General features: G+C 64.6%; 50 protein-coding genes (2 of these 50 cut by a window edge). 22 read left to right on the top strand and 28 right to left on the bottom strand.

What is annotated here, in order from left to right; genetic code table 11:
• The 4 genes from ACLI1C_RS12605 to ACLI1C_RS12590 all read right to left on the bottom strand — a co-directional run.
• A protein-coding gene (locus ACLI1C_RS12605) for a YcjF family protein (RefSeq protein ID WP_411397289.1) crosses the window boundary here: on the bottom strand, positions 1 to 847 show its 5' portion. Its footprint begins 164 nt before the window's first position; 847 of the gene's 1,011 nt are visible here — the first part of the coding sequence; it begins with the start codon at positions 845 to 847; its stop codon lies beyond the left edge, outside the window.
• A complete protein-coding gene (locus ACLI1C_RS12600; RefSeq protein ID WP_411397287.1) occupies positions 844 to 2,295 on the bottom strand; it encodes a YcjX family protein in 1,452 nt (483 codons plus the stop codon). Before ACLI1C_RS12600 ends, ACLI1C_RS12605 begins: the two co-directional genes overlap by 4 nt.
• An 89-nt stretch (positions 2,296 to 2,384) precedes the next feature.
• On the bottom strand, positions 2,385 to 3,305 hold the full coding sequence (locus ACLI1C_RS12595; RefSeq protein ID WP_411397285.1) for a homoserine O-succinyltransferase: 921 nt from the start codon (positions 3,303 to 3,305) through the stop codon (positions 2,385 to 2,387).
• 67 nt (positions 3,306 to 3,372) lie between these two features.
• Positions 3,373 to 4,239, bottom strand: coding sequence for an ATPase (locus ACLI1C_RS12590; protein WP_411397283.1), 867 nt, complete (start codon positions 4,237 to 4,239; stop codon positions 3,373 to 3,375).
• A gap of 227 nt (positions 4,240 to 4,466) precedes the next feature.
• Between ACLI1C_RS12590 and ACLI1C_RS12585 the strand changes: the two genes are divergently transcribed.
• The 3 genes from ACLI1C_RS12585 (at position 4,467) to ACLI1C_RS12575 (ending at position 10,561) form a co-directional block, all read left to right on the top strand.
• The gene (locus tag ACLI1C_RS12585) at positions 4,467 to 6,611 is read left to right on the top strand and encodes a flagellar hook-basal body complex protein (protein WP_411397282.1); all 2,145 of its coding nucleotides are present in this window, start codon (positions 4,467 to 4,469) and stop codon (positions 6,609 to 6,611) included.
• A gap of 69 nt (positions 6,612 to 6,680) precedes the next feature.
• On the top strand, positions 6,681 to 8,519 hold the full coding sequence (gene flgK, locus ACLI1C_RS12580) for a flagellar hook-associated protein FlgK (RefSeq protein WP_411397280.1): 1,839 nt from the start codon (positions 6,681 to 6,683) through the stop codon (positions 8,517 to 8,519).
• A 14-nt stretch (positions 8,520 to 8,533) separates the two neighbouring features.
• Entirely contained in the window at positions 8,534 to 10,561 is a 2,028-nt protein-coding gene (locus ACLI1C_RS12575) for a hypothetical protein (RefSeq protein ID WP_411397278.1), read from the top strand.
• A gap of 104 nt (positions 10,562 to 10,665) precedes the next feature.
• Here the strand turns inward: ACLI1C_RS12575 and flaF are convergent, their stop codons facing one another.
• The 8 genes from flaF to ACLI1C_RS12535 form a co-directional block, all read right to left on the bottom strand.
• Entirely contained in the window at positions 10,666 to 11,040 is a 375-nt protein-coding gene (gene flaF / locus ACLI1C_RS12570) for a flagellar biosynthesis regulator FlaF (RefSeq protein WP_411397276.1), read from the bottom strand.
• Entirely contained in the window at positions 10,991 to 11,419 is a 429-nt protein-coding gene (flbT, locus tag ACLI1C_RS12565) for a flagellar biosynthesis repressor FlbT (protein ID WP_411397275.1), read from the bottom strand. Before flbT ends, flaF begins: the two co-directional genes overlap by 50 nt.
• 121 nt (positions 11,420 to 11,540) lie before the next feature.
• A complete protein-coding gene (locus ACLI1C_RS12560; protein WP_411397274.1) occupies positions 11,541 to 13,418 on the bottom strand; it encodes a flagellin in 1,878 nt (625 codons plus the stop codon).
• A 187-nt stretch (positions 13,419 to 13,605) separates the two neighbouring features.
• Complete coding sequence (locus ACLI1C_RS12555) at positions 13,606 to 15,483, bottom strand: flagellin (protein ID WP_411397273.1); 1,878 nt, start codon at positions 15,481 to 15,483, stop codon at positions 13,606 to 13,608.
• 202 nt (positions 15,484 to 15,685) lie between these two features.
• The gene (locus tag ACLI1C_RS12550; RefSeq protein ID WP_411397271.1) at positions 15,686 to 16,030 is read right to left on the bottom strand and encodes a hypothetical protein; all 345 of its coding nucleotides are present in this window, start codon (positions 16,028 to 16,030) and stop codon (positions 15,686 to 15,688) included.
• A 102-nt stretch (positions 16,031 to 16,132) separates the two neighbouring features.
• The gene (locus ACLI1C_RS12545) at positions 16,133 to 16,600 is read right to left on the bottom strand and encodes a flagellar protein FlgN (RefSeq protein ID WP_411397270.1); all 468 of its coding nucleotides are present in this window, start codon (positions 16,598 to 16,600) and stop codon (positions 16,133 to 16,135) included.
• Positions 16,597 to 16,914, bottom strand: a complete 318-nt coding sequence (locus ACLI1C_RS12540) for a rod-binding protein (protein WP_411397269.1) — start codon at positions 16,912 to 16,914, stop codon at positions 16,597 to 16,599. Before ACLI1C_RS12540 ends, ACLI1C_RS12545 begins: the two co-directional genes overlap by 4 nt.
• Positions 16,914 to 17,987 carry a flagellar basal body P-ring protein FlgI gene (locus ACLI1C_RS12535; protein WP_411398323.1) on the bottom strand — a complete coding sequence of 358 codons (1,074 nt, stop codon included), beginning with the start codon at positions 17,985 to 17,987 and terminating at the stop codon, positions 16,914 to 16,916. The genes ACLI1C_RS12540 and ACLI1C_RS12535 overlap by 1 nt, the downstream gene beginning before the upstream one ends.
• Before the next feature lie 299 nt (positions 17,988 to 18,286).
• On the opposite strand from ACLI1C_RS12535, the gene ACLI1C_RS12530 reads away from it, so the two are divergent.
• From ACLI1C_RS12530 to pbpC, 4 genes are all read left to right on the top strand, one after another.
• A complete protein-coding gene (locus ACLI1C_RS12530) occupies positions 18,287 to 18,706 on the top strand; it encodes a flagellar assembly protein FliX (protein ID WP_411397268.1) in 420 nt (139 codons plus the stop codon).
• A gap of 152 nt (positions 18,707 to 18,858) precedes the next feature.
• Positions 18,859 to 19,278 carry an RNA polymerase-binding protein DksA gene (gene dksA / locus ACLI1C_RS12525; RefSeq protein WP_411397266.1) on the top strand — a complete coding sequence of 140 codons (420 nt, stop codon included), beginning with the start codon at positions 18,859 to 18,861 and terminating at the stop codon, positions 19,276 to 19,278.
• 165 nt (positions 19,279 to 19,443) lie between these two features.
• A complete protein-coding gene (locus ACLI1C_RS12520; RefSeq protein WP_411397264.1) occupies positions 19,444 to 24,933 on the top strand; it encodes an alpha-2-macroglobulin family protein in 5,490 nt (1,829 codons plus the stop codon).
• 233 nt (positions 24,934 to 25,166) lie between these two features.
• Positions 25,167 to 27,212 (top strand): penicillin-binding protein 1C, encoded by a 2,046-nt coding sequence (pbpC, locus tag ACLI1C_RS12515; protein WP_411397262.1) that lies wholly within the window; start codon positions 25,167 to 25,169, stop codon positions 27,210 to 27,212.
• A gap of 59 nt (positions 27,213 to 27,271) precedes the next feature.
• On the opposite strand, the gene ACLI1C_RS12510 is transcribed toward pbpC, so the two are convergent.
• The 10 genes from ACLI1C_RS12510 to flgF form a co-directional block, all read right to left on the bottom strand.
• Positions 27,272 to 27,691, bottom strand: a complete 420-nt coding sequence (locus ACLI1C_RS12510; RefSeq protein WP_411397260.1) for a curlin — start codon at positions 27,689 to 27,691, stop codon at positions 27,272 to 27,274.
• A gap of 322 nt (positions 27,692 to 28,013) precedes the next feature.
• Positions 28,014 to 28,400: a curli-like amyloid fiber formation chaperone CsgH gene (gene csgH, locus ACLI1C_RS12505; protein WP_411397259.1), complete on the bottom strand. Its 387-nt coding sequence runs from the start codon at positions 28,398 to 28,400 to the stop codon at positions 28,014 to 28,016.
• Positions 28,401 to 28,477: 77 nt separating this feature from the next.
• Positions 28,478 to 28,912 carry a curlin gene (locus ACLI1C_RS12500; protein ID WP_411397257.1) on the bottom strand — a complete coding sequence of 145 codons (435 nt, stop codon included), beginning with the start codon at positions 28,910 to 28,912 and terminating at the stop codon, positions 28,478 to 28,480.
• A 98-nt stretch (positions 28,913 to 29,010) separates the two neighbouring features.
• Entirely contained in the window at positions 29,011 to 30,624 is a 1,614-nt protein-coding gene (locus tag ACLI1C_RS12495) for an ABC-F family ATP-binding cassette domain-containing protein (protein WP_411397255.1), read from the bottom strand.
• A 266-nt stretch (positions 30,625 to 30,890) separates the two neighbouring features.
• Complete coding sequence (locus tag ACLI1C_RS12490) at positions 30,891 to 32,381, bottom strand: carboxypeptidase M32 (protein WP_411397253.1); 1,491 nt, start codon at positions 32,379 to 32,381, stop codon at positions 30,891 to 30,893.
• Positions 32,382 to 32,487: 106 nt separating this feature from the next.
• The gene (locus ACLI1C_RS12485; protein ID WP_411397251.1) at positions 32,488 to 32,637 is read right to left on the bottom strand and encodes a hypothetical protein; all 150 of its coding nucleotides are present in this window, start codon (positions 32,635 to 32,637) and stop codon (positions 32,488 to 32,490) included.
• Between the two features lie 199 nt (positions 32,638 to 32,836).
• The gene (gene flgH / locus ACLI1C_RS12480) at positions 32,837 to 33,574 is read right to left on the bottom strand and encodes a flagellar basal body L-ring protein FlgH (protein WP_411397249.1); all 738 of its coding nucleotides are present in this window, start codon (positions 33,572 to 33,574) and stop codon (positions 32,837 to 32,839) included.
• Between the two features lie 19 nt (positions 33,575 to 33,593).
• Positions 33,594 to 34,538, bottom strand: a complete 945-nt coding sequence (flgA, locus tag ACLI1C_RS12475) for a flagellar basal body P-ring formation chaperone FlgA (protein ID WP_411397248.1) — start codon at positions 34,536 to 34,538, stop codon at positions 33,594 to 33,596.
• Between the two features lie 14 nt (positions 34,539 to 34,552).
• The gene (flgG, locus tag ACLI1C_RS12470; protein ID WP_411397246.1) at positions 34,553 to 35,338 is read right to left on the bottom strand and encodes a flagellar basal-body rod protein FlgG; all 786 of its coding nucleotides are present in this window, start codon (positions 35,336 to 35,338) and stop codon (positions 34,553 to 34,555) included.
• A gap of 15 nt (positions 35,339 to 35,353) precedes the next feature.
• Positions 35,354 to 36,094, bottom strand: a complete 741-nt coding sequence (gene flgF / locus ACLI1C_RS12465) for a flagellar basal-body rod protein FlgF (RefSeq protein WP_411397245.1) — start codon at positions 36,092 to 36,094, stop codon at positions 35,354 to 35,356.
• 286 nt (positions 36,095 to 36,380) lie between these two features.
• Between flgF and ACLI1C_RS12460 the strand changes: the two genes are divergently transcribed.
• The 5 genes from ACLI1C_RS12460 to ACLI1C_RS12440 all read left to right on the top strand — a co-directional run bounded on the left by ACLI1C_RS12460 (position 36,381) and on the right by ACLI1C_RS12440 (position 43,047).
• Complete coding sequence (locus tag ACLI1C_RS12460) at positions 36,381 to 36,884, top strand: flagellar basal body-associated FliL family protein (RefSeq protein WP_411397244.1); 504 nt, start codon at positions 36,381 to 36,383, stop codon at positions 36,882 to 36,884.
• Positions 36,884 to 38,050 carry a flagellar motor switch protein FliM gene (gene fliM / locus ACLI1C_RS12455; RefSeq protein WP_411397243.1) on the top strand — a complete coding sequence of 389 codons (1,167 nt, stop codon included), beginning with the start codon at positions 36,884 to 36,886 and terminating at the stop codon, positions 38,048 to 38,050. Before ACLI1C_RS12460 ends, fliM begins: the two co-directional genes overlap by 1 nt.
• A complete protein-coding gene (locus tag ACLI1C_RS12450) occupies positions 38,047 to 38,478 on the top strand; it encodes a DUF6468 domain-containing protein (protein ID WP_411397242.1) in 432 nt (143 codons plus the stop codon). Before fliM ends, ACLI1C_RS12450 begins: the two co-directional genes overlap by 4 nt.
• Positions 38,475 to 39,560 carry a MotE family protein gene (locus tag ACLI1C_RS12445; RefSeq protein ID WP_411397241.1) on the top strand — a complete coding sequence of 362 codons (1,086 nt, stop codon included), beginning with the start codon at positions 38,475 to 38,477 and terminating at the stop codon, positions 39,558 to 39,560. Before ACLI1C_RS12450 ends, ACLI1C_RS12445 begins: the two co-directional genes overlap by 4 nt.
• A gap of 145 nt (positions 39,561 to 39,705) precedes the next feature.
• Complete coding sequence (locus tag ACLI1C_RS12440) at positions 39,706 to 43,047, top strand: tetratricopeptide repeat protein (RefSeq protein ID WP_411397240.1); 3,342 nt, start codon at positions 39,706 to 39,708, stop codon at positions 43,045 to 43,047.
• 2 nt (positions 43,048 to 43,049) lie between these two features.
• Here the strand turns inward: ACLI1C_RS12440 and fliP are convergent, their stop codons facing one another.
• A complete protein-coding gene (gene fliP, locus ACLI1C_RS12435) occupies positions 43,050 to 43,790 on the bottom strand; it encodes a flagellar type III secretion system pore protein FliP (protein WP_411398321.1) in 741 nt (246 codons plus the stop codon).
• A 16-nt stretch (positions 43,791 to 43,806) separates the two neighbouring features.
• Positions 43,807 to 44,472, bottom strand: coding sequence for a flagellar biosynthetic protein FliO (locus ACLI1C_RS12430; RefSeq protein WP_411397239.1), 666 nt, complete (start codon positions 44,470 to 44,472; stop codon positions 43,807 to 43,809).
• 180 nt (positions 44,473 to 44,652) lie between these two features.
• On the opposite strand from ACLI1C_RS12430, the gene flgB reads away from it, so the two are divergent.
• The 8 genes from flgB to ACLI1C_RS12390 all read left to right on the top strand — a co-directional run bounded on the left by flgB (position 44,653) and on the right by ACLI1C_RS12390 (position 51,177).
• Complete coding sequence (flgB, locus tag ACLI1C_RS12425) at positions 44,653 to 45,060, top strand: flagellar basal body rod protein FlgB (RefSeq protein ID WP_411397237.1); 408 nt, start codon at positions 44,653 to 44,655, stop codon at positions 45,058 to 45,060.
• 17 nt (positions 45,061 to 45,077) lie between these two features.
• Positions 45,078 to 45,488, top strand: coding sequence for a flagellar basal body rod protein FlgC (gene flgC / locus ACLI1C_RS12420; protein ID WP_411397236.1), 411 nt, complete (start codon positions 45,078 to 45,080; stop codon positions 45,486 to 45,488).
• Between the two features lie 41 nt (positions 45,489 to 45,529).
• Positions 45,530 to 45,865, top strand: a complete 336-nt coding sequence (gene fliE, locus ACLI1C_RS12415) for a flagellar hook-basal body complex protein FliE (RefSeq protein WP_411397235.1) — start codon at positions 45,530 to 45,532, stop codon at positions 45,863 to 45,865.
• Positions 45,866 to 45,974: 109 nt separating this feature from the next.
• Positions 45,975 to 46,241, top strand: a complete 267-nt coding sequence (gene fliQ, locus ACLI1C_RS12410) for a flagellar biosynthesis protein FliQ (RefSeq protein ID WP_411397233.1) — start codon at positions 45,975 to 45,977, stop codon at positions 46,239 to 46,241.
• A 2-nt stretch (positions 46,242 to 46,243) separates the two neighbouring features.
• Positions 46,244 to 47,011, top strand: a complete 768-nt coding sequence (fliR, locus tag ACLI1C_RS12405) for a flagellar biosynthetic protein FliR (protein ID WP_411397231.1) — start codon at positions 46,244 to 46,246, stop codon at positions 47,009 to 47,011.
• 3 nt (positions 47,012 to 47,014) lie between these two features.
• Positions 47,015 to 48,097 (top strand): flagellar biosynthesis protein FlhB, encoded by a 1,083-nt coding sequence (gene flhB / locus ACLI1C_RS12400; protein ID WP_411397229.1) that lies wholly within the window; start codon positions 47,015 to 47,017, stop codon positions 48,095 to 48,097.
• A gap of 114 nt (positions 48,098 to 48,211) precedes the next feature.
• Positions 48,212 to 50,785 carry a cell cycle histidine kinase CckA gene (gene cckA / locus ACLI1C_RS12395; protein WP_411397227.1) on the top strand — a complete coding sequence of 858 codons (2,574 nt, stop codon included), beginning with the start codon at positions 48,212 to 48,214 and terminating at the stop codon, positions 50,783 to 50,785.
• Positions 50,782 to 51,177: a DUF2237 family protein gene (locus tag ACLI1C_RS12390; protein WP_411397226.1), complete on the top strand. Its 396-nt coding sequence runs from the start codon at positions 50,782 to 50,784 to the stop codon at positions 51,175 to 51,177. The genes cckA and ACLI1C_RS12390 overlap by 4 nt, the downstream gene beginning before the upstream one ends.
• A gap of 125 nt (positions 51,178 to 51,302) precedes the next feature.
• Here the strand turns inward: ACLI1C_RS12390 and ACLI1C_RS12385 are convergent, their stop codons facing one another.
• Genes ACLI1C_RS12385 through araD1 form a run of 4 tightly spaced genes read right to left on the bottom strand, consistent with a single transcriptional unit; the run spans position 51,303 to position 54,280 of the window.
• The gene (locus ACLI1C_RS12385; RefSeq protein ID WP_411397225.1) at positions 51,303 to 51,788 is read right to left on the bottom strand and encodes an SRPBCC domain-containing protein; all 486 of its coding nucleotides are present in this window, start codon (positions 51,786 to 51,788) and stop codon (positions 51,303 to 51,305) included.
• Positions 51,789 to 51,798: 10 nt separating this feature from the next.
• Positions 51,799 to 52,149 (bottom strand): ArsR/SmtB family transcription factor, encoded by a 351-nt coding sequence (locus ACLI1C_RS12380; RefSeq protein ID WP_411397224.1) that lies wholly within the window; start codon positions 52,147 to 52,149, stop codon positions 51,799 to 51,801.
• Positions 52,150 to 52,208: 59 nt separating this feature from the next.
• Entirely contained in the window at positions 52,209 to 53,228 is a 1,020-nt protein-coding gene (locus ACLI1C_RS12375) for an aldo/keto reductase (protein WP_411397222.1), read from the bottom strand.
• A 56-nt stretch (positions 53,229 to 53,284) separates the two neighbouring features.
• Positions 53,285 to 54,280 carry an AraD1 family protein gene (araD1, locus tag ACLI1C_RS12370; protein WP_411397220.1) on the bottom strand — a complete coding sequence of 332 codons (996 nt, stop codon included), beginning with the start codon at positions 54,278 to 54,280 and terminating at the stop codon, positions 53,285 to 53,287.
• 277 nt (positions 54,281 to 54,557) lie between these two features.
• Between araD1 and recA the strand changes: the two genes are divergently transcribed.
• Both recA and alaS read left to right on the top strand, forming a co-directional pair.
• On the top strand, positions 54,558 to 55,634 hold the full coding sequence (gene recA / locus ACLI1C_RS12365; RefSeq protein ID WP_411397219.1) for a recombinase RecA: 1,077 nt from the start codon (positions 54,558 to 54,560) through the stop codon (positions 55,632 to 55,634).
• A 177-nt stretch (positions 55,635 to 55,811) separates the two neighbouring features.
• On the top strand, positions 55,812 to 57,455 hold the 5' portion of the coding sequence (gene alaS / locus ACLI1C_RS12360; protein WP_411398319.1) for an alanine--tRNA ligase. Its footprint extends 1,005 nt past the window's final position; 1,644 of the gene's 2,649 nt are visible here — the first part of the coding sequence; it begins with the start codon at positions 55,812 to 55,814; the stop codon falls past the right edge of the window.

The raw sequence follows: 57,455 nt of genomic DNA, 5'->3' as shown, positions 1-57,455 counted from the left end.
AAAGCTTGGCGGCGATGCCCTGACCCACCAGCTGCTCGACAATGCCATCGGTGAGCACCAGCCCGCCGGTGACGGCCAGGTGCGCCAATACGGCACCGGTGAGCCTCCAGAAGCCGAAGAAGCCTGGGCGAGCCCCGTAGAGGGCCGCAATCGCGCCGGCAAGGCGAATGCTCTCATAGATGACGAAGGCGATATCGACGAGCGCGCGGGGCGAGACCGCGGTGACCAGTGCCACGCGACGGGCGGACGCTGCTGTCAGCACTTTGGCCCGCGCGTCGAGCGGGCTCATCAGGCTGCGCTCTGCCAGGGCGATCATCTCGTGGCCGTCGAACAGATGCGGCAGGTGGTCGGTGACCGATTGGCGTGCTCGGGCCAGGTCGGGGCGATCGGCATAGATGGTCGCCAGGCTGTCGACGACATGCCTGGCGGCGTGGGAATCGTTTTCGGCGGTTGCAGCGGCGGCGTCGCGGCGCAGTGCATCGAGCACGCGCAGTCGGCGCAAGGCGAAGATTTCGCGTGCCGCCAGGGCCACGACCGCGACGAGGAAGGCGCCCAGCGCGCCAAGACCGACCCAGCCCAGCCATTCATTGGCGGCGAAGAGATCGCGGATCAGCCGGTCGGCCGCCAGCCCCAGGCCTGCCGAAACCAGGATGCCGCCGGTGGTCCAGGCGAGGCGACCCAGCCAGCCCATGCGACGCGGCGGCGGCGCCACCAGCGTCTCATCGATGTCCGGATCGAAGGCGGGTTCGACGACGTCCACCTTGGCGGGCGCAAAGGCGCGCGGGGTCCGGGCGGGTTCGGCGAGTTCGGTCGGCGATGCGGTCGGGCGGGCGATCGGGCGTTTCATGCGAGCCAGTCTCCCACCAGATAGTCGAGTGCCCGGTCGAAGCGGATATGGGGCAGCACCACCTCGCCATTGGCATTGCGCTCCAGCTTCCGTGGCGGGGTGAAGCGCAGGAAGTTGAGCGACACGGGCGTGCCGTTTTCGAATAGTGAATCCGGACGTTCCGGCAAGTCACCGGGAAACAAGGCGATTTCGGTCTTGCCGTCATAGGTCGCGCCGTCGAGCGTCTCGCCCTGCATTGGCGTGCCGATGATGGTGGGGAGCGTCTCTCCGCCCTCGTTGATCGTGCCCTCGCGGGTGGCGCGAATGCCAGCCAGGGCGATGGACTTGGTCTCCGCACCAGCGAAGCGGGCGCGCTTGCTCGCATTGGCCACCAGCCGGTTGAGAATGGCCTCGAGCCGGTCATGGCTGGTGTGGTGCACGTGATCGGCCTTTGTCGCGGCAAAGAGGATGCGGTCGATCTTGCGCACGAAGGGGCGGAGCAGGGGATTGGTCTCGCCCTGACGGAAACAACTCATGACGGCGGTCAGCGCCGTTTCAAGATCGGCCACCGCCGTCGGCCCGGCGTTGAGGGCCCGCAGGGTATCGACCAGCACGATCTGGCGATCGAGCCGGGCGAAGTGGTCGCGGAAGAAGGGGCGTATGACCCGGTCCTTGTAGGCCTCGTAGCGATGCTCCAGCATGGCGTAGAGGCTGGTGCCGCGCATGGTCTGCGCGGGACGCGGCAGCGGCGCGAAGGTCAGCGCCGGAGAGCCCTCGAGATCGCCCGGCAGCAGGAAGCGCCCGGGCGGAAGGGTCGACAGCGCGCCATGTTCGCGGCTGCGGCGCAGATAGCCGGTAAACGTTGCCGCCAGCTTTTCCGCGTCGGGGTCGTTGGCATCCTTGTGCGGATCAATATTGGCCAGCAGGTCGAGGAAGGGCTTGGCCTCCTTGCCGGAATCGGGACGGCGTGCCCGTCCCAGGGCCTCCTCGCTCCATTCGGCAAAGCTCAGGCCAAGTAAGGGCAGGTCGAGCAGCCATTCGCCGGGATAGTCGACGATATCGAGATTGAGCGTCGACGGGCCGGTCATGCCGGAATACCAGTTCTTGGACTGGAACTTCAGCACCACGCGCAGCTGGGAAATGCGCCGCGTGCTCTCGGGCCAGACGGCCGTCTTGGCGGTCAGTGCCTCAAGATGCTGCTCATAGGCAAAGCGCGGAATGGTGGCGTCGGGATATTCGGCGAGCCTGGCGCCGATAAAGCGCCCCTCGGCAAGCGGGGTGAAACCGGGCATGCGGCCGCCGGTCAGCAGGTTATGCACCAGCGCGGTGATGAAAATGGTCTTGCCGGCCCGGCTGAGGCCGGTGACGCCCAGCCGCAGGGTCGGGGTGAAGGCCCCCGTCGCGGCATCGGTGAGATTGGAGAGGGCGATGCCCAGTTCATCGACGATGGTGGTGGGGGGCTGGGGCACGCGCTGGTCTCTCGGTCAGTCCGCAAGATAGGGATTTGTCCGGCGCGTTCAAGCGGCGAAGAGGCCGGCCCAGGCGGGCCGGCCCCCGATCAGCGGTCGGCGATACCGATCTGGGTCATGTCGTAGGGCGTGGTCTGGTAGATTTCGTTGATCCAGTTCTGGAACAGCAGATGTGCATGGCTGCGCCAGCGGTTCTCCGGCGTCGCGCTGGTATCCCCGTTGGGGAACAGGTTTGCCGGCAGCGGCGTATCGAGACCGGCCTTGATGTCCCGCTCATATTCGTCGGCCAGCGAGCGATTGTCATATTCCAGGTGATTGAGGAAATGCACCGCGCGGTGCTTCTTGTCGCCCAGCATGCAGACGCCGATCTCGGCATTGTCGATCAGTACTTCGAGGTCAGGCCCCAGCGTCGTCCGGTCAATATCGTTGTAGCGCGACACGGGGATCATCGGGCTGTCCGAGAAGCCGCGCAGAAAGGGCGAGCGCGGGCTGGTCACCTGATGGCGGAAGACACCGAAGGCCTTGCTGGCCATGCGGTAGCGCCGCGCAGCATGGAAATGATGCAGAGCCGCCTGGGCACCCCAGCAGATGAACATGGTGTGGTGCACATTGGTCTGCGTCCAGTCCATGATCTCGACCATTTCGGGCCAGTAGCGCACCTCCTCGAAGGGAATGTTGGCGATCGGCGCCCCGGTGACGATAAAGCCGTCGAACCTGGCGCTGCGGACCTCTTCCCAGGTCTTGTAGAAGGTCTTGAGATAATCCTCGGACGTGTTCTTGGACTGGTGGTCGGTGACCCGCACCAGCGTCAGTTCCACCTGCAGCGGCGTCGAGCCGATGAGGCGGGTGAACTGCGTCTCGGTGCGCTCCTTGTTGGGCATCAGGTTGAGCAGGCCGATGGAGAGGGGGCGGATATCCTGGCGCGCGGCGCGCGTGGAATCCATCACATAGACACCCTCGTCCTCTAGGGTCTTGCGGGCGGGCAGGTTGTCAGGAATTCGAATAGGCATATCAGCCTCTTAAGCGAGAATGATCGGAAAGCGATTCAGGCGTCGCGCGTCTCCCTCTGGGAACGCGCTAACGCATTCGCTTTTCGATCGCGGCGGCCATGAGATCGATGAACTCGTCGCCGTCGCGCACCGTGGCGAGGTCGGAAGCCTCCACCACATAGCCAAAGTTGTCCGCGAGCTGCTGGTAGCGGGGCAGCCGGTCATGCAGCAGGGCTTCAAAGCCCCATGCACCAAAGCCAAGCGGGTCGACGTCGCAATCCTCGACGATGCCGTGGATCAGCTTGTACTCGGCCCATTTCTCCAGCAGGAATTCGGGCCGGTAATACATCGGCTTGGGGCTCTGCTTGAAGCGGCGCACCAGTTCGGCGGCATCCTTGCCGGTGCCGCGGATGTAGAGCAGGGCCGTCGACGCCGCCAGCGTCTTGACCACCGGATCCTCAGGATCGGCAGGGTCGACAACCTCGATCAGCGAACCGCCGGTATCGGCGATGAAATCGTCGTAGCCATAGAGCGCCTTGGCGCGCTCGATGAAGTGGGGCACGTCCTTGAGCGCGGCGATTTCGGCAATGCGATGCTGCTCCTGCCGGCGCTGGTATTCGGCCAGCGGCAGGCCACCCTTGTCGGGGTTGCCGGGCGTGCCGAGATAGCTCGAGAGCGGGTCGAGATTGTCGAAGGTCAGGTTGGACGAGATGTAGATGGAGTCCGAGCGCAGCAGCCCGGCCAGGAAGGGAACCTTCATGGCCTCGCGCTTGAAATTGTCGACGATGAACTCGCCCATATAGCGCGTGCCGATGCGGTAGTCGGCCGAGTAGTGAAACCAGTTGCTGGCGCGCAGCATGGCCGAGAGGCGCGTCTTGCCGACGCCGGCCATGCCGAACACGGTCACGGCGCGGCGAGGCGCTTTGACGAACTCATCGGCATTGGAAAACAGCATGGCACGCCCCGGAACTATGGTTCCTGCATTACTGCAACCGCCCCGTGTTCACAAGCGGGCGGCAATTTCTGCCGGTGGCTCGGACTCAATTGCCGAGATGCCGCCACATTTCGCGCCTCCCCACCGAAAAACCTGAGCAAAATCAATGCGAAGGGGAGTTGGCACCATGCTTGCATTGATACTTGCGAACGCGTCCCACGACGCAAACCGGTTTTACGGAGTATCACATGGGCATTTATGGCGCTCTTTCCAGTGCGGTGACCGGCCTGCGGGCCCAGGCGCACGCGCTGGAAAACATTTCGGGTAATATCGCGAACTCCCAGACCACGGGCTACAAGCGCATCGAGACCGATTTTCTCGACCTGATCCCCGATGCTCCGATTTCGCGTCAGGTGCCCGGCGCCGTGCTGGCACAGTCGCGCGGCACCAATGACGTGCAGGGCGATATCAAGACGGTCTCGAACGAGACCTTCATCGCGCTCAACTCCAACGGCTTCTTCGTGGTCGAGCCCAAGATCGGCCAGTCGGACGGCAATGCGGTGTTCGCCGGCACCAATTTCTTCACCCGCCGCGGCGATTTCGAGATAGACAAGGATGGTATGCTGGTCAACGGCGCTGGCTACTATCTCAAGGGCCTGCCCATCGATACGCGCACCGGCAATATCTCCGGCTCGGTGCCGGAAGTCATCAAGCTGTCCAACAGCTTCCTGCCGGCCCAGCAGACCAATCGCATCAACTACCAGGCCAACTTGCCGCAGCTTCCCAAGAACAGCGCCTACAATTCGGCGGTGTTCAATAGCGAACTGATGCAGGCCAAGAACTATGTGGCCGCGCCGGCGTGGGCGTCTGCTTCGGTTACGGGCACGACCGCGATCCAGGCGATCCCGGTCACAGCAACGGCAAACGGCACCGCGGCGCTGGATGGCACCGATCTGGCCAACACGGCCTTCGCCGATGGCGGCAGCCTGACGCTGACTGTGGCCGGCGTGCCGACGGTCTTCAATTTCTACGACAGCACGGTGCCCACCGCCCCTGCTGGTGGCCCCAATGACATCGACATCGGCACGATGGATATTGATACCGTCCTGGCGACCATCCAGACACAGGTTCGTGCGAGCGATCCTGCTGCGGCAAATGCCAATGTCGGGCTGGTCGCGGGTCAGGTGCGGATTAACCTTGGCACCAACACCACTGCCTCGTTCAACGTCGCTGGCGACGCAGGTACACTGACGGGCCTGGGCCTGGCTGCGGGCAATTCCGGGCCGACTTCGGACGCCTCTGCCGCAAATCATCTAGTGCCCGGCCAGACGCTGCGCCTGAACATCAACGGTACGGCCGTGACGTTCGAGTTCTACGATACGGCGACCTATACCGGCTCCAATCAGGGTGTTGACGTCTCGGGCGACATCACCACCGCACTGGCCAACCTGCAGGCTTCCATACGCGCCAATGGCGGGCCTTCCGCCTCCGGTGCGACGGTGGCGCTGAATGGCACCAACAACGTGCAGATCACCCTGGGCGACAACCACTATGCGAGCTTCTCCGTGGTCGAGGGTGATGCGGGTCTCGGTCTGGCGAACCTCACCAACTCGACCGCTCCGGTCCGCCCCAACATCGACAGCATTGCCGCCAACCAGAACGCCCTGTTCGTTTCCAACTCGATCTCTGGCGGCGCTGCCACGGTCTATGCCGAAAACGGCGCTCCGGCCAACGTGCAGCTTCGCTGGGCCAAGGTCGAGAGCGAGCAGGCCGGTGGCGACGACACCTGGCACCTCTTCTACATGTCCGACAGCTTCGCGACCGGTGCGGCCGAGATGTGGAAGCGGGTTGATGCAGACTTCGTCTTTGCCGATGACGGCTCGCTGGAATTGCCCACCGAAGCTGCGGTGATCCTGGAAGACCTGCAGGTCAATGGCGTTCTGGTCGGCGATATCGAGCTGCGCTACGACACCAATGGTCTCAGCCAGTTTGCCGACGTCAACGGCACGGCCAACGTCTCGACCCTCAACCAGAACGGCTATGGCGCCGGCGAATTCGTTTCGGTGGCCATCAATGACAATGGCCGGGTGACGGCGACCTACTCCAATGGCGAACGCATCGACATGGCGCAGGTGGTGACGGCGGAATTCAACGCCATCAACAAGCTCAAGCGTCTGGATGGCGGCGTGTTCTCGACCACTTCCGAGTCGGGCGAAGCAATCCTCGATCTTTCCGGTTCGGGCGTGATCGGCGGTGCGCTCGAGGCATCCAACACGGACATCTCCGACGAGTTCACCAAGCTGATCGTGACGCAGCAGGCCTATGCGGCCGGTACGCGCATCGTCAGCACGGCCGACGAAATGCTCCAGGAAGCGCTCAACATGATCCGCTGAGGCGGGTCGAGCCACTAACGGTCCGGGGCAGAAGCTCCGGGCCGGGTTCCCAGTGAGGAGTCCCATCGCATGGGTCTGACGACGTCAATCACCAATGCTGTGTCCGGTCTGCGGGTCAATCAGGATTCGATCGACGTCCTGAGCCGCAACATCGCCAATTCCGGCACGCCGGGATACCACCGGCAGTCGCTCAACGTCGTCGACTACAACTCCCAGTCGAGCACCTACGCGCGCACGATCGGCGTCAACCGCGCCTTCAATACCAGCCTCCAGACCTATTATACCCGCCAGGTGTCGGACACGGCCAATTCTGGCATTCAGGCAAGCTATCTTGATCGTCTGCAGGGTTTCCTCGGCAAACCTGGTGCGGATGGCTCGCTCGATACAGTCTTCGCCAATCTGCAGAATGCTCTCGAAGGCATCGCGACCAGTCCCGAGGACTACACATCCCGTTCGCAGGCCGTCACCGCGGCGCAGAGCATGGTTGAAACGCTCAACCGGCTGTCCTCCACCATCCAGGGCATGCGCCAGGAGACCGAGGGCCAGATTGCCTCGAACGTTCACAACCTGAACGGCATGCTGAATTCGCTGTCCGAAGTGAACAGCCGCATGCTCGATCTGGGCATGACGGACGGCGCCCGGGCGGCGCTGCTCGACCAGCGCGACCGCCTGGTGTCGTCGGTCGCCGAAATGATCGACGTGCGCGCTGACTATCGTGCCGACGGCACGGTCGCGCTGATGACGCGATCGGGTGTCGGCCTGCTCGATAACGGTGTCTCGACCTTCTCATTCGAGAGCGCGGGCAATCTGTCGCCCGATTCGCTGTTCAATGCCGACCAGGACAAGACCATGGTCGGCAAAGTGTCGCTGACCACGCCGTCGGGTCTCACCGTGGACCTGGTGACCCAGGGCGTGCTGCAGGGCGGCGAGCTGGGTGGCCTGATCACGCTGCGCGACAAGACCCTTGTCGAGGCCCAGGCCCAGCTCGACGAGATCGCCGCTGGCCTGGCGCAGGCCTTCTCGACGGTCAAGACCGAGGGCAGTGCCGTCGAAGTCGGCGATGCCAAGGGCTTCGATATCGATCTGGCCAATATGCGGCCGGGCAATGATATCCTCTTCACCTATTCCGAAGGTGGTCTCGACAAGCGGGTACGCCTGGTCAACAGCGTCACGCCCACCGACTATGTCGATGCAACCGGCCAGCGGGTGATCGGGCTGGACCTTTCGGCTGGCGCCGGGGCTGCAGCCGCCACGCTCAGCACCATGTTCCCGACCCTGGCGATCAGCAGCACCGGCCCGAATAACCTGCGCATTCTGGACGATGGGCTGACCGGCAAGACCGATCTCAAGTCGGCGGTTTCGCGGTCCACCTCCACCGGCCTGCAGGGCGCCGGCCTTGCCCTCAACCTCTTCGTTGACCAGGGCAACTCGGCCTTTACCAACGACCTCGATACCAATCCGCCGCAGAAGCAGGGCTTTGCCGCCCGCATCTCGATCAATACTGCCATTATCTCCGACAACCGGCTGCTGGTGCAGCACGAGGTTGGCGGAACGCTGGGCGATGCCGCGCGGGCGGACTACGTCATCGAGCAGCTCGAGCAGATGAAGTTCGTGTCGGGAGGCAACCCCGCCAACAATGCGGGGCGCTTCCAGCTGGCCGGCAATCTCAGCGAAGTCATCTCGCAGATTGTCGGTTTCCAGGGCTCATCCATCAATGCCGCCATCACCAAGCGCGACGACCGCCAGCTGACGCTCGATACCATCGTCGACCAGATGCAGACCGAATATGGCGTCAATATCGACGAGGAAATGGGGCGGTTGATGGAACTGCAGAATGCCTATGCAGCCAATGCTCGCGTGGTTTCGGTGGTCAAGGAACTGCTCGATGCCCTGTTCGCGTCAACGTAACGGAGTAGCGCAACATGATCGTCAATAAGTCCATGTTCCCGCTGCAGACCGGGTTTGGTGTCATCTCCCAGATGCAGGGGCGGTTTGCGGACCTGCAGACCCAGCTCGGCACCGGCATGAAGGCCTCGACGCTCGCCGATATGGGGCGCGACCTGCCCATGTCGCTGTCCGTGCGGACGCGCCTCGCCAAGATCGAAGGCTATTCGGCCAATATCGACACGGTCAGCCTCCGCCTGAGCTTTCTCGACAAGACGATGTCGCGCCTTGACCAGATGGAGGGTGAGGCCCGCAATGCGGCGGTGCAGGGCCAGTATGGCAGCAACAACATCAACATGGCCACCATTCCGGGCCTCTCCAAGGGCCGGCTCGACGAACTGGTGACCCTGCTCAACTCCGATGTTGCCGGCCGCTACCTGTTCGGTGGCTCCAACACCGATACCGCTCCCCTGCCGACGACCGATGTGTTGCTCAATGGCCAGGCCGGCAAGGCAGGCTTCCAGGCCGTGGTTTCCGAGCGCAAGACGGCCGACGCAGGTACCGATGGCCGCGGGCGGCTGACGTCCACTCATACCGCTGCCACAACGACCGTCACCCTGTCGGAAGATGGCGTGCACCCCTTCGGCATGAAGGTCTCGACGATCTCGAGCACCAGCGGCGACGTCACCGTGACCCAGCCTACCGCCGGCACCCTGCCGCTCGGGGATGAGGTCAGCGTCACCTTTGCACCGGCGCCTGCCGACCAGATCCAGTCCGGGCAGACCATTTCGATGGGCTTCACCCTGCCGGACGGCACCGAGACGCAGATCACGCTGCGCGCCGTGACGGCCGCCGAGGCCAATGGGTCGAACAATGAGTTCGTGATCGGCCTCGATGCGGAAGAGACCGCGGCCAATTTCAAGACCGCGCTGGATGCAAGGCTGGTCGAAGTCGGCAAGTCGGAACTGTCGGCCGCCTCGACCTATGCCGCCTCGGAGAACTTCTTCAACGGCCCGGGCGAGCCGGTGCTGCGCGTGTCGGGGAGCCCCGCCACCGCCACCTCGCTGCGCGTCGCCGATGCCAGCGATACAGTCATGTGGTATGGCGGCCAGACGCCGGCCGTATCCGTGCAGGGACTGGGCCGGCTGGAGATCAGCAGCTCCGCCGCCAATTCGGTTACCTTGGGTGAGAAGGCGCCGGTTTCGGCCAAGCACGGCTTCCAGATCACCGGCATATCGCCCGATACCGCCAGCATCGACACCAGCTATGCCGCAGGCGACCCCAGCAGTGCCAGCGTTGCATTCACCGCTGTGCCGGCGGCCGGCGAGACGGTCGAGGTGACCCTGACCGAGCCCAATGGCAATACCCGCACCCTGCAGCTGACGGCCGTTGTCGGCAAGGCTGGCTCGGGCCAGTTCAGCATCGGCGCCGATGCCGATGCCACGGCCGACAATTTCTCGACCGCCCTCAATGTGGTGGTGACCGAGGCGGCGATGGCTGCCGAGGGCAATCCGCGCCAGAGCGTCACGGCCAAGGTCGATGACGCCACCCGCGTGAATTACGGCATGGAAGCCAACGAGTCCGGCCTGCTGCGCCTGATGCGCACCCAGGCCGCGATGACGGTGGAAACCTATCCCACCGAGGCCGATATCCGCGCCTCCCGCGAGCCGATGCGGCTGGCGGCCATGGCCCAGCCCGATGGCCCGCTTCGCATCGCTGCCCTCAGCGACTACGAAAAGGCCGTCACTGCCGATATCCGCTCCGCCAATGGCCGCTTCGATGCCATGGCCAACCGGCAGCAGGAAGCGCTTTCTGAATCGCATAATGCCGAAAAGGGCTCGATCGAGATCCTGACCATGGAGCTGGCGGTGGCCAGCATCACGCTCAAGAGCTCGACGTCGCGTCACACCGCCTACAAGGCCCAGCTCGACAACCTGCTGAGCGACATCGAGACGGTCAGCAAGGAAGATGTCGCCATGGAGATCCTGGCCCTGCAGACCCGCCTGCAGGCGAGCTACCAGGCCACGGCCATGGTCAGCCAGCTCAGCATCGTGAACTTCCTTTAGCAACGCCGGCCCGCCGCCTTCGCGCGCGCCTGTCGTTCACAGAGTTGCCAAAAACAAAGCCCCGCATCGCTGCGGGGCTAATTGCATTGTCGGTAATTGGGGGGTCAGTTGCCGCGCAGGCCTGCAGCGATCTGGCGATTGAGCCGGACCAGCACGTCGAGCTGCTGTGGCTGCGGATTGGCCTCAAGCAGGATTTCGCGGGTCTGGTTCATGATGAACATGCCCAGATTGGCGATGTTCTGGCGGATTTCCTGGGGCAGGGGGCTGTCTTCCTTGGTCACCGCGGCCATGAAGATGATCCACAGCTTGCGATTGAAGGTCAGCGCGGCCTTCAGTTCCTGCTGGGTACCGGTCGCCCACTCGTCCTTGACCTTCTGCAGGCCCGCGGCTGCCTTCATCAGGAGGGCAGATTCGCGTTCACGGGGGGATTCAACGACTTTGGTCGTCTGCTGGTAGGCCAGAGCGCCTTGCTGATGCATGGTCTAGGAGGTCCTGTTCGTACTCAATAAGCCTTTGGGCTGCCTTCAGACCTTTGTAGAGAGACCCGGTTAATATCTCGTTGTTTATTTGCTCCAAAATCTCCAGGGAAGAGGGAACGGCCTCCAGGAAATCCCGGCTCATATCGAAGTAGGCGCGCTTGGCAGTCTCGCCTTCGTCGTCGTCGATATACATCAGCTGCACGGCCAGGTAGATGCGTTTGGCGGGCGTGTTGGCCGTCTCGGAGGTCAGGATATCCTTCTCGCGCAGGATCGGCGCCCGCCCCTCGATGAAGAGGCGCGTCCTCTGGTCCGAATTGGTGATGATGCAGTTGCCGACCAGCAGCTTTTCGCCGGGCTTCAGTTCGACCTTGAGCGCCATTTAGCCTGCCTCCACGACTCGAAATTCGTCCTGACTGGTCTAGCTCGCCCATTCGGCGAAAACAATGAAGGCGGGCCTTTGGCCCGCCTTGTGGATCGTATCGTGATGAACGAATGAGCGTCTAGCGCAGCAGCTGCAGGATCGACTGGTCGGCCTGGCTGGCCAGCGACAGCGAGTTCTGCGACAGCTGCTGGCGGGTCTGCAGGGCCAGCAGGTTGGCAGCTTCCGTGTTCATGTCGGCCAGCGTCAGGTTGCCGGCGCCGGTTTCGAGCGTATCGATCATGGCGGTGGTAAACGACTTGCGGTTCTGCACGATGGAGAGGTTCGAGCCGAAGGTGGAAGCCTGCGAGCGAACTTCGTCGAGCGCCTTCTTCATGTCGGACAGCAGACCGTCGATGGTCGTGTCGCTGTCGAGCTGCTCTTCCTCGAGTTGGGTCGGGACGCCCAGGTTCAGCGCGTTGACGGTTTCACCGCCGTCGGTCTGGATGTCGATGGCCGAGGTGCCGGTTTCGTTGAATGTGATGGTCAGCTTGTCGCCGCGTAGCAAGTTGATGCCGTTGAACGAGGCGTCGTCGGCGAGCTTGTCGAGCTGGTCACGCAGTTCGTTGAACTGGTCGGCCAGACCGGCGCGAACCGAGTTACCGGTGATCTTGCTCTCGGCTAGCGCGGCGCCGGTCAGGTTGCCACCGGAGGCCCCGGTGATGTTCAGCTCTTGGGTCGACTGATTCTCGATACGGAGCTTGCCGTTGTCGTTGGAGGCGCGGATGAAGCCCTGAAGATTGGTGTCGGCATTGATTGCGCGCACCAGTTCGTCGGCATTGTAGGCAGTGCCGGTTACGGTGGCAGCGGTCAGGTCGACAGTCGAGGCGGTGCCAAAGGTGTCGGAGACAATGTTGATGCTATTGCCCGAAGCCGTCACGCTGGCGCCTTCGATCTTGGCATTGAGAATGGCTGCGAACTCTTCCGCATCGTCAATGGTGCCATCCATATTGCCGGCGGCAATGACGTCCTTGTATGAGACCTCGATCTGCTGGTCTTCGCCATCGATGGTAGCGGCGAAGCTGATCTTGGCATCCTGATTGAAGGCGAGGGCAGTGCCGCCCCAGGTGAAGGAACCTATGCCAGCAGTGCCCTGATCCAGACCTAGCGCGCCGTTGACTGCTGCGCCCAGGCCAAGATTACCAAGGGTCGCGTCAGCGGTGGTGTCGGCACCGGTGTTCTGCGTCGCGATCATAATGTTGACGTCGGAGGTCGAGCCGGTGGTTTCCGACGTGATCGTCAGCACATTGCCGGCGAACGACACGGTGGCGCCGGTCAACTGGTTGTTGATCACAGTGGCTAGGTCTTCGGCGGTGGTAATCGACGTGCCGGTGAGGCCGGCAGCTGCAATTTCGGCAGCGTTGATGTCGATACTCTGGGCAGCGTTGCCATCCACCACGACGTCGAAGGAGAGCGTATCGTCATCGAGGTTGAGCGGGCCGGCCATGGTGAAGGATGCAGAGCTGGCGGTCGCTGCGGCGGCGCCGGTGCCGTCGGTGCCGGCTACGGGAGCATTCATGCCGAGCGCCGTGGCGGTCAAATCTTCATTGGCGAGCTTGACTGCGCGCGGCACGGTGCCGACTGCGCCCCCATCGAAGCTGATTTCACCGGCGGTGAGATTCTTGTTGAGGCCGTATGATGCGGTCTGGAAGGACTTGTCCTGGCGCGCCTGGCGCAGGGTCGACTGCATCGATTCGAGGGTCTTGGTCATGGCCGACAGGCCATTGTCCGCGGCTTCCAGCGTCTGGATGCCGTTCGCCATGGAATCGATCAGCGCGCCCAGGTCGCTGGCGCGATTGGTAAGGCCCTTGGCCGTGAACCAGCTGGAAGGATTGTCCAGAGCCGAGTTCACCTTATTGCCGGTAGCGAGACGATTTTGCGTCGTCTCCATCATGTCGGCAGTGCTCTTGAGCGAGAGTAGGTTCGACCGTACGGCCTTTGAGAGGGAGATATCCGCCATCTATGCAATCCTTGCCATGGGCCCGTCTCGGCCCCTTGCACAAGTGTTAACAGCGGTTTCTTAAAGGGGCGTTAACCATGCGAATTGACGCGCGGTAAACCATGATTAACGGGTTTCGAGGGCGCAAAAGAGAAGGGGCGGGTCTTGCGACCCGCCCCAACTAACTGAACGATATAGCTTTTTCCGATTAACGGATGAGCTGCAGGATCGACTGGTCGGCCTGGCTCGCCAGCGACAGCGAGTTCTGCGACAGGGACTGACGGGTCTGCAGAGCCAGCAGGTTTGCAGCTTCCGTGTTCATGTCGGCCAGCGTCAGGTTGCCGGCGCCATCTTCCAGCGTGTTAATCATGGCGTTGGTGAAGTCCTGACGGTTCTCGACGATCGAGAGATTCGAACCGAAGCTGGAAGCCTGCGAACGGACTTCGTTCAGTGCAGACTTCAGCTTAGCCAGTTCAGCGTCGATATTGGTGTCGCTGTCGAGGTCCTTGGCTTCCAGAGTGGTCGCCACGCCCAGGTTTGACGAGTTGATCGTTTCATTGTTCTCGGTCTGGATATCGATCGAGGACGTACCGGTTTCGTTGAAGGTGATCGACAGCTTGTCGCCACGCAGCAGATTGATACCGTTGAACGAAGCGTCGTCGGCAATCTTGTCAAGCTGGTCGCGCAGTTCGTTGAACTGGTCGGCCAGGCCTGCACGCACGGAGTTGCCAGCGATATCGCTTTCGGCGATAGCAGCGCCGGTCAGTTTGCCGGCGGAAGCGCCGGTGACTTCGAGAGCCTGGGTCGACTGGTTCTCGATGCGCAGCTTGCCGTTGTCGTTGGACGCACGGATCATGCCGGTCAGGTTTTCATCGGAGTTGATGGTCTGAACCAGCTCGTCAGCGGTGTAGGCAATGCCTTCGACCGTTGCCAGAGTCAGGTCGACGCCCGAGTCGGTACCGAAGGTATCGGACACGAGGTTGATGTTGTTACCCGAAGCTGAAACAGTCACACCTTCCAGCTTCGAGCCGAGGATAGCAGCGAATTCTGCGGCGCTATCAATGGTCGAGTCGTTGTTGCCGGCCTTCATCACGTCGTCCTGCGTGATTTCGATTTCCTGCTCTTCACCGTCGATGGTGGCAGTGAAGGAAATCTTGGCATCCTGGTTCACCGAGATGGCTTCGTTCGGCCAGGTAAGGCTGGCGAAGCCGGCAGTGCCGAGGTCGTCACCGGCGGTGCCGTTGACGGCGGCGGTGAGACCAAGGTTGGCCAGGGTGGCGTCGGCAGTGGTGTTGGCGCCGTCGGCCTGGGTTGCAATGGCGATGTCGACGTCGGACGTCGAACCGGTGCTTTCCGAGGTGACGGTCAGTGCGTTGCCGGCAAACGAAACGGTTGCGCCGGTCAGCTGGTTGTTGATCACGGTTGCCAGATCTTCGGCCGTGGTGATCGACGTGCCGGTGAGGCCGGCAGCGGTGATTTCAGCGGCGTTCAGGTCGATGGTCTGGGCAGCGCCACCGTCAACGGTCACGTCGAACGAGATGGTATCGTCGACGAGGTGGAGCGGGCCGGCCATGGTGAAGGCTGCAGTGCCCGAAGAAGCAGCAGCTTCGCCGGTACCGTCGGTGCCGGTCACGGCTGCGTTCATGCCGAGGGCAGCGGCGGTCAGGTCTTCATTGGCGAGCTTGACCGAACGGGCCACATTGCCAACCGAACCCTTCGAGAAGGAGAGTTCGCCGGTGGTGAGGCTGTCGTTCACGGAGAAGGAAGCGGTCTGGAAGGACTTGTCCTGGCGAGCCTGGCGCAGGGTCGACTGCATCGATTCAAGCGTCTTGGTCATGGACGAAAGGCCATTGTCCGCAGCTTCGAGCGTCTTGACGCCGTTCGCCATGGAGTCGAGCAGGGAGCCCAGGTCGCTGGCACGGTTGGTGAGGCCCTTGGCAGTGAACCAGCTGGAAGGATTGTCCAGGGCCGAGTTCACCTTGTTGCCGGTGGACAGACGGTTCTGGGTGGTTGCCATCATGTCCGCGGTGCCCTTCAGCGAGAGCAGGTTGGAACGGACGGCTTTCGAGAGCGAGATATCAGCCATTTAGGGTAGTGTCCTTTTCTAGGATTACGCAAGCTACAGCGCCTCTTCCTGAGGCAGGGCGATCCTTGAACGTCAGGCTCTAAAGAACTGTTAAATGGATGCCGAACATTTAGGCAAATTTGGCCGCCAGAGTATCTGCGCAAGAAAAAAGCCCCGGAGACCGGGGCTTTGGGGATCGTTTCAGGCATTCACCTGGCGTGAACTATGCCAGCAGGTCCTTGAGACGGGCCTGGGATTCCTCGGGGATGGTGCTGGAGCCAATGCGGCGGATCAGCTCTTCCATGGTCTGGGGCGTGGGCGGCAGCGCGCCGGCGATCACCGCAGCGGCAAACATCGAGGATGAATCGCGGCGCGGCGCTTCCGGCTGGGCCGGCTTCCCCTGATCGTCGGGCGTGAATTCCCTGTTGTTCCTTGCGGCAGCGTCTTCCCGGGCGGCGGGTGTGCTGTCAGGCAGTATGGCCCGTTCGCCCTTGAGGGGGCGATGACGGTAATCGGCCATGTTGGCGCCGCTGGCGATAGGCTGGTCGGCTGTAATGGCAGAAATCATGACGCTGTCCCTGCATCTGAAATTCCAGCCCGTACGGTTAGCCCATCCCTGTTGTCCGGCCGTTACCTAAATCCGTCCCAATCGATTCAAATTGTTCCTGGGTCACAGGGCCCGGTTGATGGCGATGCCGCGCGCCGAGCTGCCGGGATCCACCGTAATGGTGCCGGCACGGCCATAGGTCTTGGCCTGGTTCTGCTGTCCCACGACCTTGGCGACGTCGGTGAGAATGTCTTCGGTGACCATACGGGCCGTTGCCAGCACGCGCAGGTTCTCGGCCATCTGCGTGGCCAGGCGCTCGTGGCCGAGGCGCAGGCGTTCGATGGCATCGGGTGCCTGCTGCTTGAGGCGCGCGCTTTGGCGCTGCACGGAACGGGCAAAGCCGACATAGTCCTGTGCCAGCCGGGTCTTCTCCGGGGTCAGCGTACCCGCCTGGCGCATATGGCCGGCGCGCAACAGCGTGGTTTCCTCGTTCATCACATTCACCAGCGATGCAAGCGCCAGCTCGGCCATGTTGCAGAGCTCTTCGGCCGGCAGGCTATCGAGGGCGGCGAGGCGTGCGGCTGCGGTCATTTGCGGGCTCCCGGCAGTGTGTTCAGATTGTTGTTGGCTTCCTGCAAGGCGAGCAGGTCGGGCAGAAGTTGTTCGGCGATGCCGAGTCCCCCATTCTGGGCCATGGTCGCGGCCAGCTGTTCGGACTGCATGGAGCGCCAGGTTTCTTCCCCGAAGCCGCCGCCCATGACGCTTTCGTCGGTCTTGAGGCTGGAGAAGAGTTCCTTGGTGAGGGTGTTGAGGAACACGCCTTCGAATTCTTCCGCCTGCTGGCGTACGCGGGCGATCTGGCCGGGGGTGAGGCTGGAGCCGGGCTGCTTGATGGTATCGATCATCACAGCACCTCGATCTCGGCCTGCAGGGCGCCCGTGGCCTTGATGGCCTGGAGGATGGCAATCAGGTCGCGCGGGGAAATGCCAAGTGCATTGAGGCCGTCGACCAGTTCCTGCAGCGTCACCGACTCGTTGACTACGGCCAGGGCGGTCTCCGACAGGTTGGCATTGAGCGTCGTATTGGGCTCCACCGCCGTGACGCCCTGGCTCAGCGGGTTGGGCTGCACCACTGTGGGGTCCTCGGCAATGGTCACGGTCAGGTTCGACTGCGCCACGGCCACGCTCGACACCCGGACGTCCTTGCCCATGACGATGATGCCGGAATTCTCGTCGATGACGATCTTGGCCGTCTGGTCGGTCTGGACGATCAGCTGTTCGATGTCGGTCAGCAGGTCGACGATATTGCCGTTGAAGCCGCGGGGCAGGGTGACCCGTACCGTGGCCGGATCCTCGGGGGTCGCTGTGGGGGCGCCGATGAAGTCATTGACCGCCAGCGCGATGCGGCGAGCCGTGGTAAGGTCCGGGTTACGCAAGGCCAGCCGGAGGGAGGTCTGCGAGCCGAGATGGAAATCGATCTCGCGTTCGACCAGGGCACCGGAGGAGATGCGGCCGGTGGTAGGGACACCCGAGATGATGGTCGCTGCATCGCCCTCGGCCTTGAAGCCATTGATGGAGACCGGGCCCTGCGCAATGGCATAGACCTCGCCATCGGCGCCGACCAGCGGCGTCACCAGCAGGGTGCCGCCCTGGAGGCTGTCGCTGTCGCCCAGCGCGGCCACGGACACGTCCATGCGCGAGCCCTGGGTGGCAAAGGGGGGCAGGTTGGCCGTTACCATGACCGCCGCGACATTGGCAGTGCGGACATTCTCGCCGGCGGTATTGACGCCGAGCCGTTCCAGCATGGATTGCAGCGACTGCTTGGTGAAGGGGGAGTTGTTGAGGCTGTCGCCCGTGCCATTGAGGCCAACCACGAGGCCATAGCCGACCAGCTGGTTCTCGCGCACGCCTTCGAAGTCGACAATGTCCTTGATGCGCGCCGCCGCGGCACTGGCCTCGAGGGTCGGCAGCAGCACCATGGTTATGGTGAGCGCTCCGGCGAGCAGCTTGCGCAGCAGTGATCTGGTCATCAGGCATCCCCGTCGTCTGGCCGAGCCTTCCCCATGGCGCAGCATTCGCAGACGGCATTGCGAAAACCGTGCCAGTTCTGGCGGCCGGCGGCAGAGGCCCGGATAGCAAGGGGTTTCGGGCTATAGGAGGCGCCGCATCTGGGAACGGAGTGGGCTGCTGAGCAATTCTTGCCGGGCTTGTTAAGGCCTTGTTAACGGCTGGCGGCAGATTTTGCCGGTGAAGGCCGCGAACCGATTTGAGTCCCAGCTTGCGCATCGACACCACCAACCGAACCTCTGGCGTAGGCCGCGGCAATGCCGCGGGCCGCTCCGGCTCGGGCGTGGACTTCGTCCCGGCCGGGGGCGGGGCGCCGGCACGTGTCGCCGGTACAACGCCGATGCAGGCCATGGCGGGGATCGATTCCATCCTGGCTCTGCAATCGGTCGAGGGGCCGCTCACCGCCCGGAAGAAGGCGGTTCGCCGCGGTGCCTCGCTGCTTGATCTGCTGGATGAGATCAAGACCGACCTGCTGATCGGCAGGGTCAGCGCCGACAGCCTTGATGGCATGGTGGCCATGCTTTCGGAGATGCGCGAGCGCTCGCTGCCGGGCCTCGACAGCCTGCTCGACGACATCGAATTGCGGGTCCGCGTCGAGCTCGCCAAGTTCGGGCGCTTTCCTCCGGCCTGACCGCTGGTCATCAAAATGTTGTCAGTTTCAGGCTATGCGCCTGACGCGCTGGAGGTTTTCCCGGTTAAGCAGCATTGCGCTGAACGCTTGCCGAGGGTTGCCTAGGCGCATATATAGGCCGCCTTAGGGGTGCATTGGAGTTGAGTCTGCTGATGTCTTCGGTTGCAGAAGTGATTGAATACCGGCCCAGTGACGACGAGCCGTTCATGAATCCGCGCCAGCGGGAGTATTTCAGGGCCAAGCTCAACGCGTGGAAGGACGACATCCTCCGCGAGAGCCGTGGGACCCTCGACAACCTCCAGGAAGAGAGCCAGAACCATCCTGACATGGCCGACCGCGCCAGTTCGGAAAGTGACCGCTCCCTCGAATTGCGCACGCGGGACCGGCAGCGCAAGCTGATTGCCAAGATCGATGCGGCGCTCAAGCGCCTCGATGATGGCACCTACGGCTATTGCGAGGAAACTGGCGATCCGATCGGCATTGCCCGGCTTGATGCCCGCCCCATCGCCACGCTCAGCCTGGAAGCCCAGGAAATGCATGAGCGCCGCGAAAAGGTCTACCGGGACGAGTAACCGTCCAGCAGTTTGCAGACAGGCCCGCAGCTATGCGGGCCTTTTTCTTGGGCGGCCGGGGATCTGTCGTCCAAAAGACAGTTCTACTGAAATTCGATAGTTTTCCTGCCTTGCTTCAACCTTATCTTCGCGGCCATATGAGGCCGTTGAACTTGGGAGGGCAACATGCAGTTCGTCTCGAAAGCGGCCTGGCTTGGTCTGGCAATCGTTCTGGCGCTGAGTTCTCCCGGGGCGGCTGCCGATCAGAAGATCACGCTGCTGGAAAACACCGATCTGCCCGGCTTCGACTACGCCATTGTCCGCGATACTGACCTCGACGCCTGCAGCGCCGCCTGCGCCGAAGACAATATCTGCCGCGCCTTCACCTTCAATTCCCAATCCAGGTGGTGCTTCCTCAAGGGCACGGTCGGCGAAGAGGCGCAGTTCGACGGCGCCACATCCGGCCGCGTCAGCCGGGCGCCATCTCCTGCGGTCACCGAGGCCGTCCGCCAGGCCGAGCTGCCCTTTCCGGCGCAGAACATCATCGATGCGGCCCGCCGTTTCGCCGATGAACTGCCCCAGACCGATGCGCCACCACCCAAGGTCACCTATGCCGGCCTCGTCGCTTCGGGCGACGAAGCCATGGAGGAGGGCAATCTGGCCGGCGCCATGGTGGCCTACCGCCAGGCGCTGGCCATCAATGCCAATGACCGCGCGGTCTGGCAGGCGCTGGCCCAGGCCGCGCTGGCGCGGGCCGAAATGGTTGCCGGGCAGTCCGAGGGCGACGACAGCCGCGAGCTTGCGGTCACCGCCACGTCGGCGGCCATGAATGCCTTCCTGCGGTCCACCGAGACGCAGGAGCGAGCCGATGCGCTGGCGGCCCTCGCCAATGGCATGGAATACCGCGAGATGTGGCGCGAGGTCATCGCCACCTACCGGCTGAGCCTGAGCCTCATGCCAAACGAAGCCGTCGCGGCCCATCTCGACGAGGTCGTGGCGCAGAACGGCTTCCGCGTGGTCAATCACGTGGTCGATGCCGAAGCCGCCTCTCCGCGCGTCTGCGCGGTATTTTCCGCGCCGCTGCCGAGCGGGTCGACCGATCTTTCCGCCTATGTCGTCATTGCCGACACGCCGCAGGCCTCCGTCGAAACCGAGCAGGACCAGATCTGCGTCGAGGGCCTGCTGCATGGTGGGCGCTATGACATCCGCCTGCGCGCCGGGCTGCCTTCGGCGGATGGCGAAACCTTGCTGAGCGATGTCACGCTCGATGTCTATGTGCCAGACCGCTCGCCCTTTATCGGCTTTGCCAACAATGCCTATGTCATGCCTGCCGGTCTCGGCGGCGGCCTGCCGATCACCTCGGTCAATGCCGATATTGCCGAGGTCATGATCTACCGGATCGGTGATCGCTCTGTGGCCACCGCCGTGCGCGATGGCATTTTCCAGGGCAATCTCAGCGAATATGGCGCCGAGGACATTGCTAATCGCGTCGGCGAGCAGGTGTGGACCGGCGAGGTTGACCTGGCGCGGGGCGAACCCAATGCGCTGACCACCACGGCCATTCCGGTGGCCGACACGCTCGGCGACATGCCGGCCGGAGCCTATGTGATCACCGCCAAGATCAAGGACGAGTATTCCGAATACTGGTCCGAGATGGCCACGCAGTGGTTCATCGTCACCGATCTCGGCCTCACCACGATTGCCGGCGATGACGGGGTGCATGCCTTCGTGCGTGGCCTGACCGATGCGCAGCCCATTGCCAATGCCACGGTGCGGCTGGTTGCGGTCAATAATGAAGTCCTCGGTGAGACCACCAGTGATCCCGAAGGCCGCGCGGTGTTTGCACCGGGCCTGGCGCGCGGCGAGGGGGGCAGGGCGCCGCAGCTGCTCGTCGCCGAGACGGAGGATGGCGACTATGCCTTCCTCGACCTCTCCCGCCCTGCCTTCGATCTGACCGATCGCGGCGTCGAGGGCCGCCCCTCGCCGGGTCCGCTCGACGTCTTCGCCACCACAGAGCGTGGCGTCTACCGACCAGGCGAGACGGTCTATCTGACGGCCCTGCTGCGCGATGACCGCGCCATGGCCGTCACCGGCCTGCCGCTGACGCTGGAAGTCGAGCGCCCCGATGGCGTCGTCGCCACGCGCGAAGTGCTCAATGATGCGGGCGCTGGCGGCTATTTCGCCGCTCTGCCCATGGTGGCCGAGGCCATGCGCGGTTCGTGGACTGCCCGGCTCTATGCCGACCCCAAGGCGGAGGCCCTGTCGAGCACCAGTTTCCTGGTCGAGGATTTCGAGCCCGAACGCCTGGCCTTCGAGATCAGCGCGCCCGAAACGCCGCTGGAAACCGGTGTCGTCACCGAGATCGACGTCGCCGCCAAGTATCTCTATGGCGCCACTGCGCCCGGCCTCGCCATCGAGGCCGATGCCATAATCCGCCCGGTGACCACTCTGGCCGATTTCCCCGGCTATACTTTCGGCCGGCTCGACGACACCATCGAGACCAGCCGCGAGCCGCTGGGCGTGGTCGGTACGACGGACGAATCCGGCGATGCCGTGGCCGAGGTGACCTTGCCTGAACCGCAGGTCACGACACGCCCGCTCGAGGCCCAGCTCCTGCTGCGCCTCGTCGACACCAATGGCCGCACCATTGAGCGCAGCCTCAGCCGGCCCGTGCTGGCCGGTGGCGATCGCATTGGCATCAAGCCGGCCTTCAGCGATGCGACCGGTCTCGAAGAGGGCAGCGAAGCGCGCTTTGATATCATAGCCGTGTCGCCCGAGGGCGAAGCCGTGGCCAAGACTGGCCTCGACTGGTCCATCTCGCGCGTCGAGACCAATTACCAGTGGTATCGCAACGGCAGTGCCTGGCAGTGGGAAGCCATTACCACCACGCGTGAAATCGCCACCGGAACTGTCGACACGCCCGATGGCGGACCGGCCAGCATCGGCGCCAATGTCGATTGGGGCCTCTACCGCGTCGAGGTCGAAAGCCCCGGCCCGGACGCCACTTCGTCCAGCTACGAATTCTATGCCGGCTACTATTATGCCGATGCCGGCAGCGACACGCCGGACACGCTGCAGGTTGCGCTCGACAAGCCGGCCTACCGAGTCGGCGAGACGGCCAATCTCAAGCTCGATCCGCAGTTTTCCGGCACCGCGCTGGTGATGGTGGTCGACAACCGCGTCATCGCCATGCAGGCGGTCGAGGTGCCCGAAGGCGGCACCACCGTGCCGCTTGAGGTCACCGACGCCTGGGGTCCTGGCGCCTATGTCACTGCCATCCTCTATCGTCCGGCTGACGCCAGCGAGAAGCGCATGCCATCGCGGGCGCTGGGACTGGCCTTCGCCGATGTTGAACCGGGCGATCGCAAGCTCGCTGTGACCCTCGATACGCCAGCAGAAACGCTGCCGCGGCAGAGCTTCACCACGACCGTGGAACTGGGCAACCTGGCCGCCGGCCAGACCGCCTATGTCGCGGTCGCGGCGGTGGATCTCGGCATTCTCAATCTCACCAACTTCAAGGTGCCGGATCCGGACGGATGGTATTTCGGCCAGCGCCAGCTCGGCATGGATATTCGCGACCTCTATGGCTCGCTGATCGATCCGACCCAGGGCCTGGCTGGAGCCATGCGCTCGGGCGGCGACGGTGGCTCGTCGCGTACCGGCACGCCGCCGGCCACCTCGGTGCTGGTCGCGCTGCATTCCGGGATCGTGGAAGTCGATGCCGATGGCACGGCCACGATCACCTTCGACATGCCGGACTTCTCCGGCACGGTGCGGGTCATGGCAATGGCCTGGACCGACACGGCCGTGGGCCATGCCTCGGCCGATGTCATCGTCCGCGATCCGGTGGTCGTTACGCTCAGCCCGCCGCGCTTCTTGCGCGTTGGCGACGAATCGCGCCTCCTGGTCGAGATCAACAATATCGGGGGCGCTGCCGGCACCTATGGCGTCGCGCTGTCGACGGGCGACGGCATCGCCACGCAGGGCGAGTCCACCGATATCGAGCTTGCTGAAGGCGAGCGGACATCGCTCGACCTGTCGCTCAATGGCATGCAGATCGGCGACTGGCCGGTGGTGCTGACCATCACGGCGCCTGATGGCTCCACCCAGACCAAGGAACTGCTGCTCGGTGTCCGGCCGATCAGCGCGCCGGTCACCACCAGCCGCCTGCTGCCCATTGCGGCAGGGGAGAGCGTCACCATTGGCGAGGATTTCTTCGACAGCTACATGGCCGATACCGGAGCACTGACCCTGGCCATCGGTCCCATTGCCCGTCTCGACGTGCCGGGCCTGCTGCTGTCGCTCGATCGCTACCCTTATGGCTGTGCCGAACAGATCTCCAGCCGGGCCCTGCCACTGCTCTATCTCAACGACGTCGCCAAGCTGATCGGCCTCACCGAAGACGAGGAACTCAACGACACGGTAAGCGACGCCATTGCGAACCTGCTGTCCAAGCAGACCTCCGGCGGTGGCTTTGGCCTCTGGGGGCCGTTCGACGGCGGGGATCTGTGGCTCGACGGCTTTGTCACCGACTTCCTGCTGCGCGCCAAGGCAGCGGGCTATGCGGTGCCCGAGCAGGCCATGACCATGGCGCTCGACAACCTCTCCAACCAGTTGTCCTACGCCTCGGATTTCGACAATGGCGGGGAAGACATCGCCTATGCCCTCTATGACCTGGCCCGGGCCGGGCGTGCCGCCATGGGCGATCTGCGCTACTATCACGAGGCGCGCCTTGATGCCTTCGGTTCGCCGCTGGCCCAGGCGCAGCTCGGCGCAGCCCTGTCTCTCTATGGCGATCCGACCCGCGCCAATTCCGCCTTTGCGGCGGCCGTTGCGGGCCTGTCCGAGCCTGACAATGCCAGGCGCTACCGTGCCGATTATGGCACCCGCCTGCGCGACATGGCCGGTGTGCTGGCCCTGGCCGCCGAGTTCAAGCCGGCCAGCGTGGACCTCTCCGCCCTGGCTACCCAGCTGGCCAAGCTGCGCGACCGCAAGGACTATACCTCGACGCAGGAAGACAGCTGGACCCTGCTTGCGGCTGCGGCACTGGGCGAGGCCAGCACCGATGGCTCGATCACGCTCGATGGCGAGGCCCTGACGGGCCAGGCCTATCGACGCTTCGAACAGGCCGGCTTTGCGCCGGTTGAGATCGCCAATACCGGCGATGTCGCTACCGAGGCCAAGGTCACCGTCACCGGCTATCCCGCCGAGGCACCGGAAGCGTCGAGCAACGGCTTCACGCTGAGCCGCGACTACTACCTGCCCGATGGCACGCCCATCGATCCTCAGGCTGATCCGCTCGGGCAGAACGAGCGGCTCGTCGTGGTGCTGACCGTGTGGCCGCAGCAGCTCGGATCGGGGCAATATATGGTGGCCGATCCGCTGCCGGCGGGCTTCGAGATCGAAAATCCGGACCTGTCGGCCGGAGGCGGGGTCTCGGACTTCAGCTGGCTCAGCCTGGATACCGCCACCCATGTGGAGTCGCGGACCGACCAGTATGTTGCCGCGTTCCGCTACTTCTCGGAAACCGGCAGCTTCACCACCGCCTATCTGGTGCGGGCGGTATCTCCCGGCAGCTTCGTGCTGCCCGGCGCCACGGTGGAGGACATGTATCGCCCCGAGTTCCGGGCGAATATGGGCGCGGGCGCCATCGAGGTTACCCCGGCCGGGCCATGAGTATGGTGCGGACCCATCGGATCTTGCGCCGGGCCACCTCTCCCTTTGGGGGAGAGGTCGGCGGCGAAGCCGACGGGTGAGGGGGCCTTTCTGTGCGAACGGATTTAAGCAAAGGCCCCCTCACCCGACCGAAGACGGTCGACCTCTCCCCCAAAGGGAGAGGTGAAGAAAGCCTGGTCAGTTCCCCCAAACCCTGGCTCCGGCGCCTGACGCTGGCTGGTCTTGCGCTGTTCGTGCTGGCCACGGCCGGCGCGATCCAGCTCAATTCGACGCTGGTCGGCATCGCCGCCACGCTGCCGCCAACGCCGGACGTCAGGACGCTCCCAGTTTCGGTCGCGGTTACCGACCGCGACGGCCTGCTGCTGCGTCCGTTCACGACTGACGATGGCCGCTGGCGCCTACCGGTCGATCGGGCGGGTGTAGATCCGCGCTTCATTGAAATGCTCATCGCCTACGAAGACCGCAATTTCACCCGGCATGACGGCATTGCCTGGTCGTCCATGCTGCGGGCGGCGGGCCAGTTCGTTGGCGCCGGAGGGCGGGTGGTGTCCGGCGGCTCGACGCTGACCATGCAGGTGGCGCGGCTGATCGAGGGACAGCCGACGCGCAACGTCTGGGGCAAGCTGCGCCAGATGGTGCATGCCGCAAGGCTGGAGCGCGATCTGGGCAAGGACGAGATCATCGATCTCTACCTCACGCTGGCGCCCTATGGCGGCAATATCGAGGGCGTCCGCGCGGCTAGTCTCGCCTATTTCGGCAAGGAGCCGGCACGGCTCACCACGGCCGAGGCCGCCCTGCTGGTGGCGCTGCCGCAATCGCCCGAGGCGCGCCGCCCGGACCGCGATCCGCTCGCCGCCCAGCGCAGTCGCGACATGGTGCTGGATCGCCTCGTGGCCATGGGTGCCTTGCCCGCGGAAGAGGCCATTGCCGCCAAGCGCGAGCCGGTGCCGATGGCGCGCCGCGACTTCCCCATGCTCGCCGCCCATGTGGCCGAGCAGGCGGTCAAGGCACAGCCGGACGCAAGGACGGTGGCCCTGACCATCGACAAGCGGCTGCAGGATGCGCTCGAGCGGCTGGCGGCGGGGCGGGCGCGTATCCTCGATCCGAAAGTGTCGGTGGCCATAGTGGCGGCCGATATCGACAGCGGCGAAATCCTCGCCTCGATTGGTTCGGCCGGGCTGTTCGCCACCCAGAGCGCCGGCTTTGTCGACATGACCACGGCGGTGCGCTCTCCTGGCTCGACGCTCAAGCCGCTGATCTATGGCCTTGCCTTCGAGCTGGGGCTGGCTCATCCCGAAAGCCTGATCGAGGACCGCCCGACGGCCTTCGGGGCTTACGTGCCGGTCAATTTCGACGGCTTCAACCGGGGCACCGTGACCATCCACGATGCGCTGACCGAGTCGCTCAACATCCCCGCCGTGGTCGTGCTCGATGCGGTCGGGCCGGCACGACTGGTGTCCCGGCTGCGGCGCGCCCATGCCGATCCGCGCCTGCCGGTCGATACGGCGCCGAGTCTAGCGGTCGGTCTGGGTGGTGTCGGCATCACGCTGCGCGATCTCGTTTCGGTCTATGCCGCGATCGGCAATGGCGGGGTGCCGGTCAGCCTGCATGACGGCATCAAACTGCAAGAAAACCGCCAGCATGCTGCACGCGTGCTGGACCCCGTTGCTGCCTGGTATGTCGCCGATATCCTGGCCGATGTGCCGCCGCCGCTGAATGGTTCGCCCGGCCGGATCGCCTACAAGACCGGCACTTCTTATGGCTATCGCGATGGCTGGGCCATCGGGTTCGATGGCAAGACGGTCATCGGCGTCTGGGTCGGGCGGCCCGATGGCGCGCCTGTTCCGGGCCTTTCGGGCATTGTCGGCGCCGCGCCGATCCTGTTCGAGGCCTTCGATCGGCTCGGCAATCGCAAGGCGCCGCTGCCGCGGGCGCCGGCCGGGGCGATCCTGGCCTCCAATACCGAGCTGCCCAGCCCGTTGCGCCGCTTCCGCCATCCCGACGAGGACATGGTGGCGCGCGATGCGGCGCCGGAAATCGCCTTTCCCGGCGATGGCGTGGACGTCGATCTGGGGCTGGCCTCGGGGGATTTCTCGCCGCTCATGGTCAAGGTGCGCAATGGCGTGCCGCCCTTCACCTATTTCGCCAACGGCGCCCCCTTCGGCCGTCCCGACTTCGCCCGGCAAAACCTCTGGGAACCCGACGGGCCGGGCTATGTGACGCTTTCGGTGGTGGATGCGGCGGGGCGGGGCGACAGCGTTACGGTGTTCCTAAACTAGTGCCCGCAAAGCATACGGGCCCCGCAGGGCCCGTGGATAACTTGTGTTGACGGGTAGGCTCAGAAGCCGAAGACGGTGGTGAGGCTGGACTGGCCATCGCCGTTCTGCACGCATTGGCCATTGGTATTCTCGCCGAACTGGAACAGGCCGCAATTGTTGTTGTTGCCGTTCTGCTCGATGGTGCCTTCGTGGCCATTGCCTTCCTGCACGATCAGGCCGTGATTGCCCGAGCCGTTCTGGTTGAATCCGGCAGCGTTGAAATTGCCGTTCTGGCTGGCATTGGCGCCGCTCGAGGACAGGCCTTTCATCAGCGAGAAGATCTGCAGGCCGGTGCCCAGGGCCTGCTGCTGGTCCGGGTCGGTGGGGGTGTAGCTGATCGAAACCTGGCCGGCGGCCATGGCGGGGGCGGCGAGGCTGGCAACGCCGATGACGGCGGCTGCAAGGGCGGCGATGAAGGTCTTGGTGAACTTGGTGGTCATGGCGTCTCTTCCTGGATTGGCGATTGCTGGGTGTTCCAGCCGATGACCTGAGATTATGCGTGCCCGACTGAACCGATCCGGAGCGGCATATTCAGAATGCGTTCAGTTGCAGGAGCCCTTGAGGCATCAGTCGTGCACCACCTCTCCCTTCGGGGGAGAGGTCGACGCGAAGCGGCGGGTGAGGGGGCCTTTACCGGGTGCAGTGCTCGTGGGTAGGCCCCCTCACCCGGCCTGCGGCCGACCTCTCCCCCAGAGGGAGAGGTAAGAAAGCAACAGGGCTCCGGTTGCCCGGAGCCCTGTGGGGCTGAGATCGGAGATGGGTTCAACGCAGGCTCGCCAGGTCCTGGTCGCAATCGAGGGTCTTGCCGTCGGCGGTGACGTCGAAGACGACATCGTAGCTCGCGCCGGCATTGATCAGCACCTTGCCAAGCGGAGTGGCCTCGTTGGCATTGGCGGTGAAGTAGCCGCCCTGGCTGATATTGGACGAGCCGCCATTGCCTGAGCTGCGGATGGCGAAGCGATATTCGCCGCTGAGGGGCGTGGGGCTGAGCACGGTGCCTTCAAGCGCCAGCATGCCGCGTTCGGCGCTGGCGGCGATGCCGCACTGGACGGCGCTGGCACCGGAATTGGCCATGCCGCCCGTGGCGGCTGCGGCGACCAGCGCCAGGCCGAGAAGAATGGCGCTGCTGCGCCGGGTGGGAATGATCATCTGTTCCTCCTGAGGTTGATAGGACGAGCCGGAAGGGGTGGCCCTTCCGGCCATCTGCAATTCACGTCAGGGCCGGATCAGGGGCAGGCCTGGACGAAGGCGGTGACATTGCCGGCGCCGGCCTGGGTCACGTTGGCATTGCAGCCATTGCCGACCTGGACGCCGGCGGCGACATTGCCATTGCCGTCCTGGGTCAGGATGGCGTTGTGGTTGTCGCCGAACTGGCCGACGCCGGCAGCGTTGTTCCAGCCGTTCTGCCAGGTATCGGCATAGTTGTTGTCGCCTTCCTGGCCGATGGCGCCGACATTGTTGCCGCCATTCTGGTGGCCGACGGCGGTGTTCCAGTTGCCGTTCTGGTGCACGCCCAGCTTGTTGTTCCAGCCGAGCTGGCTGCCGCCGGCGCCGTTGCCGAAGCCGAACTGGTTGACGAAGACGTCGTTGGACATGGCGGGGGCGGCCGAAGCAGCGATGGCGACGGCGGCGACTGCAGTGATGATGAGCTTGCGGATCATTTGGGTCTCTCCTGTCTTGGCAACGCTCCCTCCGAGCGCTTCTTGCCGATGTCACGAGAGTTAGCGGAGTGATTTGGAACGGCTGCTGAAGCGCGAATTCAGACTTCGTTCATCGCGTCGCCTGTCTCCGCCGGGCCCAGCACCACCCGGCGCAGGATGCCGATGGCATCGAGGAAGGCGCTGTCGTGGCTCACCACCAGGAGGGCCCCGTCATAGCCCCGCAGCCCGGCCTCGACCTGCTCGATGGCATGGATATCGAGGTGGTTGGTGGGCTCGTCGAGGATCAGCAGCTGCGGCGGATGATTGCCGCCGATGGTGCAGGCGAGGCCGGCGCGGAGCATTTCCCCGCCACTCAGCGTGCCGGCCTGCTGCAGCGCGGCATCGGCGCGGAACATGAAGCGGGCCAGTGCCGACCGGCAGGTATTTTCGTCGGCATCGGCATTGAGGGCGCGGAAATTGTCGCGGATGCTCAGCGCCGGATCGAGCAGGCTTACTGTCTGGTCCAGCATGGCATGTGGCACGAGGATGCGGGCGCTGCCACTGTCCGGGGGCAGGGCGCCGGTGAGCAGGCGGAGCAGGGTGGTCTTGCCTGCGCCATTGGGGCCGGTGATGGCCACCCGTTCCGGACCGGTCAGCAGCAATGAGAAATCGCGGATGACAGGGACATCAGCAGGGCCGCCGGTGAGCCCATCGGCCTGTAGCACGGCGCGGCCGGCGGGAAGGCCGGTGGACGTCAGCGTGACGGACAGGGGCGTCAGCACTTCGAGCCTGGCGCGCGCCTGGTTCGCGGCTTCGGCGGCGTCGCTGCGCAGGCGGTTGGCAAGGCGGCTATTGCCGCCGCTGGTGTTTTCCGAATTCTCTTTCATGCCGCCCAGCATGATTTTGGGAATGTCGCCCTTGGCCGCCTTGCGCTTGCCGGCGCCGTCCTTGCGGGCCTTTCTTTCGGCGACCGCCTGGAGCTTGCGGTCGAGCTCGGCGACCTTGCGTTCGGCGTGGCCGAGATCGTGTTCGGCGGCGGCCAGCTCCTGCGCCTTGCGCTCGGCATAGTGGTCCCAATTGCCGCCATAGCTGCGGGCGCCCAGCGTGGTCAGCTCGACAATGGCGTCCATCTCGCGCAGCAGGCTGCGATCGTGGCTCACCACGATGGCGGCGCCACGCCAGCGCTGCAGCAGATCGACCACGGCGCGACGGCCGTCGGCGTCGAGATTGTTGGTGGGTTCGTCGAGCAGGATGATGTCCGGCTCGGCCAGGATCAGCCGGGCAAGCGCGAGGCGGGTGCGCTGCCCGCCACTCAGCGTCGATAGCGGCCGGTCCGGCGCAAGGGCGGGCAAGCCGACATCGGCGAGGGCCGTGTCGATGCGGCCGGGCAGGGTCCAGTCGGCGTCGCCGGCATCGGCGGCACTGCCGAGGCCCTGTTCGAGCCGGTCGAGCAAAACCAGGGCCGGGGCGACTCCCAGATGGTCGGCGACGGTATCGTCATGACCCACTTGTACTGACTGCTCGAGCATGCCGATCGACCCCTGGATCGCAACCGATCCGGCAGATGGGCGGATAAGTCCGGCGATGATGCGGAGTAGGGTGGATTTGCCCGTGCCGTTGCGCCCGATCAGGCCCGTCCGGTGCTGGCCGAAGGAGAGATCGAGGGCGGTGAAGAGCGGCTGGTTATCGGGCGTGGACCAGCTGAGCTGGTGCAGGGCAACGGAGGCAGGCATGGGCGGATTCCAGGTGAGCGATGCGGGCAAGGCAGTCGTTCAGCGTGGAATCCATGGGTACCGTCCGGTCAGAGCTGCGGGTGTGGGGAAGATAGGGAAGGGGCGGGAGTTGTCAAGTTTGGCCAGCCTTGCCTCTCCCTTTGGGGGAGAGGTCGGCGGCGCAGCCGACGGGTGAGGGGGCCTTCCGCTCACACCGAATTCGGGAAGTCCCCTCACCCGACCCAAGTGGGGTCGACCTCTCCCCCAAAGGGAGAGGTGAAGACAGATTACGCCAGGTACCGCTTCTTGAGATGCGCCTTGAAGAAGTCGGCGTTGAGGGGTTCGCCGGTGGCGCGGGTGATCAGGTCGGGGGTCGACCAGCGCGAGGCCTGGCTCCAGATATTGTCGCTGCGCCACTGGTTGACGCCGGTGAAATCGCCCTTGCGAATGTCGTCGCGGAGCTGCGGCTGGGCTTTTTCGAGCGCGGCCCATTGCTGGGCGGCGATCATGGCGCCGAGCGTGTAGCTGGGGAAATAGCCGAAGGCTCCGGCGGGCCAGTGGACGTCCTGCATCGGGCCGTCCTTGGGGTCGTTGATGGTCGAGATGCCGAGATATTCGGTCATCCGGGCATCCCAGGCTTCCGGGATCTGGCTGGCTTCGAGCTTGCCGTTGACCAGGTCCTGCTCCAGTTCGTAGCGCAGGATGACGTGGAGGGGGTAGGTGACCTCGTCGGCATCGACGCGGATATAGCCGCGCTCGACGAAGTTCACCTCATTGAGGATATCGGCAATGTCCCAGCCGGGAATGGCCTCTTCGCCCAGATATTGATGCACCTGTGGCAGCATGAATTCCCAGAATTCCGGGCTTCTCGCGAGCTGCATCTCGACGAACAGGCTCTGGCTTTCATGGATGCCCATGCCGCGCGCCTTGCCCAGCGGCCAGTGCGACCATTCCTTGGGCAGGCCCTGCTCGTAGAGGGCGTGGCCGGTCTCGTGCAGCACGCCCATGAGCGAGGACAGGAACTCGTCGGTGCGATAGCGCGTGGTCATGCGCACATCGGTCGGCACGCCGCCGCAGAAGGGGTGGTGCGAGACGGCCAGCGAACCGTGGGTGAAGTCGAAGCCGACGGCGCGCATGGCTGCGAGGCCGAGTTCGCGCTGCTTGTCGATGGGGTAGGGGCCGTTGAGAGTCTTGCGGGGGCGCCTGGCCAGGCGTGCCTCCTGCGCGTCGAGGGCCTGGGGCACGAAGCCCTTAAGGAAGCTCTTGAGGTCAGCAAAGACCAGATCGAGATCGGCCGTGCGATTGCCTGGATCATACTGGTCCATCAGCGCGTCATAAGGGGCGAGCTTGAGCGCGTCGGCGCGCAACTGGGATTCCTCGCGGACCAGGGCCACGACGCCTTCCAGCGCCGGCAGGAAACTGTCCCAGTCGCCCTTGGCGCGCAGGTCGCGCCAGAGCTGTTCGGAGCGCATGGTGGCCGCGGTGCGGCGCTCGACGAATTCGGTCGGCAGGCAGGTGGCGTTGATATACTGGCGCTTGAACTCGGCCAGAGCGAGCCGCTGGTCTTTGCTTTCGGGCCGCGCCGCCTCGATCCAGTCGCCGATTTCGGGCGCCGTGGCCTGGGCATGGTACATGCCGGCGAGATTGGACATGGCTTCGGCGCGCTTCTCGCCGCCGCCGACCGCCATATGGGTGGCCTCGTCGGCGCCCAGGATGGAGAGGGCATGCTCCAGCGCTTCGAGCTTGCGGCCGAGATCATCGAGTTTCTGGAAGGACAATTGCAGACTCCGAAAGGTGGTCAGCGAGGTGTTCCACAGCCGGGCGCATCGGGCAAGCGTGCGGAAGCGCCGTCACTGTTCGCCTGCAACGCGCGATGGCCCACACTCAGTCCTTCGGCTTGGTGGCTTGCCAGGCGCCGCCCAGGGCGAGGCCAATCGCAATGCCGATACCGATGCCCATGGTCAGACTATCGATGGCGGTGCCGATCACTGCGCCTATCGCGGCGCCGACAGCAATGCCCAGGCTTACTGACATGGCAACCCTCCCTTGCCTTTGGCAAACCGACGGGCCGGCGATGGGTTCCATGAATGGGGAAGAGGCGCAGCCGGGGTGACTGCGCCTCCGGGAAGGCCGGGATCTGTTCTGGAAGCCGACCGGGCAGGCCTTCTGGTTCTGCCGGGGAGCCCCGGCGCGCCATTGGGGGAATGCGCGCCAGGGAATGGGGAGGTTCTTGCTAGAAGGGCAGGATCGCGTCCATGGCCTGCTGGCCGTAGCGGGGCTGCTGCACATCGGTGATCTGGCCGCGCCCGCCGTAGGAGATGCGCGCTTCGGCGATCTTGGACGACTGGATCGTGTTGTTGGCCTGGATATCGGACGGACGGACGATGCCGGCGATGATCATGTCGCGGACCTCGAAATTGACCCGTACTTCCTGGCGACCCTCGATCACCAGGTTGCCATTGGGCAGGACCTGCATGACCACGGCGGCGACCGAGGTCTCGAGGCTTTCCGAGCGATTGACCGAGCCATTGCCGCGATTGGTCATGCCCGAGTCGAACTCGATGGCGGCCGAGGGGTCGATGGAGCCGTCGCTGATATTGTCCAGGGCGACGCCGAAGATGCCGCCCATGCCGGCGGTGTTGGTGGAGTTGCGGCCCGACTGGGTGGTGTTGGCGATCTGGGCGCTGTCGTCGATGGTCACCATGACCGTGAGGATGTCGCCGATGCGGTGGGCGCGCTCGTCCTTGAAGAAGCCGCGGGCCGAGGTGCGATAGAGCGAATTGGGCTGGTAGGTATCGGCAATGGCCTCGGGCATAGGCATGCGGACCGGCTGGTAGCCGGCCGTGGTGGTCGGGTCGGCAATGGCGGTCAGCGGTGGGGCGGAGCCGACGCTGGCGAGGCGATCCATGGTGCTGCAGCCGGCAAGGGTTGCGGTCAGCGTCAGGAGGGTGGCGAGTTTGAAGAAGTGCATTGGTCTGATCTCCTGAAGCCTAGAGGCCGGCGAGGGCGAGCGGGTCGGTACCCACTTCGACTGCGCCGGGGGCAATTGCGGTGGCGCTGATGACGCGCTTGGACATGAGGTTGAGCACCTGCAGCGGGGCGCCGATGGTGGCGCCCGTCACGGCCTGGCCCTTGACCGTCAGGGTCATCGGGCCCTTGCGGAAATAGATGGTCACGGTGTCGTTCTTGGAAATGAGCTGGGGCACGGCCACGTCGGCGGGCTTGAGCATCATGCCCTCGCGGCTCTGGCGCAGCAGGGACTTGCCGACGACGTCGTCGAGCTGGGGAAAGCCGGTGCTTTCGACAAAGCGGAGCGGCACGGGGCGCATCTCGATATTGTCGGCTGAGAGCAGCGTGCCGGCCGGCAGGTTGGCGGTGATATGGGGCACGTCGACCATGAGCTCGATGGTCCCCGATACGTCGAGCGGCTGCTCGACGCCGGCAATGGTGAAGCGGGCGGTGAAGGCGCCGCTGCCGGGCAGGTAGCGCAGGCTGACGACGCTGGCCGGCTCGGCCACGGCCTCGGCATGGATGGCGGGCACGGGCGTATTGAACAGCGTATTAAGGCTCATGCCGGAGCCGAGGATGCCGCGCTGGGTCAGGTCGGCTGCGATCAGCGTACTGAGCAGGGTCTCATCGACAATGGCGGCGGCGCGGGTGACGCGGATGCCGCTGAGGCCTCCGGCCTCGAAATCGACAATGCCGAGGCGGCCGAGGGCGGTGGTGATGTCATCGAGGCCCACCACGCCGCTGGTGCCGGGCAGGGGGGCGCGGAACAGGGCCTGTTCGGCTTCGGCGCCGGCATCCTCGAACATGTCGCCGACGGTGACGAGTGCGGCGTTGACGACGATTTCCGAGCGCAGCACGGGCGCGGCCCAGGCGGCATTGGCGAGGAGGATGGTGGTCAGGGTGGCGAAGGCGGAACGCAGGATCATCAAGGTCGCTCCTATCAGCGCAACTGGCTGGTGGCCTGCATCATCTCGTCCGCGCCGGAGATGACGCGAGCGTTCATCTCGTAGGCGCGCTGGGCGGCGATGAGGTCGGCGATTTCGGTGACGGAATTGACGTTGGCCATTTCGAGATAGCCCTGCATCAGGTTGCCCACGCCATCGGCATTGGGCACGCCGACCTGGGCCGGACCGCTGGCGGCGGTTTCGATGAACAGGTTGTCGCCCAGCGATTCCAGGCCCGACTTGTTGACGAAGCGGGCGAGCTGCAGCTGGCCGAGCTGGGTCGGGACCGCCTCGTTGTCGAGGAAGGCGCTGACCATGCCGTCGGGCGAGATGGCGATCGAGGTGGCCAGGCCCGGGATATTGATGCCGGGATCGATGGGGTAGCCGGTCGAGGTCACGATCTCGCCCTCGGCGGAGCGCTCGAGCGAGCCGTCGCGGGTATAGGCGGTGCGCCCGTCGGGCAGCTGCACCATGAAGAAGCCTTCGCCGCGGACGGCGACGTCGAGTTCACGGTCGGTCATGTTGACGCCGCCCTGGCTCATCACGCGCGGGGTGGAAACGGTGCGCACGCCCGAGCCGATCTCGAGGCCGGCCGGCACCATGGTGCCCTGGTCGGAGGTCTGCGCGCCGGCGCGGGTGATCTGCTGGTAGAGCAGGTCCTCGAACTCGGCGCGCTGGCGCTTGTAGCCCGTGGTCCGCATGTTGGCGATGTTGTTGGAGATGACTTCGACATTGCGTTCCTGGGCGCTCATGCCGGTCGATGCGATGTAAAGAGCTTTCATGGCAGGTCCTCAGGGTTACGCGTTGCTGTCGCCGAGGCGCTGGATGGCGGTACGGCGCAGTTCGTCCTGCTTGCTGGCCAGCGAGGCCGCCGATTCATAGGCGCGGGTCACGCGGATCATTTCGGCCATTTCGCTGACGCCGGAGACGTTGGACTTTTCAATGAAGCCCTGCATGGCGCGGGTATTGGTGGCGGCGACCGGCGTGCCGCCGGAGAACAGGTTGCTGCCCTCGCGCAGCAGTTCCTGCGCATTGGCGAATTCGACGAGGCGCAGGCGGCCCTTGGGACCCGCGCTGGAGCTGATGGCGCCGTCGGTGGCGATCAGGATGCCGGTTTCGTCGGGGCCGAACTGTATGGGGCCGGCCTCGCCGAGGACCGGATTGCCGCTGGCGTCGACCAGGGTGCCGTTGGCGCTGAGCTGGAAGGTGCCGGCGCGGGTCCAGCGGTCACCGGCCGGGGTCTGCACGGCGAAGAAGCCATCGCCGTTGAGGCCGACATCGAGCTCGCTGCCGGTCTGCACCATGCCGCCGCCGGACAGGTCGTGAATGGTGGCCCAGTCCTGCACGTAGGAGAGGGGTTGGTCGAGGCTGGGGAATACCTGGTCGCGGGCGACCGGCATGACATATTCCTCGAACAGGATCTGCTCGCCCTTGAAGCCGGTGGTGTTGATGTTGGCCATGTTGTTGGCCACGACATCCATCTGCCGCTGCAGCGCGATCTGCCGGCTGAGGCTGATCAGTTGCGCATTCTCGATCATTGGCTGATCCCCGGAAAGTTAACGTCCCCGAGACCACCTGCTTCCCCAAGTCTGCGGTCTCGCCATTAACACTGCAGAAACCATGCCAAGGCCGAAACTTTAATAAAATCATATAGATAAGATGATCGCTTGGTTAGCCGTGGCGGGGCGAACTTTCCTGGCGCGGCAAAAGCTGCCCGGCAATTTTTGCCGCTTTGGCCCTGTTTGTAACCAATCGTTAACCATCGGCCGCTTAGCTGGGCAGGAGCCGGAATCGTCCGGAAAGTCCCGCATATGGCAGGTTGGCATGGCCGCTGAAGCAGAAGTCGACGATGCCGCCCCGGCCAAGAAGGGGATACCCAAGCTCTTCATCATCATTGGTGCGGCCGCTCTCGTGGTTGTGCTGGCTGGTGCGGGGCTCTTTGTCTTCCTGTCGTCGTCATCGGCGCCCACGGAAGAGGGTGCTGCCGAGCATGGCGGCGATGCCGCGGCTGCCGCAGCCGGGCACACGTTCATCTTCAACCTGCCGCCGATGATCGTGAACCTCAACAATGAGGAGCAGGCCGGCGCTTTCATGAAGCTCACGGTGGCTCTCGAGGTCGCCAATGAGGAAATGATGGTGGAGATCCAGCCGCGCATGGCCAAGGTGGTCGATGCGTTCCAGGTCTATCTGCGCGAATTGCGCCGGTCCGACCTGGAAGGCTCTGCCGGCGTCTATCGCCTCAAGGAAGAGCTGCTGCGCCGCGTCAATGTCGCGATCTATCCCAGCCGGGTCGAGTCGATCCTGTTCAAGGAAATCCTGGTGCAGTAATGGCTGGCCCCACCGAACAGGACAAGCTCGCGGAAGAATGGGGTCTGGATGCCGCTGAGGATTCGGCGGACAACATGACCGACGAGCAGCGCGCCGCCGCGGCCGCCGCCGAATGGGCCGCCATGATCGAGGGTGAGGCCGGGGAAGCCGAAGGCGGACCCGACCGCGTTCTCAACCAGGACGAAATCGACAGCCTGCTCGGCTTTGATGCCAGCATCGGCAGTAATGTCGAGCTCACCGGCGTCCAGGCGCTGATCAATTCGGCGCTGGTCAGCTACGAACGCCTGCCGATGCTCGAAATCGTCTTCGACCGGCTGGTGCGGCTGGCGACGACGTCCCTGCGCAATTTCACGTCCGACAATGTCGAAGTCACCATGGACTCGATCTCGTCGGTGCGCTTCGGCGACTATCTCAACTCCATTCCGCTGCCGGCCATTCTCTCGGTGATCAAAGCCGAGGAATGGGAGAATTACGGCCTGCTCACCGTCGATTCGAGCCTGATCTATTCCATGATCGACGTGTTGCTGGGTGGCCGCCGCGTTGGGGGCAATATCCGCGTCGAGGGCCGGCCCTATACGACGATCGAGATGGCGCTGGCCCGGCGCATGATCGAGGTGATCCTCGAGGATACCCATCGCGCCTTCGAGCCGGTGACGCAGGTTAATTTCAAGCTCGAGCGCATGGAGACCAATCCGCGCTTCGCCGCCATTTCGCGGCCGGGCAATGCGGCCATCCTGATCGAACTGCGCATCGAGATGGACGATCGCGGCGGCAAGATCGAAATCCTCTTGCCCTATGCCACCATCGAACCGATCCGCGAACAGCTGCTCCAGATGTTCATGGGTGAAAAGTTCGGCCGCGACCCGATCTGGGAAGGCCATCTGGCGACCGAAATCTATTCGGCCGACGTCGAGATCGAAGCCGTGCTGCACGAGCAGGACCTGCCGCTGTCGCGCGTGCTGAGCATGAAGCCGGGCGACACGGTGATGTTCGAGCGCCTGCCCACCGATCCGGTGCGGCTGCGCTGCGGCGATGTCGAGCTCACCGAGGCCATTATGGGCCATATCGGCGATCACGTATCGGTGCGGGTCAGCCGCCCCCTCAACCCGCCCCGGGTGACCATGGCGGCCTTTGAAGCAATCGACGAGAAAATGGAAGGACGATGATGTTCGGCTTGCCTCTGGGTTTGTTCGTGGAAGGCGCTGTCGCCATTCTGCTCGCACTGACAATCGGATACTGCATCGTGCTCAACCAGCGCCTCAAGCGCCTGCATGCCGACAAGGATGTGCTGCGCCAGATGGTGGCCGACCTTGTGGGGGCGACCAACCTGGCCAACCAGGCCATCAAGGAGCTCAAGCAGACGGCGGTGGAAGCCGATTTGTCGCTGAATTCCCGCCTGGAGGAAGCAGAGCGCTTCGGCATCGAGCTGGCCAACCATGTCAATGCCGGCACGGTGCTGATGGAGCGTATCGCCAAGATCACCAGCGTCGCCCGGCACAGCCAGGCGATCGAGCCGGTAGAGCAGCCCAACAAGGTGCAGTCGGCGCTTGAGCAGCTGTCGGCCCGCGTTCGCACCCGCGGAGTTGCTGCGTGACCAATATCCGCCTGCTGCCGGTCGTCGTTCTGGCCATTGCTGCGCTGCTGGTGCTGAAAACCGTGGGCCTCGTGACCAATGGCGGCTATGTGCTGACCGGCGTCACCACCGCTCGCGCGGCCGGCGGCAGTGCGCCGAGCGAAGGCGGCGGCACGGCAGAGGCCGACCAGACGGTGACGCCCCCTGGCGAGCCGACTTTGGAAGATACCAGCCCGACGCTGTCCGATTCCGCGCCGACCCTTGGCGAAGCGCCTGCGGCAGCCGGCCACGGCGCGGCGCCGGCCGAGTCGCATGGCGAAGAAGACCCAGCCGCCGAGACGGATGCGGCGCACGAGACCCCCGCCGAACCGCCGGCCAATGCGCTGGCAGAGTCGGTGACTGCGCAGCCCGGCGTCTATTGCGTCGAGGCCGATGCCACGATCACCGAGAGTGGCGAAGCCATCCTCCGCGCGCCGAGAAGCGCCGAAACGGAAGCGGCGGCGCATGCGGTCGAAACGGTCGACCATGCCGTGCCCGAGGGCAGTTTCGCCCCGCCGGTGATCGATTGCCTGCCGTCTGGCGACGCCATCCCGATGGAAATCGGCGCCGACGGCACTGTCACCCCAATGATCGGCGGCGAGGCAACGACCGGGACGGAGCAGCAATTGCTCGAGCGTCTCGTGGCCCGCCGCGACGAGCTGCAGAAATATGAGGAAGACCTGGCGCTGCGTGCTTCCATCGTCGATGCCGCCGAGAAGCGCATCGAGGAGCGGGCCGCGACCCTGGAGGCGCTGGAATCCCAGATTTCCACGCTGGTCGACCAGCGGCAGGAAATGGAGACCGGGCAGTTTGCCGGCATCGTCGCAATGTATGAGGCGATGCGGCCCAAGGATGCCGCCAACATCTTCAACAATCTCGATATCGAGGTGCTGCTGCGCGTGGCCAAGACCATGAGCCCGCGCAAGATGGCGCCGATCCTGGCGGAGATGGATGCGCCGCGCGCGCAGGAGCTGACGGTGCGGATGGCCGACCTGGCGGACATGCCGGCCGCCGAGATGACGCCGGACGATCTGGCCGCGCTGCCGCAGATCGTTGGTCAGTAAGGCTTTCCCTATCGGGGTAAGGCGACGTTAAGCCGGGGACGCTAGGGTCGGCACGAGAGTATCGTGTAACCCACGCGTTTCGTGATCCCGGAGCCGAAAGCTTCGCCACGCTGACGCGACAATTGCGTCGGGCGGGCAGAAGCCGGTGAAGACGATCAAGGCAGGTTTGCGGCGCGCCGGAAGGGCCGTCCTGATCGGCATCGCCCTGGCGATGCTGGGTCTGGCCATGCCGGCGGCGGCCGAGGAACAGGGCCAGCTGTTTGCCACCCAGGAAGACGGCTATGCAAGGCTGATCCTGAGCTTTCCGGGCCGCGACGACCTCCCCAAATACGAAATGCGCATCGAAAACGGCGTGCTCTCGATCGAATTCGAAGAGCAGGTTTCGATCATCCTGCCCGATGTCGGTGTGACCATGGCGCCCTATCTGTCGGTTGCCCGGGTGGATCCGGACGGCAGGGGCCTGCGCATGGGGCTGCGCACGTCGTTCAGCTTCAACCGCATCGAGGCCGGGGAAAAGCTGTTCATCGACCTGTTGCCGAGTGATTGGCAGGGCATGCCGCCGGCACTGCCGCAGGAAATCATCGACGAGCTGGCCGAGCGGGCGCGGCTGGCCGCGATCCGCGCCGAGCGTGAGCGCAAGGCCGCCGAGGTGGATGCCCTTGATCCCAAGGCCGTGGTGCGCGTTGGCCGCAACCCCACCTTCATGCGCCTGCAATTTGACTGGACCGTGCCCACCACGGCCGAATTCGTGCAGGAAGGCGAGACCGCCCACATCGCCTTCGAATGGCCGGTGGGCGTCGACATGCGCGACCTGACCCTGGACCTGCCGCCCGAGATCGCCTCGGTCGAGACTTCGGTGAGCCCGGATGGCTCGCTGATCACCCTGCAGGTGGCCGAGGGCGTGACGCCGCGCTTTTACGAGATTTCGCCGCGGCAATTCGTGCTCGATGTCGACATTGCCGGCGTCGGCCTGCCCAGCTTCACCGCCGCGAGCCTGGCCGATGGCGTTGCCGAGGAGCCCGAGGCGGAGGCGACCGGGCCGGATGCGGCCAAGGTCGGCATGCTCTACCCCGAAGGCGTGGCCAAGAGCGTGACGCCCTTTGTCAGCGTGCTGGGCTCCACCGTCCGCGTGGTGTTTCCCTTCGAGCAGGACACGCCCGCTGCCGTGTTCCGGCGCGGCGACACGGTGTGGATGATCTTCGATACGGTGGCCGGCATCCAGCCACCGGCGCATTCCCAGGAGCTCGATGCCCTGGCAAGCGAGTTTGCCGTGGTGACGGCCGGCGACACGCAGGTGGTGCGGGTCGAGCTGTCGCAGGACCGGCTGGCGACCCTGGGCTCGGAAGGCATGGCCTGGGTGCTGTCGCTGGGCGATATCATGCTGACGCCGACCGTGCCGATCAATCTCAGCCGCCGCCGCGACCTGGACGGCGTGTTCGAAGTGGTGGCCGATGTGGTCCGCCCGGCCCGCATCCACGAATTCCGCGACCCGCTGGTGGGCGACATGCTCAAGGTGGTGACGACCTATCCGCCGGCGCATGGCGTGACGCGCACGCTCGACTATGTCGAATTCTCCGCGCTGCGCAGCGTGCATGGCCTGGTCATCAAGCCCAAGAGCCCCGAACTCGAGATTGCGCTCGAAAACGATCTGGCCGTGCTCTCGACGGCCGGCGGCCTGACGGTGTCGGCCCATGATGCGCCGCGCACGATCGGCAACGGCATCACCGAGTCGCTGCGCGGCAGCTATGTCGATCTGGCGGCGCTGGAAGAGAAGGACTACGGCGCGCTCAACGAGCATGTCGACGCGCTGCTGGCCAATGCCGCAGACGGGGAGGGCCGTGCCCGCGACATCGCCCGGCTCGACCTGGCGCAGTATTACACCGCCAACCAGTTCGCCCATGAAGCGCTGGGCGTGCTGGACGTCATGGAAGCCGATCTCCAGGCGGAGGACCTGACGCGCAAGATGCGCATGACGCGCGCCATCGCATCGACGCTGGCGTCGCGCCCGGCCGATGCGCTGAGCATTCTCAATGCCAATTCGATGGCGCAGGAGCTCGATGCCCTGTTGTGGCGGACCATTGCCCGCGTCGACGCCTATGATTTCAAGGGCGCCCGCTCCGATGCGGTCGAGGCCAATGGCGTGGTCGAGAATTATCCGGTCTGGGTGCGCAACAAGTTCTATTTCGCCGCGGTGCGTGCGGCGGTCGAGATCGACGACATGCCCGTGGCCGAGCGCTTCCTCGATCAGATCGACTTTGCCAGCCTCGACCCCGAGCAGGTCAGCCTGTTCCACCTGCTGTCGGGACGCGTCGACGAGTCGCGCGGCCGGGTCGCCGAGGCCATCGACACCTATGGGCAGGTTATTGCCGCCGATATCCGCCCGACGCGGGCCGAGGCGATCTACCGGACACTGCGCCTGCTCAACGAGCAGGGTACGCTCGATCTGGCCAAGGCCACCGAGACGCTGTCGGCAGAGGCGCTGCTGTGGCGCGGCAATCCGCTCGAGGCCGACATGCAGGCCATGCTGGCGGATTTTTACTTCCACAATGGCGACTATCGCCTCGGCTTTGAAACCGTGCAGCAGGCTGTCGCCAACTATCCGGAAAGCCCGCCTGTCACGGCGCTGCGCGATGAAGCCCAGCGCCGCTTCGGCGAACTGTTCCTCGACGGCCTGGCCGACTCGCTGGGGCCGGTCGATGCGCTGGGGCTCTATTATGATTTCCGGCAGCTGACGCCGCCGGGGGCGCGCGGCGACGAGATGATCCGCAACCTGGCGCGGCGACTGGTGCGGGTGGACCTCCTGGCGCAGGCGGCCGAACTGCTTGAATACCAGCTGGAAAACCGGCTGCGCGGCGTCGCCCGCACGCAGATCGCGGCCGACCTCGCCATCATCTACCTGGCCGACCGCCGGCCGCAGGACGCCATCCGCGTACTCAATGCCACGCGTCTGCCCGACCTGCCGGAATCACTGGCGCGCCAGCGGCGGATACTCGAAGCCCGGGCCATGATCGATGGCGGCCGGGACCAGCTGGCGCTCGACCTGCTGCGGGACCTCGATGGCCGGGATGCCGACCTGCTGCGCATCGATGCGCATTGGAAGGCCAAGCGCTACGACCGCGCCAGCGAAATGCTCGAAGTGCTCTATGCCGACCAGCCGGCGGGCGTGCCGCTCAGCCAGCCGGTACGCATGGGCCTGATCAAGGCCGGCGTTGGCTTCGTGCTGGCCGGCGACCAGTTCGGCCTGTCGCGCCTGCGCTCCAAGTTCGGCGATGCCATGGTGACGACGCCGGAATGGCCGATGTTCGACCTGGTGACCGGGCAGATTGAGGTGACGAGCCTCGAATTCAAGGCGGTGGCGAGCCAGGTCTCGGGCGTGGACGGGATCAATTCCTTCCTCGCCTCCTATCGCGACACCTATGCCGGGGAGGGCGCCCTGGCGCCGCTCACCGCGTCGGAGCCCAGCGCGGGTCTGGCCGCCAATATCTAGCGCTAAGTGCTGACGAAGCTGCGTACCAGCGAGCCGGCGACGAGATACCAGCCGTCGACCAGCACGAAGAAGATCAGCTTGAACGGCAGCGAGATCACAACCGGCGGCAGCATCATCATGCCCATGCTCATCAGCACCGAGGCCACGACCATGTCGATGACCACGAAAGGCAGGAACAGCAGGAAGCCGATCTCGAAGGCGCGGCGCAGTTCGGAAATCATGAAGGCCGGAATGAGCAGCTGCAGCGGGATGGCCTCGGGGTCATCGGCGATCGGGGCGTCGGTCAGGTCGTAGAACAGGGTCAGGTCCTGCTCGCGCACATTGGCCCGCATGAATTCGTGCAGCGGGGCGCTGCCCAGCTCGAACGCCTCGGCGATCTCGATCTCACCTGCCAGCAGGGGAGCAATGCCCTGGTCATAGCTCTGCTGCAAGGTGGGCTGCATGACGAAAATGGTCAGGAACAGCGCCAGCGAGACCATGACCGAATTGGGCGGGGCGGTCTGCAGGCCGATGGCGGTGCGCAAGAGCGAGAGCACGACCACGATGCGGGTGAAGCTGGTGACCATGACCAGCATGGATGGCGCCAGCGACAGCAGCGTGATCAGCCCGATGATCTGGACGGCACGCTCGGTCAGCGTGGTTTCGTCGCCGAAATCGATCGAGACATCCTGCCCGAAGGCCAGACCTGGCGTCAGCGCCAGCAGCAGAACGGCGAGGCCGGCATAGGGTGCAAGCCGCCGCAGCCGCGACGGCGCAGCGCTACTTCCGGGTTGCCTCGCTGTTGTCCTCGACAAAGTCGGTGCCTTCTATGTCATGCCGCGCCCTGTCCTCTTTAGCTGAGTCGGCGGCCGGCAAGACCGGATTGGCGGAGTTTTCCGGGGAAACCGGTATTTCCGTGTCGCTGACGGGGCGCAGCAGGCCGGTATGGCGCAGCGACAGGTGCGCGCGCTTGTTGGTGGGCTGGCCCAGTTCGCGCAGCCGATCGATGGCCGTGGCCGGCCCGGCAGGGGGCTGCGGCTCGACAGCTGGCGCCACGGGGGCAGTTGCCGCAACCGCTGCAGAGGGCTTTGCCGCGGGGGCGGGCTTGCGCGCGGCCACCATGGGAATGGGCCGGCGCGAGGGCTGGGCGGCGGGCGTCTCGTCCACGGCGATGCCGGCCTCGATCACCAGGTCATGCGCGCCGCCGGTGAGGATCAGGTGTTCGACATTGTCGCGCCGCACGATCAGCAGTTGCCGCTTGGGGTCGAGGGCGAGGCTGTCCACCACTGCCAGCCGCCGGTTGCGTCCGCGACCGACATTGCCCGAGGCACGGGCCAGGAGCTTGAGCAGCCACAGCACCAGCACGATCGCCACCACGACAGCGGCGAGGGCGAAGATCGTGGTCAGAATACTATTGTCACCGAAAAGGCTGGTGATGAACTGCATGTCGGCTCCCAAACAGGCGCCGCCCGAATCCGGCGGCATATATTGCCTACCACATCCCGATAAATGTGCAGAATGCGAGGCAGGCTCTGCCCTAACGCGGTGTGGTTAACGCTTGATTAACCATAGACCGGCAAGAATTGCCCAGCGCGGACCATTTTGAGACTCGCGGGGGATTGGCCAATGGGCCTGATGAATATGCCGGTGTTTACGGCACTGACCGACAAGATGCGCTGGCACCAGGCTCGTCAAGGCCTCCTGGCTGAGAACGTCGCCAATGCGGAGACCCCGGGATTTCGGGGGCGCGATCTGGCGCAGTATGATTTTGCCGACCGCTCCAGCGGCTTTTCCTCGGCATCGGTCACCACCTCCGCCACTCAGCCCATGCACTTTTCCGTGTCCAGCAGCGAAGGCTCGGCCTTTGGTGCACAGCGCATGGCCAATTTCGAGGTCACCCCGGAAGGCAACGGGGTCACGCTGGAAGACGAGATGATGAAGGTCACGACCAACATGATGGACTACCAGGCCGCGACCACCCTCTACCAGAAGTCGATCAAGATCCTCAAAACCGCGATGGGCCGTCAGGCCTGACAGAGAGCTAGCGTCACATGGATTTCAACTCTTCGCTCCGTATCGCTGCCACCGGACTGCACGCCCAGACCGCGCGCATGCGGGTGATCGCCGAAAACCTCGCCAATGCGGATTCCGCCGGCACGGCACCGGGGGAGGAGCCCTATCGCCGGCGCATCCCGACCTTCGAGGTCTCCTATGACGCCGATGTCGGCGGCAAGATCGTAGAGGTGGGGAACCTTGCCTATGACATGAGCAACTTCACCAGCCGCTACGAGCCCGGCCACCCTGCGGCGGATGCCACGGGCTATGTGCAGTATCCCAACGTCAACCCGCTGATCGAGACGATGGATATGCGCGAGGCCCAGCGCACCTATGAGGCCAATCTCAATGTCGTCACCGTGACGCGGCAGATGCTCGGGCGCACGCTCGACATCCTGCGCGGCTAGCGGTTCCGGTTCGACAAGCAAACACTGGCGGGAGCCGATAGATGGCCATCAATACCCCATTCAATGCCGCAACCGCCGCCTATGGCAATGCCAGCCGGCTGATCAACCAGGCGGCCAAGCCCAATACCGACCTGACGGCGCTGGCCACCCCCTCCGGCGGTGGCAGCTTTGCCGACATCCTGGCCCAGCAGGTGCAGGGCGTGGTGGATTCGGGCCGGGCGAGCGATGCCATGGCCGTCGACATGGTCAACGGCAAGGCCAACGTGGTCGACATGGTGACCGCGCTCAGCGAAACCGAAATCGCCATCGAAAGCATGGTGACCATCCGCGACCGCGTGATCTCGGCCTACGAAGAAATCATGCGGATGCCGATCTAGGATAGCGGCAGGTATTGCTGCGGGGTGCTGCGCTCTCCCGCACCCCATCGTCCAAACATCGCGTTAGGATTATCTTAACCCAGCGCGATTCGTGCGCAGTGAGACCACCATGACCGGCGCCGAAGTGCTCGACATTGCCAGTGACGGCATCTGGACGCTGATCATCGTATCGGCGCCGATGATGATTGTGGGGCTGGTGGTGGGCGTCGTCATCGCGCTGTTCCAGGCGCTGACCCAGATCCAGGAACAGACCCTGGTCTTCGTGCCCAAGATCATCTCCATCTTCATCACCATGCTGCTGGCCCTGCCGTTTCTGGGCGCCACCATGGGTGGCTACATGAACCGCGTGGTCGACATGATCATCGTGGGCGGCTGACGGTGACGATCGGCCTCGACTGGCTGCCGGAAACGGCCTTTCTCTACCTGCTGCTGTTCACGCGCATCGGCGCGATCCTGATGCTGATGCCGGCGCTGGGCGAGGACATGATCCCGATGCGCATGCGGCTCAGCTTCGCGCTGGCCTTTACCCTCGTGGTCTATCCGCTGCTGTCGCCCAACCTGCCGGGCATGCCGGCCGATGTCATGGGCATTATCGGGCTCATCTTCCATGAGCTGGCCATCGGGATCATCCTGGGCGCCATTGCGCGCATTACGGTGATGGCGACGCAGGTGGCCGGCTCCATAATCGCGTTCCAGACCGGGCTGTCGACGGCCATGGCGGCCGACCCCACGCAGGTCGGCGTGCAGGGCGCAGTGTTCGGCAGCTTCCTCAGTTTCCTGGGCATGGTGCTGATCTTTGCCACCGACCTGCATCACATGGCCCTGGCCGCGACCTATGACAGCTACATGGTGTTTCCGCTCGACGCGCCGCTGATGTTCGACGATGCGGCGCAGCTGGCGATCCAGACGGTGGCCGGGGCGTTCAGCGTCGGCGTGCAGATGTCGGCGCCGTTCATCGTCTTTGGCCTGGTGTTCAACCTGGGGGCGGGCATCCTGGCAAGGCTGATGCCGGCGATGCAGGTGTTCTTCGTGCTGATGCCGGCCAATATCGTGATCGGCCTCGTGCTGTTTGCGCTGCTGCTCAGCGCGATGATGGGCTGGTATCTCACGTCCTTTGAGAACCACCTCGCAATGTGGCGGGGGTGACCGATGTCCAGTGAGGCCCCCGAACAAGACTCCAAAACAGAAGACCCCTCCCAAAAGAAGCTCGAGGACGCCCACAAGAAGGGCGATGTCGCCAAGAGCCAGGAAGTGGTCACCTGGTTCATGCTGCTGGGGTCGGCCGCCATCTTCACGATGATGGCGCCGGCGACGGCGGCGAACCTGTCCGGGTCGCTCGAACTGCTGCTGATGAATGCCGACCAGTTCCAGCTGGGGGGCGCCGGCTTTGCCGCCTTCTTCAACGGACTCGCCCTGACGCTGGTGGGCACGGTGCTGATCCCGCTGGTGGTGCTGTCGAGCTGTGCCATCCTCGCCAACCTGATCCAGCACCGGCCGCTGATGTCTGCCGAGCCGATCATCCCGAAATTCTCCAAGATCTCGCCGCTGGCCGGGGCCAAGCGCCTGTTCTCCACCGAGTCGCTGGTCAATTTCGGCAAGGGCCTGGCCAAGATTTTCATCGTCGGCACGGTGGTTGTGCTCGTCGTGTGGCCCGAGCGCGACCGGCTGGAGACGATGATGACGTCTGATCCGCTGATCATCCTGGCCGATTTCCAGGAGATCGGCCTCAAGATCTTCATCGCGGTCCTGCTCATCGTCACGGTCATCGCGCTGGCGGACTACATGTATGTGCGCCAGAAATGGTGGAAGAAGCAGATGATGACGCTTCAGGAAACGCGCGACGAATACAAGCAGCAGGAGGGCGATCCGCACGTCAAGGGCAAGCTGCGCCAGCTGCGGCAGGAGCGCTCGCGCCGGCGCATGATGTCGGCGGTGCCGGACGCCACCGTGGTCATCACCAACCCGACGCACTTTGCCGTGGCGCTCAAATACGACAAGGGCATGAAGGCGCCGCTCTGCGTGGCCAAGGGCGCCGATGCCATTGCCCTGCGCATCCGCGAACTGGCCAGGGAACACGACGTGCCGATCGTCGAAAATCCGCCGCTGGCCCGCGCCCTGTTCGCAGCGGTCGAGGTTGATGGCGTCATCCCCAACGAGCATTTCAAGGCCGTGGCCGAAGTCATCGGCTTCGTGATGCGACTCAAGCGGGGCGCGGGGTGGAAGTCGAGCTAGGGTAGGGTAGTGTTGAAAACGCGGATCGACCTCCCGCAGGGTCTGGCCATTTGCTAGACCATTAACAGGGGCCTGATTCGGGCCATATCACCGCTTGCGGAGCATTCTGGACCCATGGCAGCACGGCCGCTTGGCGAGGACAATTACCCCGATCCCCTGGTGGCCGGGGGGCGGGGCAGTGCCGGGCTGTGGCGCGTGCTGGTGCTGGGGCTGGCGCTGATCGGCATTGCCGTGGTGTTCTCGCTGTTCGGCGAGCGCATTCCACCCGACGCGATCATGACCTTTGTCGGCATCCTGGCGGTGGTGGGGGTGTTCTGCCTCTTCGGGCTGGCAGCCGGGCTGTTCCGCTTTGCCAATGGCGAAGAGCGCCGCACCATTTCCAATGCCGTGGTCGACAGCCTGCCCTTCGGCGCGGTGGTGGCGGATCGCGACGGCAAGATTTCCTACGTCAACGCCCATTATGGCAGCTTCACCGGCGCGGTGACCAATGGCGTGCCGGTAGGCGTGCCGCGGCTGTTTGCCGGGCAGTCCGATGCCGCCGAGGCCATCTACCGGCTGTCGCGCGCCGCCAAGGACGGGCGCTCGGCGGTCGAGGATATCCGCATCATCGGCGGGCTGGGCGGGTCGGTAACCGATACGGCCAAGCCCTACTGGTATCGCGTCGCCGTGCGGCCGCTGCCGGAATCGGACGAGACCAGCAAGCCTCTGGTCATCTGGTCAGTTGAAGACATTACCCGCGACCGCGACAACAATGAGAGCGCCTTCCGCGACCTGCAGCGCGCCATCGACTATCTCGACCATTCGCCGGCCGGCTTCTTCTCGGCCGATGCGCATGGCAGCATCCAGTATCTCAACTCCACGCTGACCGACTGGCTGGGCTATGACCTGGCCGAGTTCAATGCCGGGCATCTGAGCCTTTCCGACCTGGTGCGCGGCGACGGCGCGAGCCTCTTGATGCGCGGCCGCGGCGATGGCGAGATCCGCACCGAGATCATCGATATCGACCTCGTCCGCCGCAATGGCACGAGCTTTCCGGTGCGCCTGCTGCATCGGGCGGCGCGGCTGGCCGATGGCGAACTGGGCGAGACGCGCACCCTGGTGCTCGACAAGTCCAATGCGCCTGATACCGAGGAAGAGCTGCGCGCCGCCGAAGTGCGGTTCTCGCGCTTTTTCAACGACACGCCATTCGCCATTGCCACGCTGGACGGGGAAGGGCGGATCATCCGCACCAATGCCCCCTTCGGGCGCATCTTCAAATGGTCGGGCGAGGAAAAGAGCCTCGAGCTGCAGCCGTTGAGCGAACTGATCGGGGAGGGCAGCCGCGACAAGTTTGCCCGCGCCATCGCCGATGCCGCGGCGCATCGCTCCGAGGTCGAGCCGGTCGATGCCCTGCTCAGCGCCGAGGGCGACCACGCCGTGCGCCTCTATCTTTCGGCGTCGGAAATGAGCGCCGGCTCCCCCGAGCAGGTCAATGTCTATGCGCTGGACATGACCGACCAGCGCAAGCTGGAAGCCCAGTTTGCCCAGAGCCAGAAGATGCAGGCCGTCGGCCAGCTTGCCGGCGGCGTGGCGCATGATTTCAACAATCTGCTGACCGCCATTATCGGCTTTTCCGACCTGCTGCTGCTCAAGCACAAGCCGGGCGACCCATCCTTCAGCGAGCTGATGCAGATCAAGCAGAATGCCAACCGCGCCGCGGGCCTCACCCGGCAGTTGCTGGCCTTTTCGCGCCGCCAGACATTGCGGCCGCAGACGCTGGAACTGCCGCTGATCGTCGATGACCTCACCGTGCTCCTCAAGCGCATGATCGGCGAGAAGAACACGCTGAGCGTCGAGCATGGCCGCAATATCTGGCCGGTGCGCGCCGATGTGGTGCAGCTCGAACAGGTCATCATCAACCTAGTGGTCAATGCGCGCGATGCCATGCCCAATGGCGGCGCCATCACCATCCGCACCAGCAATGTCGAGCGCTCCGAAGCCGAGCGGCTGAACTTCGAGGGCATGGTGCCGGCCGATTATGTGCTGATCGACGTGCAGGATACCGGCACGGGCATGAGCCAGGAGGTGCTGGCCAAGATATTCGAACCCTTCTTCACCACCAAGGAGCTGGGCAAGGGCACGGGCCTGGGTCTCTCGACGGTCTATGGCATCGTCAAGCAGACCGAGGGCTATATCTATCCGGTGTCGGTCGTGGGGGTCGGTACGACCTTCAAGATCTTCCTGCCGCGCCACGTCGCGAGCGCCAACGAACAGGCCGCCAAGGGTGCCGTAGCCGCTGCGCCCGTCCGCGATCTCACCGGGCACGAGCGCATTCTGCTGGTTGATGACGAAGAGAGCGTGCGCGCCTTCTCAGCCCAGGCGCTGCGTGCCACGGGCTATGAGGTGTTCGAGGCCGATGGCGGCGAAGAGGCGCTCGAAGTATTGGAAGATCAGGACTTCAAGATCGACCTGATGATTTCCGACGTGGCAATGCCAGAAATGGACGGGCCGACCCTGCTCAAGCATGTGCGCGAGCAGATGCCCAATCTCAAGGTCATCTTTGTCTCGGGCTATGCCGAGGAAAGCGTGCGCCGCGACATCGAGGACGACCAGAGCGTCGAATTCCTGCCCAAGCCCTATTCGCTCGACCAGATCAATTCCAAGGTCAAGGAAGTGCTGCAGATGCTGGGCAAGGACGAGGTCCATTGAACGTCCACGGACGGTTCGAGGGGCCAGCCGAGCTCAACGTGCTGGGCGAGCCGCTCAGCCCCTGTTCCAGCGATCCGCTTACCGGGTTCTTTCGCACCGGCTATTGCGCCGCCGGGCCGGACGGCGCGGCCTTTCACCTGGTCTGCATCGAGGCGAGCGACAGCTTCCTCGACTACTCCAGATCGGCGGGCAATGACCTGACGACGCCGATGCCGCAATTCGCCTTTCCGGGGCTGGTGGCCGGCAATCGCTGGTGCCTCGTTGCCCAGCGCTGGTCGCAGGCGCATCAGGCCGGCATGGCGCCGCGCGTCTTCCTGCGTTCCACCAACCAGGCCGTGCTGGGGATGATTCCGCTGGGCGTGCTGAAGGCCTATGCGCTGGATTTGAACTGAAGTTCTCACCTCTCCCTTTGGCGGAGAGGTCGGCGCGCAGCGCCGGGTGAGGGGGCCTTTGACAAGATCGGAGCGTGGGGAAGGCCCCCAAGAGGGTCGACCTCTCCTCTCCAGAGAGGCGACGCTCAGTCCAGTTCCCCCAGCACCGCATCGAGCTTGCTGAAGCTCATTTCCATGCCTTCGGCCATGCCGGTCGCCGCGACCATGTCGCGATGGGCCCGGGAGACATAGGTCAGGCGGGTGGTTGCCAGCGTTGACTGGTCCTGCTGCGCAAAGGCGACCTGGCTGCGATAGGGCGGTCCCATGACCTCGCCATCGAACACTTCCTGCGCATCGATCAGGCTGGGCGCATCGATCGCGTCGATCGTGCCGCTCACGGCCAGAAAGTCATTGTTGGGCCCGTGCCATTCGAAGCGATAGGTCCCACCGGGCCGGGCCTCGTAGCTGCAGACCGGCATGGTCCAGCCATCGGGGCCGGTCAGCCAGCGCCGGATCAAGGCGGGCTGCGTGTAGCAGGCATAGACGAGGTGGGGCAGGGCCGCGAAGCCGCGCTGGATGACGATCTCGGTATCGCTGGGCGTGGTGACGGTCAGTGGCTTGCCGAACTGCATGGCGCTGCTCCTAGGTCTTGCCCGAGGCGGCTTCGATGGCCTTGAGCTCGCCGAGCAGGTCGTCGAGCCGGTCGAACTGTGCCGCCCAGAATTTGCGATAGTCGACCAGCCAGCCTGTCGCCTCGGCCAGCGGCCTGGCCTCGAGCTTGCAGGGGCGGCGCTGGGCGTCGCGACCGCGCGAGATCAGCCCGGCTTTTTCCAGCACCTTGAGATGCTTGGATATGGCCGGCTGGCTCATGGCAAAAGGCTCGGCCAGCTCCATGACCGACGCCTCGCCCTGCGCCAGCCGCGCCAGGATCGCCCTTCGCGTCGGATCGGCAAGGGCCTGGAAGGTGGCGTCGAGGGCAGCAGTGCTGGGCATGGCAATAACTCTGAGGTTCTAGAACCGTTGAGTTATGTTGCCTCCGCCCCGCGCTGCCGTCAAGCCGTGCTGCCGGGTATGGGCGTGCCGGGCGCCAGGAGGCCTTTGGCGGCCAGGGTGGTCCACAGTTCGACAGGCACCTTGACGTCCCACCACGCGAGAATGCCGTCGAGCTCGGCTGGCGAGCGCGGGCCGGGAAGCACATTGCATACGGCCGGATGGGTCAGTGGGAACTGCAGCGCGGCGGCGGGCAGGGGAACGCCGAACTGCTGGCACACCGCGTCGATGGCGCGGACCTTGGCGACGATGTCCTCGGGGGCCTTGGCATAGTTGAACTTGTCGCCGCCCACCAGGATGCCCGAATTGAACGGCCCGCCGATGACCACCGAGGCGCCACGCGCCACGCAGGTGCTGAGGAATGGATCGAGCGAGGTCTGCTCGAGCAGCGTATAGCGTCCGGCCAGCAGGAAGACGTCCCAATCGCCCAGCGCGAAGGCGTCCATCAGCACCTGCCATTCGTTGACGCCCAGGCCGATGGCCTTGATGACGCCGCTGTCGCGCAGCTCGCGCAACGCCTTGTAGCCGCCCGTGGCCAGCTGGTTCCACAGCGGCTTGTTGCCTTCCACGCCGTGGGTGGCCACGCCGATATCGTGCACATAGACGATGTCGATGCTGTTGAGGCCCAGCCGCTGCAGGCTGTCCTCGAATGAGCGCATGACCGCATCATAGGAATAGTCATAGAGCTGGTTGAAGGGCAGGGGATCGACCCAGGCGCCCTTGTCCTGCTCGGCAGGCGAAACCGGCTTGAGCAGGCGGCCGACCTTGCTGGACAGCACGACGCCCTCGCGCCGCTCGCGCAGCACATCGCCCATCAGGTGTTCGGAGCGGCCCAGGCCATATTGCGGCGCGGTATCGACATAGGTGATGCCCATGTCCAGCGCGTGGCTGACGGTGGCGCGGGCCTGATCGGCCGGGACGGCGGAGAAGATGCCGGCCAGCGAGGCGCCGCCCAGGCCCAGCGTGGTCACCTCCAGGTCGGTGCGTCCGACCCGGCGTTTTTCGAAAGCGCGAGCAGTCATGTCATCCCTCCAGCAGGCGGAAGGATAACTGACATGTTAGTTGGCCGGCTTCAAGATCAATAGAGATTGCCGACGATGACGGGGTGCTCGACCTCGTTGCGCACCGGGTTGCGCAGCGCCGCGCCGAACTGGGCTTCCTCGATCTCGAAGATGTCGTCGGGCTGCGTCTTGATGCCATCGGCAAAGCTCAGCGTCGCGGTGCCGAACATATGCACATGCACGTCGCCGGGGTGGCGGAACAGGTCATACTTGAAGTGGTGATATTCCAGATTGGCGATGGTGTGGCTCATATTGTCCTCACCCGACAGGAAGGGCTTTTCCCACAGCACCTTTCCGTCACGCAGGATGCGCGACATGCCCTCGATATGGGCCGGCAGGTCGCCCAGGCGCAATTCGGGCCCGAAGGCGCAGGCGCGCAGCTTGGAATGGGCCAGATAGAGGTAGTTGACCCGCTCGGTCACATGGTCGGAAAATTCATTGGCGAGGGCAAAGCCCAGTCGGCGCGGCTGGCCATTGTGGTCGATCACATAGATGCCGGCGATTTCCGGCTCTTCGCCGGCGTCGAGCGCGAAGCCGGGGGAGGGAATGGGGTGGCCGGGGTTGACCACCGAATAGCCATTGCCCTTGTAGAACCATTCCGGCTGCACGCCCTTGCGTCCGTCGGCCGGCTTGCCGCCTTCGAGACCCATGCGGAACATCTTCATCGTGTCAGTGAGGCCGGTCTCGACGGCGCCGCTATTGGCGGTGTGCATGGCGTCGCGCGTGGCAGCGGAGCCCAGATGGGTGAGGCCCGTGCCGGTGACATAGAGATGGGCCGGATCGGGATGATCGACCGGGGCCAGCATGCGGCCTTCGGCCAGGATTGCGGCGCGGTCCAGCGTTTCGCCCAGGCCCATTTCGGCGACCAGTGCGCCGATGCCGCCCTGCCGGGATAGGGCCGTCATGGCCAGGGCATAGACGCTGGTGGCGCCATTCACCAGGCGGGCGGTGCCGCCCTCGATGGCGCCGACGGCGCGCTCGCCATTGGCATCGAAAAACTGGATCAGGTTCATGCTGGGCAACTCCGCTGGCGATTGTCCGGCATAAAGCGCAACAAGGCGCGAAGAGGCAAGCCAAAAATCATACTTATCGTCAGGCGGTCGCGAATCCCCCGCGGCCGTGGCACAAGGTCGGGGCGGCGATTCTGTGCTTCTCCATCCCGATGTTCTCATTTTGTCCCTTGACAGGACGGGAACAAGATGAGAACAAATAGCGCACATTCAAGGCATGGCCACCTGCGGTGTCGGCGCGTTGCGCAGCCTCCAAGAGCGTGGAATAAGGAGAGAACTGATGGCTAACGCGCCGCTACGTGTTGTTGAAGGTGGATCGATGGATAAGGACAAGGCACTTGCCGCGGCGCTCAGCCAGATTGAGCGCAATTTCGGCAAGGGCTCGATCATGCGCCTGGGCGAGGCGTCCTCGATCGAGGTCGAATCGATCTCGACCGGGTCGCTCGGCCTCGACATCGCGCTGGGCATTGGCGGCCTGCCCAAGGGCCGTATCGTTGAAATTTTCGGGCCGGAAAGCTCGGGCAAGACCACGCTGGCGCTGCATGTCATCGCCGAGGCCCAGCGGGCCGGCGGCATCTGCGCCTTTGTCGACGCCGAGCATGCGCTGGACCCGATCTATGCCCGCAAGCTGGGCGTCAATGTCGATGACCTGCTGATCTCCCAGCCCGATGCCGGCGAGCAGGCGCTCGAAATCACCGACACGCTGGTGCGAAGCGGTGCCATCGACGTGCTGGTGGTCGATTCGGTGGCGGCGCTGACGCCGCGGGCCGAACTCGAAGGCGAGATGGGCGATGCCCTGCCGGGCCTGCAGGCGCGGCTGATGAGCCAGGCCATGCGCAAGCTGACCTCGTCGATCTCCAAGTCCAAGTGCCTGGTCATCTTCATCAACCAGATCCGCATGAAGATCGGCGTGATGTATGGCTCGCCCGAGACGACGACGGGCGGCAATGCCCTCAAGTTCTACGCCTCGGTTCGCCTCGACATCCGCCGCATCGGCGCGCTCAAGGATCGCGAAGAGATCGTGGGCAACCAGACCCGCGTGAAGGTGGTCAAGAACAAGCTGGCCCCGCCCTTCCGCCAGGTCGAATTCGACATCATGTATGGCGAAGGCATTTCCAAGACGGGCGAATTGCTCGATCTGGGCGTCAAGTCCGGCATTGTCGAGAAATCGGGCGCCTGGTTCTCCTGGGACAGCCAGCGTCTGGGGCAGGGCCGCGAGAATGCGCGCCAGTTCCTCAAGGACAATCCGGCGATCGCCAATACGATCGAACAAGGCGTGCGCGAAAGCTCGGGCCTGCTCGGTGAGGTGCTGCTGGTGGCCGGCGGCGACGACGAGGCCGCGGGCGACGACGAATAGGCTATCCACCCATGCAGGGTTTGCTGGAGGCATCGCGCAGGCGGTGCCTCTTTTTTGTTTGGGCGCCGTGATGCCAGTGCCGCAGCAATGCTGGACATTGCCGCGACCGGCACGATAGAAAGCCAGCCGACCTTCTCTGCGGCGCATCGCGCCATTCTCCGCAATGAAAGCCTTTTGATGACCAGCGTAAACGACCTCCGTTCGAGCTTTGTCGACTACTTTGCCCGCAATGGTCACGAGGCCGTGCCGTCGAGCCCTTTGGTGCCGCGCAACGATCCGACGCTGATGTTCACCAATTCGGGCATGGTGCAGTTCAAGAACACCTTTACCGGCGTCGAAAAGCGCCCCTATTCGCGCGCCACCACGGCACAGAAATGCGTGCGCGCCGGCGGCAAGCACAACGACCTCGACAATGTCGGCTTCACCGCGCGCCACCACACCTTCTTCGAGATGCTGGGCAATTTCTCGTTCGGCGATTATTTCAAGGACCACGCCATCGAGCTGGCCTGGAACCTTTTGACCCGCGACTGGGGCCTGCCCAAGGACAAGCTGATGGTCACCGTCTATGAGGACGATGACGAGGCGCTGGACCTGTGGAAGAAGATTGCCGGTCTCTCCGAGGACCGCATCGTCAAGCTCGGCGCCAAGTCGAACTTCTGGCAGATGGGCGATACCGGCCCCTGCGGCCCGTGCTCGGAAGTGTTCTATGATCATGGCGAGCATGTCTGGGGTGGCCCGCCGGGCTCGCCCGAGGAAGATGGCGATCGCTGGATCGAGATCTGGAACCTGGTCTTCATGCAGTATGAGCAGCATGGCGACGGCTCCCGCACCGGCTTGCCGCGGCCCTCGATCGATACCGGCATGGGCCTCGAGCGCGTCGCCGCGGTGATGCAGGGCGTGCATGACAATTACGATATCGACCTGTTCCGCTCACTGATCGCCGCCACGGCAAATGCCACCGGTGCCGATATCGACGGCGAGGGCAACCGGAGCCTGCGCGTCATTGCCGATCACCTGCGCTCCATGAGCTTCCTCATCGCCGAGGGCGTGCTGCCCTCCAATGAGGGCCGCGGCTATGTGCTGCGCCGCATCATGCGCCGCGCCATGCGCCACGCCACCCTGCTCGGCAGCAGCGAGCCGGTCATCTACAAGCTGGTGCCCACCCTGGTGCGCGAGATGGGCCAGGCCTATCCCGAACTCAGCCGCGGCGAAGCAATGATCGCCGAGACTGTTCGCCTCGAAGAGGGCCGCTTCCTCAAGACGCTCGGCCGCGGCCTGCAGATCCTCGATGCCGAGACCAGCGAGATGAGCGAAGGCGCGGTACTCAATGGCGCCGCCGCCTTCAAGCTCTACGACACCTATGGCTTCCCGCTCGACCTGACCCAGGATGCCCTGCGCCTGCGCGGCATCACGGTCGACCAGGCCGGTTTCGACGCCGCCATGGCCGCCCAGAAGGCCGAGGCCCGCAAGAGCTGGTCCGGCTCGGGGGAAGCGGCCACCGATACGGTGTGGTATGGCCTCGCCGACAAGCTCGGCCCGACCGAATTCCTCGGCTACGAGACGGAAACGGCCGAGGGCGAGGTCAAGGCCCTGCTCAAGGACGGCAAGGAAGTGTCGGCTCTGTCCGATGGCGAGGAAGGCTTCGTCGTCGTCAACCAGACGCCCTTCTATGGCGAAAGCGGCGGCCAGGTCGGCGATACAGGCTCGCTCAAGGGCGAGGGCGTCGCCGCCACCGTCACCGACACGCAGAAGCATCACGGCGTCTTCGCCCACAAGGTGAGCGTCACCGCCGGCACGCTCAAGCTCGGGCAGCCGCTGACG

It is taken from the genome of Devosia sp. XGJD_8, assembly GCF_046614475.1.
In the GTDB taxonomy this organism is placed as follows: Bacteria; Pseudomonadota; Alphaproteobacteria; order Rhizobiales; family Devosiaceae; genus Devosia.
Note: the sequence above shows the minus strand (reverse complement) of the source record. Positions and strands in the feature narration are given on the sequence as shown.

Excerpts from the sequence above, each read along its gene's own strand:
- cckA (WP_411397227.1), top strand. The coding sequence starts at position 48,212 with ATGGCAGCACGGCCGCTTGGCGAGGACAATTACCCCGATCCCCTGGTG.
- flgF (WP_411397245.1), bottom strand. The coding sequence starts at position 36,094 with ATGATCGAGAATGCGCAACTGATCAGCCTCAGCCGGCAGATCGCGCTG.
- ACLI1C_RS12550 (WP_411397271.1), bottom strand. The coding sequence starts at position 16,030 with ATGATTTCTGCCATTACAGCCGACCAGCCTATCGCCAGCGGCGCCAAC.
- flaF (WP_411397276.1), bottom strand. The coding sequence starts at position 11,040 with ATGCATCAGCAAGGCGCTCTGGCCTACCAGCAGACGACCAAAGTCGTT.
- ACLI1C_RS12510 (WP_411397260.1), bottom strand. The coding sequence starts at position 27,691 with ATGACCACCAAGTTCACCAAGACCTTCATCGCCGCCCTTGCAGCCGCC.
- ACLI1C_RS12555 (WP_411397273.1), bottom strand. The coding sequence starts at position 15,483 with ATGGCTGATATCTCGCTCTCGAAAGCCGTCCGTTCCAACCTGCTCTCG.
- ACLI1C_RS12500 (WP_411397257.1), bottom strand. The coding sequence starts at position 28,912 with ATGATCCGCAAGCTCATCATCACTGCAGTCGCCGCCGTCGCCATCGCT.
- araD1 (WP_411397220.1), bottom strand. The coding sequence starts at position 54,280 with ATGAACCTGATCCAGTTTTTCGATGCCAATGGCGAGCGCGCCGTCGGC.
- ACLI1C_RS12585 (WP_411397282.1), top strand. The coding sequence starts at position 4,467 with ATGGGCATTTATGGCGCTCTTTCCAGTGCGGTGACCGGCCTGCGGGCC.
- ACLI1C_RS12495 (WP_411397255.1), bottom strand. The coding sequence starts at position 30,624 with ATGCCTGCCTCCGTTGCCCTGCACCAGCTCAGCTGGTCCACGCCCGAT.
- flgA (WP_411397248.1), bottom strand. The coding sequence starts at position 34,538 with ATGATCCTGCGTTCCGCCTTCGCCACCCTGACCACCATCCTCCTCGCC.
- ACLI1C_RS12535 (WP_411398323.1), bottom strand. The coding sequence starts at position 17,987 with ATGGTGCTGCTGCCGACCCTCGAGGCCAGTGCCGCGGCGGCGCGCATC.
- flbT (WP_411397275.1), bottom strand. The coding sequence starts at position 11,419 with ATGGCGCTCAAGGTCGAACTGAAGCCCGGCGAAAAGCTGCTGGTCGGC.
- ACLI1C_RS12460 (WP_411397244.1), top strand. The coding sequence starts at position 36,381 with ATGGCCGCTGAAGCAGAAGTCGACGATGCCGCCCCGGCCAAGAAGGGG.
- flgG (WP_411397246.1), bottom strand. The coding sequence starts at position 35,338 with ATGAAAGCTCTTTACATCGCATCGACCGGCATGAGCGCCCAGGAACGC.
- recA (WP_411397219.1), top strand. The coding sequence starts at position 54,558 with ATGGCTAACGCGCCGCTACGTGTTGTTGAAGGTGGATCGATGGATAAG.
- flgC (WP_411397236.1), top strand. The coding sequence starts at position 45,078 with ATGGATTTCAACTCTTCGCTCCGTATCGCTGCCACCGGACTGCACGCC.
- fliQ (WP_411397233.1), top strand. The coding sequence starts at position 45,975 with ATGACCGGCGCCGAAGTGCTCGACATTGCCAGTGACGGCATCTGGACG.
- ACLI1C_RS12545 (WP_411397270.1), bottom strand. The coding sequence starts at position 16,600 with ATGACCGCAGCCGCACGCCTCGCCGCCCTCGATAGCCTGCCGGCCGAA.
- ACLI1C_RS12560 (WP_411397274.1), bottom strand. The coding sequence starts at position 13,418 with ATGGCGGATATCTCCCTCTCAAAGGCCGTACGGTCGAACCTACTCTCG.
- flgH (WP_411397249.1), bottom strand. The coding sequence starts at position 33,574 with ATGCACTTCTTCAAACTCGCCACCCTCCTGACGCTGACCGCAACCCTT.
- ACLI1C_RS12540 (WP_411397269.1), bottom strand. The coding sequence starts at position 16,914 with ATGATCGATACCATCAAGCAGCCCGGCTCCAGCCTCACCCCCGGCCAG.
- ACLI1C_RS12590 (WP_411397283.1), bottom strand. The coding sequence starts at position 4,239 with ATGCTGTTTTCCAATGCCGATGAGTTCGTCAAAGCGCCTCGCCGCGCC.
- flhB (WP_411397229.1), top strand. The coding sequence starts at position 47,015 with ATGTCCAGTGAGGCCCCCGAACAAGACTCCAAAACAGAAGACCCCTCC.
- fliE (WP_411397235.1), top strand. The coding sequence starts at position 45,530 with ATGGCCATCAATACCCCATTCAATGCCGCAACCGCCGCCTATGGCAAT.
- ACLI1C_RS12520 (WP_411397264.1), top strand. The coding sequence starts at position 19,444 with ATGCAGTTCGTCTCGAAAGCGGCCTGGCTTGGTCTGGCAATCGTTCTG.
- flgB (WP_411397237.1), top strand. The coding sequence starts at position 44,653 with ATGGGCCTGATGAATATGCCGGTGTTTACGGCACTGACCGACAAGATG.
- ACLI1C_RS12380 (WP_411397224.1), bottom strand. The coding sequence starts at position 52,149 with ATGCCCAGCACTGCTGCCCTCGACGCCACCTTCCAGGCCCTTGCCGAT.
- ACLI1C_RS12575 (WP_411397278.1), top strand. The coding sequence starts at position 8,534 with ATGATCGTCAATAAGTCCATGTTCCCGCTGCAGACCGGGTTTGGTGTC.
- ACLI1C_RS12595 (WP_411397285.1), bottom strand. The coding sequence starts at position 3,305 with ATGCCTATTCGAATTCCTGACAACCTGCCCGCCCGCAAGACCCTAGAG.
- csgH (WP_411397259.1), bottom strand. The coding sequence starts at position 28,400 with ATGATCATTCCCACCCGGCGCAGCAGCGCCATTCTTCTCGGCCTGGCG.
- ACLI1C_RS12450 (WP_411397242.1), top strand. The coding sequence starts at position 38,047 with ATGATGTTCGGCTTGCCTCTGGGTTTGTTCGTGGAAGGCGCTGTCGCC.
- ACLI1C_RS12385 (WP_411397225.1), bottom strand. The coding sequence starts at position 51,788 with ATGCAGTTCGGCAAGCCACTGACCGTCACCACGCCCAGCGATACCGAG.
- ACLI1C_RS12485 (WP_411397251.1), bottom strand. The coding sequence starts at position 32,637 with ATGTCAGTAAGCCTGGGCATTGCTGTCGGCGCCGCGATAGGCGCAGTG.
- flgK (WP_411397280.1), top strand. The coding sequence starts at position 6,681 with ATGGGTCTGACGACGTCAATCACCAATGCTGTGTCCGGTCTGCGGGTC.
- dksA (WP_411397266.1), top strand. The coding sequence starts at position 18,859 with ATGTCTTCGGTTGCAGAAGTGATTGAATACCGGCCCAGTGACGACGAG.
- ACLI1C_RS12430 (WP_411397239.1), bottom strand. The coding sequence starts at position 44,472 with ATGCAGTTCATCACCAGCCTTTTCGGTGACAATAGTATTCTGACCACG.
- fliM (WP_411397243.1), top strand. The coding sequence starts at position 36,884 with ATGGCTGGCCCCACCGAACAGGACAAGCTCGCGGAAGAATGGGGTCTG.
- ACLI1C_RS12375 (WP_411397222.1), bottom strand. The coding sequence starts at position 53,228 with ATGACTGCTCGCGCTTTCGAAAAACGCCGGGTCGGACGCACCGACCTG.